The sequence below is a fragment of the Paraburkholderia dipogonis genome, from assembly GCF_046027395.1.
Lineage (GTDB): Bacteria > Pseudomonadota > Gammaproteobacteria > Burkholderiales > Burkholderiaceae > Paraburkholderia > Paraburkholderia dipogonis_A.
Window position 1 is genome coordinate 1 of record NZ_JAQQEG010000010.1, and the last position, 57,671, is coordinate 57,671.

The 57,671-nt window shown below is 61.2% G+C and carries 43 protein-coding genes and 2 pseudogenes (1 of these 45 running past the window's edge); 14 read left to right on the top strand and 31 right to left on the bottom strand.

Annotation, left to right across the window (positions count from 1 at the left end; all coding sequences use genetic code 11):
- The first annotated feature begins 896 nt into the window (after positions 1–896).
- Positions 897–1,097 carry a copper chaperone gene (locus tag PQR32_RS11950; RefSeq protein ID WP_408226237.1) on the top strand — a complete coding sequence of 67 codons (201 nt, stop codon included), beginning with the start codon at positions 897–899 and terminating at the stop codon, positions 1,095–1,097.
- A 152-nt stretch (positions 1,098–1,249) separates the two neighbouring features.
- Here the strand turns inward: PQR32_RS11950 and PQR32_RS11955 are convergent.
- Together PQR32_RS11955 and PQR32_RS11960 are read right to left on the bottom strand one after the other, a co-directional pair.
- Positions 1,250–1,798: pseudogene (locus PQR32_RS11955) on the bottom strand (4-hydroxylaminobenzoate lyase); the annotation flags it as partial.
- A 171-nt stretch (positions 1,799–1,969) separates the two neighbouring features.
- Positions 1,970–2,047 (bottom strand): annotated as a pseudogene (locus tag PQR32_RS11960) (3-oxoacyl-ACP reductase); the annotation flags it as partial.
- Between the two features lie 563 nt (positions 2,048–2,610).
- Here PQR32_RS11960 and PQR32_RS11965 point away from each other — a divergent pair.
- Both PQR32_RS11965 and PQR32_RS11970 read left to right on the top strand, forming a co-directional pair.
- A complete protein-coding gene (locus PQR32_RS11965) occupies positions 2,611–3,552 on the top strand; it encodes an aldo/keto reductase (protein ID WP_408226240.1) in 942 nt (313 codons plus the stop codon).
- Between the two features lie 30 nt (positions 3,553–3,582).
- A complete protein-coding gene (locus PQR32_RS11970; protein ID WP_408226243.1) occupies positions 3,583–3,966 on the top strand; it encodes a nuclear transport factor 2 family protein in 384 nt (127 codons plus the stop codon).
- A gap of 182 nt (positions 3,967–4,148) precedes the next feature.
- Here the strand turns inward: PQR32_RS11970 and PQR32_RS11975 are convergent, their stop codons facing one another.
- Entirely contained in the window at positions 4,149–5,123 is a 975-nt protein-coding gene (locus tag PQR32_RS11975; RefSeq protein WP_408226246.1) for a helix-turn-helix domain-containing protein, read from the bottom strand.
- Between the two features lie 93 nt (positions 5,124–5,216).
- Between PQR32_RS11975 and PQR32_RS11980 the strand changes: the two genes are divergently transcribed.
- The 4 genes from PQR32_RS11980 (at position 5,217) to PQR32_RS11995 (ending at position 11,428) form a co-directional block, all read left to right on the top strand.
- Positions 5,217–6,461 carry a DUF1479 domain-containing protein gene (locus PQR32_RS11980; RefSeq protein WP_408226249.1) on the top strand — a complete coding sequence of 415 codons (1,245 nt, stop codon included), beginning with the start codon at positions 5,217–5,219 and terminating at the stop codon, positions 6,459–6,461.
- A gap of 101 nt (positions 6,462–6,562) precedes the next feature.
- A complete protein-coding gene (locus PQR32_RS11985) occupies positions 6,563–7,810 on the top strand; it encodes an ABC transporter substrate-binding protein (protein ID WP_408226252.1) in 1,248 nt (415 codons plus the stop codon).
- Positions 7,811–7,868: 58 nt separating this feature from the next.
- A complete protein-coding gene (locus PQR32_RS11990) occupies positions 7,869–8,885 on the top strand; it encodes an aldo/keto reductase (RefSeq protein ID WP_408226255.1) in 1,017 nt (338 codons plus the stop codon).
- Positions 8,886–9,496: 611 nt separating this feature from the next.
- The gene (locus tag PQR32_RS11995) at positions 9,497–11,428 is read left to right on the top strand and encodes an SMP-30/gluconolactonase/LRE family protein (protein ID WP_408226723.1); all 1,932 of its coding nucleotides are present in this window, start codon (positions 9,497–9,499) and stop codon (positions 11,426–11,428) included.
- Between the two features lie 279 nt (positions 11,429–11,707).
- Here PQR32_RS11995 and PQR32_RS12000 read toward each other — a convergent pair whose 3' ends face one another.
- Entirely contained in the window at positions 11,708–12,016 is a 309-nt protein-coding gene (locus PQR32_RS12000; protein ID WP_408226258.1) for a DUF4148 domain-containing protein, read from the bottom strand.
- A 412-nt stretch (positions 12,017–12,428) separates the two neighbouring features.
- On the opposite strand from PQR32_RS12000, the gene PQR32_RS12005 reads away from it, so the two are divergent.
- Complete coding sequence (locus PQR32_RS12005) at positions 12,429–12,917, top strand: NUDIX domain-containing protein (protein WP_408226261.1); 489 nt, start codon at positions 12,429–12,431, stop codon at positions 12,915–12,917.
- A gap of 287 nt (positions 12,918–13,204) precedes the next feature.
- On the opposite strand, the gene PQR32_RS12010 is transcribed toward PQR32_RS12005, so the two are convergent.
- Both PQR32_RS12010 and PQR32_RS12015 read right to left on the bottom strand, forming a co-directional pair.
- Positions 13,205–13,708 (bottom strand): Arm DNA-binding domain-containing protein, encoded by a 504-nt coding sequence (locus PQR32_RS12010; RefSeq protein ID WP_408226264.1) that lies wholly within the window; start codon positions 13,706–13,708, stop codon positions 13,205–13,207.
- Positions 13,705–16,176, bottom strand: a complete 2,472-nt coding sequence (locus PQR32_RS12015; RefSeq protein WP_408226267.1) for an EAL domain-containing protein — start codon at positions 16,174–16,176, stop codon at positions 13,705–13,707. The genes PQR32_RS12010 and PQR32_RS12015 overlap by 4 nt, the downstream gene beginning before the upstream one ends.
- A 397-nt stretch (positions 16,177–16,573) precedes the next feature.
- Here PQR32_RS12015 and PQR32_RS12020 point away from each other — a divergent pair, with 397 nt between their 5' ends.
- Together PQR32_RS12020 and PQR32_RS12025 are read left to right on the top strand one after the other, a co-directional pair.
- Positions 16,574–18,259, top strand: coding sequence for an AMP-binding protein (locus PQR32_RS12020; protein WP_408226270.1), 1,686 nt, complete (start codon positions 16,574–16,576; stop codon positions 18,257–18,259).
- Between the two features lie 136 nt (positions 18,260–18,395).
- Positions 18,396–19,178, top strand: coding sequence for an SDR family NAD(P)-dependent oxidoreductase (locus PQR32_RS12025; RefSeq protein WP_408226273.1), 783 nt, complete (start codon positions 18,396–18,398; stop codon positions 19,176–19,178).
- 264 nt (positions 19,179–19,442) lie between these two features.
- Here PQR32_RS12025 and PQR32_RS12030 read toward each other — a convergent pair whose 3' ends face one another.
- The 6 genes from PQR32_RS12030 to PQR32_RS12055 form a co-directional block, all read right to left on the bottom strand.
- Complete coding sequence (locus tag PQR32_RS12030; RefSeq protein ID WP_408226276.1) at positions 19,443–19,802, bottom strand: BON domain-containing protein; 360 nt, start codon at positions 19,800–19,802, stop codon at positions 19,443–19,445.
- A gap of 120 nt (positions 19,803–19,922) precedes the next feature.
- Positions 19,923–21,038 (bottom strand): porin, encoded by a 1,116-nt coding sequence (locus tag PQR32_RS12035; RefSeq protein WP_408226279.1) that lies wholly within the window; start codon positions 21,036–21,038, stop codon positions 19,923–19,925.
- Positions 21,039–21,345: 307 nt separating this feature from the next.
- The gene (locus PQR32_RS12040) at positions 21,346–22,611 is read right to left on the bottom strand and encodes a DUF1254 domain-containing protein (RefSeq protein WP_408226282.1); all 1,266 of its coding nucleotides are present in this window, start codon (positions 22,609–22,611) and stop codon (positions 21,346–21,348) included.
- Positions 22,612–22,856: 245 nt separating this feature from the next.
- On the bottom strand, positions 22,857–23,822 hold the full coding sequence (locus tag PQR32_RS12045) for a DUF1254 domain-containing protein (RefSeq protein ID WP_408226285.1): 966 nt from the start codon (positions 23,820–23,822) through the stop codon (positions 22,857–22,859).
- Positions 23,823–23,939: 117 nt separating this feature from the next.
- On the bottom strand, positions 23,940–25,250 hold the full coding sequence (locus PQR32_RS12050; protein ID WP_408226288.1) for an MFS transporter: 1,311 nt from the start codon (positions 25,248–25,250) through the stop codon (positions 23,940–23,942).
- Positions 25,251–25,333: 83 nt separating this feature from the next.
- Positions 25,334–27,652 (bottom strand): arylsulfatase, encoded by a 2,319-nt coding sequence (locus tag PQR32_RS12055; RefSeq protein ID WP_408226291.1) that lies wholly within the window; start codon positions 27,650–27,652, stop codon positions 25,334–25,336.
- Positions 27,653–27,737: 85 nt separating this feature from the next.
- Here PQR32_RS12055 and PQR32_RS12060 point away from each other — a divergent pair, with 85 nt between their 5' ends.
- Positions 27,738–28,478 (top strand): Crp/Fnr family transcriptional regulator, encoded by a 741-nt coding sequence (locus PQR32_RS12060; protein ID WP_408226294.1) that lies wholly within the window; start codon positions 27,738–27,740, stop codon positions 28,476–28,478.
- Positions 28,479–28,619: 141 nt separating this feature from the next.
- Here the strand turns inward: PQR32_RS12060 and PQR32_RS12065 are convergent, their stop codons facing one another.
- From PQR32_RS12065 to PQR32_RS12140, 16 genes are all read right to left on the bottom strand, one after another.
- Positions 28,620–29,921, bottom strand: a complete 1,302-nt coding sequence (locus tag PQR32_RS12065) for an alkyl sulfatase dimerization domain-containing protein (protein ID WP_408226297.1) — start codon at positions 29,919–29,921, stop codon at positions 28,620–28,622.
- Positions 29,922–29,959: 38 nt separating this feature from the next.
- Positions 29,960–31,225: an alkyl sulfatase dimerization domain-containing protein gene (locus tag PQR32_RS12070; RefSeq protein WP_408226300.1), complete on the bottom strand. Its 1,266-nt coding sequence runs from the start codon at positions 31,223–31,225 to the stop codon at positions 29,960–29,962.
- A gap of 99 nt (positions 31,226–31,324) precedes the next feature.
- Positions 31,325–32,167 carry a shikimate dehydrogenase family protein gene (locus tag PQR32_RS12075; RefSeq protein ID WP_408226303.1) on the bottom strand — a complete coding sequence of 281 codons (843 nt, stop codon included), beginning with the start codon at positions 32,165–32,167 and terminating at the stop codon, positions 31,325–31,327.
- Between the two features lie 115 nt (positions 32,168–32,282).
- A complete protein-coding gene (gene gabD / locus PQR32_RS12080; RefSeq protein ID WP_408226306.1) occupies positions 32,283–33,731 on the bottom strand; it encodes an NADP-dependent succinate-semialdehyde dehydrogenase in 1,449 nt (482 codons plus the stop codon).
- 126 nt (positions 33,732–33,857) lie between these two features.
- Complete coding sequence (locus PQR32_RS12085; RefSeq protein ID WP_408226309.1) at positions 33,858–34,610, bottom strand: SDR family NAD(P)-dependent oxidoreductase; 753 nt, start codon at positions 34,608–34,610, stop codon at positions 33,858–33,860.
- 32 nt (positions 34,611–34,642) lie between these two features.
- Positions 34,643–36,040, bottom strand: a complete 1,398-nt coding sequence (lpdA, locus tag PQR32_RS12090) for a dihydrolipoyl dehydrogenase (protein WP_408226312.1) — start codon at positions 36,038–36,040, stop codon at positions 34,643–34,645.
- A gap of 13 nt (positions 36,041–36,053) precedes the next feature.
- Entirely contained in the window at positions 36,054–37,310 is a 1,257-nt protein-coding gene (locus PQR32_RS12095) for a pyruvate dehydrogenase complex dihydrolipoamide acetyltransferase (protein WP_408226315.1), read from the bottom strand.
- A gap of 1 nt (position 37,311) precedes the next feature.
- Positions 37,312–37,800 (bottom strand): VOC family protein, encoded by a 489-nt coding sequence (locus PQR32_RS12100; protein ID WP_408226318.1) that lies wholly within the window; start codon positions 37,798–37,800, stop codon positions 37,312–37,314.
- Between the two features lie 52 nt (positions 37,801–37,852).
- The gene (locus PQR32_RS12105; protein WP_408226321.1) at positions 37,853–40,039 is read right to left on the bottom strand and encodes an alpha-ketoacid dehydrogenase subunit alpha/beta; all 2,187 of its coding nucleotides are present in this window, start codon (positions 40,037–40,039) and stop codon (positions 37,853–37,855) included.
- 43 nt (positions 40,040–40,082) lie between these two features.
- Complete coding sequence (locus PQR32_RS12110; protein ID WP_408226324.1) at positions 40,083–40,907, bottom strand: SDR family NAD(P)-dependent oxidoreductase; 825 nt, start codon at positions 40,905–40,907, stop codon at positions 40,083–40,085.
- A gap of 319 nt (positions 40,908–41,226) precedes the next feature.
- On the bottom strand, positions 41,227–42,117 hold the full coding sequence (locus tag PQR32_RS12115; protein ID WP_408226327.1) for an alpha/beta fold hydrolase: 891 nt from the start codon (positions 42,115–42,117) through the stop codon (positions 41,227–41,229).
- A gap of 105 nt (positions 42,118–42,222) precedes the next feature.
- A complete protein-coding gene (locus PQR32_RS12120) occupies positions 42,223–44,025 on the bottom strand; it encodes an alkyl sulfatase dimerization domain-containing protein (protein WP_408226330.1) in 1,803 nt (600 codons plus the stop codon).
- 122 nt (positions 44,026–44,147) lie between these two features.
- Positions 44,148–44,888, bottom strand: coding sequence for an SDR family oxidoreductase (locus tag PQR32_RS12125; protein WP_408226333.1), 741 nt, complete (start codon positions 44,886–44,888; stop codon positions 44,148–44,150).
- Between the two features lie 52 nt (positions 44,889–44,940).
- On the bottom strand, positions 44,941–46,713 hold the full coding sequence (locus PQR32_RS12130; RefSeq protein ID WP_408226336.1) for an alkyl sulfatase dimerization domain-containing protein: 1,773 nt from the start codon (positions 46,711–46,713) through the stop codon (positions 44,941–44,943).
- Between the two features lie 100 nt (positions 46,714–46,813).
- Positions 46,814–48,127 (bottom strand): MFS transporter, encoded by a 1,314-nt coding sequence (locus PQR32_RS12135; RefSeq protein ID WP_408226339.1) that lies wholly within the window; start codon positions 48,125–48,127, stop codon positions 46,814–46,816.
- Between the two features lie 67 nt (positions 48,128–48,194).
- Positions 48,195–48,662, bottom strand: coding sequence for an acyl-CoA thioesterase (locus PQR32_RS12140; protein WP_408226342.1), 468 nt, complete (start codon positions 48,660–48,662; stop codon positions 48,195–48,197).
- A 241-nt stretch (positions 48,663–48,903) separates the two neighbouring features.
- Between PQR32_RS12140 and PQR32_RS12145 the strand changes: the two genes are divergently transcribed.
- Positions 48,904–49,695 (top strand): FadR/GntR family transcriptional regulator, encoded by a 792-nt coding sequence (locus tag PQR32_RS12145; RefSeq protein ID WP_408226345.1) that lies wholly within the window; start codon positions 48,904–48,906, stop codon positions 49,693–49,695.
- 370 nt (positions 49,696–50,065) lie between these two features.
- Here the strand turns inward: PQR32_RS12145 and PQR32_RS12150 are convergent, their stop codons facing one another.
- Entirely contained in the window at positions 50,066–51,538 is a 1,473-nt protein-coding gene (locus PQR32_RS12150; protein WP_408226348.1) for an acyl-CoA reductase, read from the bottom strand.
- Between the two features lie 4 nt (positions 51,539–51,542).
- Complete coding sequence (locus tag PQR32_RS12155) at positions 51,543–52,979, bottom strand: hypothetical protein (RefSeq protein WP_408226351.1); 1,437 nt, start codon at positions 52,977–52,979, stop codon at positions 51,543–51,545.
- Between the two features lie 438 nt (positions 52,980–53,417).
- Here PQR32_RS12155 and PQR32_RS12160 point away from each other — a divergent pair, with 438 nt between their 5' ends.
- Positions 53,418–54,092 (top strand): TetR/AcrR family transcriptional regulator, encoded by a 675-nt coding sequence (locus PQR32_RS12160; RefSeq protein ID WP_408226354.1) that lies wholly within the window; start codon positions 53,418–53,420, stop codon positions 54,090–54,092.
- Between the two features lie 35 nt (positions 54,093–54,127).
- Here PQR32_RS12160 and PQR32_RS12165 read toward each other — a convergent pair whose 3' ends face one another.
- Positions 54,128–56,827 (bottom strand): winged helix-turn-helix domain-containing protein, encoded by a 2,700-nt coding sequence (locus PQR32_RS12165; protein WP_408226357.1) that lies wholly within the window; start codon positions 56,825–56,827, stop codon positions 54,128–54,130.
- Between the two features lie 372 nt (positions 56,828–57,199).
- Between PQR32_RS12165 and PQR32_RS12170 the strand changes: the two genes are divergently transcribed.
- Positions 57,200–57,671, top strand: the start of a protein-coding gene (locus tag PQR32_RS12170; RefSeq protein ID WP_408226360.1) for a lipid-transfer protein. It continues 710 nt past the right edge of the window; 472 of the gene's 1,182 nt are visible here — the first part of the coding sequence; its start codon is at positions 57,200–57,202; the stop codon falls past the right edge of the window.

Below are 57,671 nucleotides of genomic sequence, written 5' to 3' on the forward strand. Positions count from 1 at the left end.
TGGCCTGCTCGTGGATCCGGTGGGCGAGTTCGCCGATGCTGTGAACCGCATCGATGCTCTGGCCCGTGACCAGCGCGTTGTTGCCCAGGTGGTCCACGAGCATGCTCGAATGGAAATGCTCGCGCGCAGTTCAACACGCTCAAGACATTTACCGGCGCCACGGCAACCGCGCTCATTGATGGGCTCGGTACTGTCGCTTCGGTGGACGTCTGCTGTGCAGGAGTCCCTGTCTGGGGTACAGAGACCGGCGCCGACGATGGCTCGAGCTTCGGTTCTCCCGTTCCGGTTATCGATGGGTTGGCGGTGTTCATAAGGGTCCGGCTACCAGTGTTTAATGGGGCATGCCATCGGGACATCTCCCTGTCACGCCCAGTGCTCGCGAAGATCCCGGATGCTCCGCGAAGATGCCCGACCCGATGACCTGATAGTTTTTTACTGCACTCGTTCCAGCCGGTTCACTCACGTATCGCTGCCGCGCAATGGGTTGATCTCATTCTAGGAGACGGGTCTGCTCTGCCGAAGCTAAAAAGGCCGCGTATCAGTCCATTCCGTTCACAAATGCGGCCAAAGTCACCACAGCAACAGGACAATGCACCTACCTGGAAAGGATTCTTTTCCATTCGGCTAACAGAACAAATTTCAGCAAGGTGGAGTGGCTGCGAGCAGCTATTTTTTGTGGCACGCTTTAGAGATCGCCGGGCGATAAAGTAACCGCGTCGCGCCGGTGGTTCAGCACGGGTGTTTGCTGCCGCTACAGCGTGTCCGGATCAACAACTGACGCGGTGGTTCATCGACCGCCGAACGGGTAGTGAGTACAATCAATATGCAGACCCACTGACGCCGATGAATCGATAGAACCTGCTTTATTCAAGTGTTGTTGACTGGAGAAGTGACAAATGAAATTCTCGATGAAAAACGAAATCCGTTCAGACGATGTATCAACGATTGAGCATGCGATGAAGACCGTCGACGCCGACGCAAAGGTCAACGTCGACATTGACGCGAAGATGGTGAGCGTCGATTCATGGCTGATGCCCGAAGAGTTTCTCGTCGCATTCGAAGACGAGAACTATGACGTGACCATTGTCGAAGCGTAGACAGGTTTGAGACTGGATTCAATCACCGCGGCTGTGGGGGGCCGTGGAGTGTCTCATGGTAGTGGTCAAGCGGACACGCGTGGTTCGAGTCCAACTGGCCGTTCAGGGCTAGCGGCGTCTTTCTTTTGGACAGCGCGCCCCGGAGCGTTTCGATGCTGAGGCGGTTTGACGTCGAACTCAATCCGTCCTGCGGGCAAAAAAGTGAGTGAGATGACAGCGCCGCCCCTGGTTTCCGGAAAGTGGTGGCTTCCCGGTGCCGGTGCCGTCCACCCGCCATAACACCAGCCGTTCGGACCTGCGAGCGCAGCGCCTTCATTGAGTGGTATCACCAGATTGAACTCGCCATACGGGTGCGAGTGATAGTCGCCACGGGAGCTGCCCTCGGGATTGTTCTGGGTGTTACCCGTGCTGTCCATCAACACCGCTGTGATGCTGAAGAAGAACGTCTCCGCGCAGGGCGCAACGAGTCGTGAGCGACGATAACGCGGGCCAGCGATTTCGGCGTCGGCTGCCCAGCCCTCTTTCACGCCGAGGGTAATCAGTCGCGACAGGTCCTTGTACAACTCGCTTTCAATGCCATATTCCGTATTTAGCCAGTGCTCGACCTCGGTGCTCGTGGTCATGTCCTTGACCTCTTGCAGAAAGGGGATAAAACGGGCGACAAGTTCGTCTTTGCTGCTTGTGAATCGAGTGTGGGACATTCGAGTTCGTCCTTGGATTGAACGTCATGCACATCCGGCATGGGGAGCATAGCGCTCACGTGTCAAGAGAGGGTTCGATGATGCCTGGGTCGTGACGATAGGCATGACGCCATCCTGTTTTCCGGCGACAAAAAAGGCGCCGACTAGCGGAGCCCGGCAAGTCTTTGGCGTTCAGCGACCGGCACTCTGGCCGCCGTCGACGTGCAGGATTTCTCCCGTGACGAACGGTGCGGATTTGAACAGGATCGCCGTATAAGCGCGCCACGCTGACCTTGATCACGCAACAGTTGACCGGCATTGAACAGTGCGAATGCTTTGTTGCATGGAGTGCAATCACACCAATTGCGTGATGTACTTTCCCGGAACCCTCCGCTGCCGCCCGGTGATTCATTTGCTACACTTGATCAGCAAGCAGATTTGTTTGGCGCTCGGTTGACCCTGATGACGGCGGCTGAGTTGCGAATCAGCGCGACCAGATTTGACGGCTTCAACTTTCGAACATTCAACACAATCCGGCCTGAGAGAGAAGGGCCTCAAGGCCACCATTCTGCTCGCTTAGGTTGTCGGGACGACTCTGACTTCTTTGCCAAAGCCACGAAGTCGCGCCTGCCAATGAAGCGGCGCTTCACATACTGTTACGCAAAGAGACCCGGTGTAAGCAGTTCACGAATTCGTCAGCCAGGAATCGCTATGAAGCGGTTATCCGACTCGAGTACGTTGACGTTTTTTCTGTTCATGGACCTGGCGCCGCAATTGCGGGCCCAAGCGTCGGTCCTTCGTCGCAGGGCATGAAATAGTGCGGAGGTGTCGATATGATTGAATCTCCCGATTTCCGGACCAAAAATATGGTGCTTAATCACGGCGGTGGCCGTATGCCCGCGCTCGGATTCGGCACGCTGATTCCCGATTCAGCTACGACTACCAGTGCGACCAGCGACGCCCTGGAAGCCGGCTATCGACACTTCGATTGTGCCGAGCGATATCGGAACGAGCGCGAGGTGGGCGAGGCTCTGCGGATAGGGCTTGCTGCCGGAGGGATCGCACGCGAAGACATCTTCGTGACCACAAAGTTGTGGAATTCCAATCATCGGCGCGAGCGTGTCGAACCGGCTTTCGAGGCAAGTCTTGAAAGACTCGGGCTCGACTATCTCGATCTCTATCTGATACACACGCCGTTCGCATTTCAAGCGGGGGATGAGCAGGATCCGCGCGATGAAAACGGCGATGTCATCTACGACAAAGACGTGACTTTGCTAGACACGTGGAGAGCGATGGAAGATCTCGTCGACCATGGAAGATGCCGGGCCATCGGACTGTCCGACATCGGCTTGAATGAATTGCGGCCTCTCTATGAATCGGCACGAATCAAGCCGGCGGTGGTGCAGGTCGAAGCTCATCCGTATCTTCCGGAAACGGAACTTCTGGAATTCTGCAAGGAGAGAGAGATCGTGTTTTTGGCCTTTGCGCCATTAGGTCACGGAATCAGGCCGGGGCCGCTCGAGGATCCGGTCATCTTGCAGATCGCTGCGCGAATTGGAAAGACGCCGGCGCAGGTACTGCTTGCCTGGGCGATCCAGCGCGGCGGAGCTTTGCTCACCACCCCTAAGACGGCGGCCCGCGCGCGAGAGAATTTCGATATCACCGCGCTTCCAGCAGACGCATTCGACGAGATCAACCGGATTGAGACGAGGCAGAGGTACAACGAAGTCGTCAAGACGGGCAGCCCCGGGTTTATTCCGCGGCGTACGCAATAGATAGACGTGAACGGTATGCGGAGGCACGCCATGCAGGAAGAACAGATACGTGAAGCCCTGGACGCGCACTGGAGCGCGTCGGCGGCCGGCGATCTCGACGCGGAACACGATATTTACGATGATGATGCCATCTGTGACTATCCCCAATCAGGTGAGCGAATCATCGGGCGAAGCAATTTGCAGGCACTGCGGAGTCACCATCCAGATAAGCCGTCAGGTTTCGACGTCAGGCGGATTCAAGGAGAAGGTAATCTGTGGGTCACGGAATACACCATCACTTATGAGGGGCGAGCGGCTTACACGGTAAGCATCATGGAGTTCTGCGACGGCAAGGTCATTCACGAGACCCAGTATTTTTCGGATCCCTTCGAGGCCCCGGGCTGGCGGAGTCAATGGGTTCAGCAGATCGCGTGACGTCGCGTTGCGGCGCGATAGGCCCAATAGCTTCAATGCGGACCGCTGAGAGCCGTTGAGTGCGAGGAAGGAATGTCAGTACCGAAAGCGAAGTCTTCTGGAGGAAGAACGAAAGCAGGGCAAAGACATTCCCGTCAAGTCCGGACATCGGCAGCGCTGACGGCGTGGGGCACCGCGCGGTACTAATCTACAGTCGCTTCGCCCTCTCGCTCACCAGCCAACTTGCGCTTCCTTCGGAGTGACGGAGACCGTTCGGTCAAGCGAGCCGCCGCGTCTTTCTCCGCAGAACCCGCGGCTGCGAACAGGCGTCGATATTCGGCCGGCGTTGTTTGCTTTGCGGACCTGAACTGCCGATTGAAATTGGCGACGTTCGCGAAGCCTGAACGAGCAGCAATAACGGCAACGGGTAAGGAGGTGTCGGCCAGCATCCGACACGCGTGGCCAATGCGAACCCGGGCGATATACCGACCGACGCTCTCACCGATATGCTGAACGAAGTAACGCGTGAGTGTGCGTTCCGACAGGTTAGCGATCGCGCAGAGTTCTGACAGTCGCAATGGTTCGGCGAAGCGCGCGTCAATCATCGAAAGAACCCGGTTGATCCGTTCGGGCTCGTGGCCAGATGGGCCGGCGCTCGCCTGGTTGAAAGCGCTCGGCGAGGCGAGCGGTTGGCCTGGCGCGTCGGCGAGCGTGCACAAAATATCGAGGGCAGCGCTAAGGCGCTCGCGCGCCCGGCTCGATAGCAGTTGCTCCAGGCGCCCGCGCATCCAGTTGCCGGCAGGCGGCTCGAAGGCTAGCCCACACGCGGCCCTGCGTAACAGCTTGCGCAGCGGTTCATATTCGGGGCAACAATCCGCCATACGCCGCGCCCAACCGCCGTCGAACCACATGACGATGGCGACCTGTGGCGAGGATGAATCGATCGAACGATTCGACGCCCAGGTGTGAGGGAGATCCGGCGGCACGAGGACAAGATCCTCAGCTTCATATTCGGCGACGGAGTCGCCGATGTAGCGCTTGCCATGACTGTTCATCGTCAGCGTTAACTCGTACTCCGGGTGGTGATGCCACTCGAACGGAATACGCGGGAGCCGCCGATGGTAAACCCGGACCGAACAATCCTCGCCGAACTCGACATGCTCGTAGGCTGGTTTCATGGCCGAAAACGCAAATGAATTGCCTGAATAGTATCACCAGGACACGCATGCACGTCATATCCTCGGGCATAGCAAACCCATACGGAGACAATCATGGCGTTACGAATCGATGATTTGCCGGGCGCGATCCGGCAAGCAAAAAAGGAATTGCGCGCGGCGTTGCCGAACTACCGCGAGGTCTTTGCCGAAGTCGAAGAAGCGATCAGTGCCGAGGCGAAGCGAATCGCCGGGCAGCGCGATCGTGGGGAGGATGTCATTCCCGAGATTCAGTTTTCCGATATCACCGAACAACGTGTGAGCGCGGACCAGATCGCGGTCGTCAAGGCGCGGGGTGCATGCGTGATTCGCAATGTCTTGCCGCGCACGCTGGTGCAGAGCTGGGACGATGATATCGCCAGCTATGTCGAGCGTAACAACCTCGACAAACGCCTCGAAAACCGCGCAGAAGATAAATATTTTGGGCAGTTGGCGTCCAGCAAGCCGCAGATCTACGGCGTGTACTGGTCGAAGCCGCAAGTGCTGGCTCGTCAGTCGGAGTCGCTGACCTCGGCTCGCGTGTTCCTCAACAGACTCTGGCGCAATGAGAGCGACGGACAGGTTCATTTCGATCCGGAGCGTGTGCCTGTTTATGCCGATCGTCTGCGTCGCCGGCCGCCAGGTTCCGAGTCGCTCGGCTTGTCGGCGCATTGCGATGGTGGGTCGGTCGAGCGCTGGATCGAGAGCAATTTCCGCAAGGTGTATCGCCACGTGTTTTCTGGGAACTGGCGCGACTACGATGCGTTCGATGCGGCTTTCCGACCTGACGTCGAGGAGATTGCGTCACCCGCCGTATGTTCGATGTTCCGCACTTTCCAGGGCTGGACAGCGTTGACGCCGCAAGGCCCGGGTGACGGCACGCTACAACTCGTCCCCATCGCCAATTCGATGGTGTACATCCTGCTGCGCGCGCTTCAGGACGATGTCGCAGAGGACGACCTGTGTGGTGCAATGCCCGGCCGGGCGCTGTCGATCAAGCCAGAATTTCATGCGCCATTGTTCGAGGCGTTGTCGTCGATTCCCAAAATGGAAGCGGGGGACACCGTGTTCTGGCACAGCGATGTCATCCATGCGGTCGAAGACGAGCATAAGGGCGCGGGTTACAGCAATGTGATGTACATCGCCTCGGTGCCCGCGTGCGCCAAAAACGACGCTTATCTGAAGCGCCAGTTGCCGAGTTTCCTCAAGGGTGAAAGCCCGCCTGATTTCCCTACTGACCATTTCGAAGTGGATTTCACCGGACGCGCGACAGCTGACGACCTGACAGCGCTCGGCAAGGCGCAACTCGGGTTCGACTTGTAAATCATTTGAACGCATTACCTGCATGAAAACGAGCATGCATACGCGGCCGCTCTGGCCGCGCATGCTTCACTCGATCCATAACGAAAAATTCGGAGACTGCAATGAAACGATCACTGACATCGGTTGCGACAGCCGCTGCGCTGCTCATGGCTGGAACCCATGCCGCATTTGCCGCCGAACAGCTTTCTGTTCTGCACTGGTGGACCTCCGGTGGCGAATCGAAAGCGATTCGGGTGCTGAAGGACGATATGAACAAACAGGGCTACGAGTGGAAGGACTTCGCCATTGCAGGAGGAGCGGGCGCGGCGGCCATGACGGCGCTGAAGACGCAAGTCATGTCGGGCAACGCACCTTCGGCCGCGCAGATCAAGGGACCGCTGATTCACGATTGGGCCGAGCAGGGGTCGCTGGTCACGATCGATCAGTCCGCGACCGATTGGAAAGCGCACACCCCAGCGCAAATAGACAGTGCCATGAAGGCAGGCGGTCACTATGTGGCTGCACCTTTCTCGGTACATCGAATCAACTGGTTGTGGATCAACAAAGCCGACCTGGACAAAGTCGGCGCTACGCCGCCCACGACGTGGCCGGAATTCTTCGCGCTTGCCGACAAGTTTCGCGCAGCGGGCATCACGCCCGTCGCGCACGGTGGTCAACCCTGGCAAGACATGACCATCTGGGAGACAGTCGTGCTCTCACAGGGCGCGGACTTTTACCGGAAAGCCCTCATCGATCTCGATCAGAAAACGCTGAGCTCGCCGCAGATGGTGCAGGTGTTCGAGACCGTCCAGAAGATCCGGACTTACTTCGACAAGGGCTACCACGGTCGTGACTGGAATCTTGCGACGGCAATGGTGATCTCCGGCTCGGGCGGCATGCAATTCATGGGCGACTGGGCAAAAGGGGAGTTCGCCAACGCGAACAGGAAGGCGGATGTCGACTATATCTGCGCGGCCGCGCCCGGTACGTCAAACGCTTATACGTACACAGCGGACGCGTTTGTGTTCTTTCAGCAGAACGGCAAAAAGGAGGCGACGCCCGGACAGCTTGCGCTTGCCAAAACGATCATGTCCGTTGATTTCCAGCAGCAGTTCAGTCTCTACAAGGGGTCCATTCCCGTCCGGCTGGATGTGCCCATGGACAAGTTCGATAGCTGCGCCAAGAAATCACGCGCAGACGAGCTGGCTACGATTAAGTCGGGTGGGTTCCTGCCTTCGTTGGCCTTCGGCGAGCTTCAGTCCTCGGTTACCGCTGGTGCGATTACTGACGTTGTGACGAACTTCATGAACTCGAACGAGGATGCGAAAGAGGGCGTGCGCAAGCTTGCGGCTGCAGCGAAAGTCAAGTGAGCGGCTTCGTGTTAACCCATTACGAAACGCGCAACTTCACTGATTAAAGGGGATAAAGATGGATCCGGTAGCAAAGCGTAGGTGGCCGCGGTCGGGGCTCGAGACAACCGTGATGGGTTTCGGCGCTGCGCCGATCGGCAACATTTTCAGGCCGATCAGCGAAGAGGATTCGGCCGCCTTGATCAAGGCGGCATGGGACGCGGGCGTACGCTACTTCGACACCGCGCCTATGTACGGGCACGGATTGAGCGAGGCGCGTTGCGGGCAAGGGCTGCGCTGGTATCCGCGCGACCAATATGTGCTGTCCACCAAGGTTGGGCGCATCCTGAAGCCGCGCAGGCGCGCCGAGATCAACTTCGAGCCGTGGGTTGACGGGCTGCCGTTCGAACCCGTTTTCGATTACAGCTATGACGGCACGATGCGCTCGATCGAGGACAGTCTGCAGCGGCTGGCGCTGGAGCATATCGATATCGCGCTGATCCACGACATCGATGTTTTTACCCACGGCGAGCGTCAGCACGAGATGTTCGAGGCGGCGATGACGGGGGCGTCGAAAGCACTGTTGAAACTGCGCGACGAAGGGGTTGTGAAAGCGGTGGGGCTCGGGGTCAACGAATGGCAAGTCGCACACGAAGCGATTCGCCGGCAAGATTTCGACTGCCTGTTGCTGGCCGGCCGCTACACGCTGCTCGAGCAGGACGCACTGGATGGCTTTCTGCCGCTGTGCGAAGAGCGGCAGGTGTCGATCATTCTCGGTGGCGGCTACAACAGCGGCATTCTTGCGACGGGTGCGGTGCCGGGCGCGAAGTACAACTATTCGCTGGCGCCTGAACCGATCCTTGAGCGCGTGCGCAAGATCGAGCAGGTATGTCAGGAATACTCGGTGCCGCTCAAGGCAGCAGCGCTGCAATTCGTTCTCGGCCATCCGGCGATCCCGACCAACATTCCCGGCGTGCGTACGGTTGCACAGCTGGAAGACAATCTGCAAACCTTCCGGGCTGACATTCCACCGGCCTTCTGGGCCGAACTGAAGCGCCGCGACCTGATCCGGCAGGATGCGCCGACGCCTCAATAGCGGCTGACAGCAGGCCACTGCCGGACAGTAACGACTGCCCGGCTCGCGACAAACCCACGAGCATCACCATCACGACACGGCGGCTGTTCTTGCAGGCATAGCGGTCCTTCGAAAATGTCATCAAAGGGATTTCTAATGGTCACATGCGCCTGATCAGAGCCTCGCGAGGCCGAGTTGCGTATGCCGTTCGCATGAGTCTGTTAGCGGGTCGACAGAAGACGGCCGAACTTCGCTCAAGACCGGCAATTCACGTGCGCAACCAAAGTCGCGATGGCCTTGTAAAAGCGCAATGAACTGCATATGTTATATGCGGGTCACCCTGTCCGTGCGCCTGTGCAAGTCGGGCAACGACATTGGCAAGAAAGCAGCTGAACGAATTGAACTTGATCCGTTTCAGGGAAGCTTATCAATTTGCAACGAGCGAGCGCTTACGGTCGTGTCGTCTCGCGAGAATCCAGATTTCATTTGCGAGCGTCTCACTGGCAATGAGGTGAGCGTCGAGATGACAAAAAATGGCTCGCGACGCAAGCGATGCATTCTGGGAAACGTTCAGGCAATCTGGCTGGCCGACCATTCACGTGAATGATCGCTGCGTTCAGGAGAGCATCAGTATGATCGCAAAAAAACGAATTCATGCTGCGCTCCTCGTCGCGGCGATCGCCACGATTGCGCCGGCCTGTCAGGCGCAAAACACCACCGACTGGCTGGCGAACACCTATGGCACCCTCGCCACCCACGTGGGCAACACCGCGCGCTCCATGTGGGTCGCGCCGGAAGGCGTCATCTATACGGCTTCCATGTGGGACGAGTACGAGGGTGGCGTCGCAATCTACCAGAACGGCAAGAGCCTCGGCTCGATCGGCACGCACGGCGAATTTCAGGGCGGCGCGATCACGGGCAACGCGACATCGATCTTCGCGGCACTGCAGCCCAGCGGATCGTACGGAAGCGGCGCGGTGGGTCGATACAACCGCGCCACCAGGACTCGCGATCTTTTGATTCAGGTCAGCGCGTTCAGCAACCAGCCTCGGGTCGACGTCATCACCGGACTCGCCACGGCGGGCTCGCTCCTCTATGCGAGCGACTTCTATGGCAATCGCGTCCGGATCTACACCACCGACGGTGTCTGGAAGCGGGACATCAACGTCTCGGGCCCGGGCGCGCTCGCCCTGGATGGCGCAGGCAACGTCTGGGTCGCACAGAAGAGTGAAGGCGCGACCGTCGAGTTCAGTCCAGCTGGCGCCCTGCTGAACACCATCCGGATGCCCAGCGGATCGCAGCCGTCGGCGCTCTATTTCGATGCGTCGTCGGGGCAACTCATGATAGGGGACGAGGGCCCCGACATGAACATCAAGCGCTACAAGCTCTCCGGCACGCCGGCGCTGGCCGGGACATTCGGCATTCAGGGCGGTTATCTCGACACCACGACGGGAATCAAAGGCCAGGTTGGCGCGAAGCGCTTCACCCGCATCGCTGGCATCGGCAAGGACACCGCCGGCAACCTCTATGTGCTCAACAACCCGTGGGGCGGAAGCTGGGACCTCGGCCGCAACGGCGGCACCGACATTCATGCGTATAACGGTGCCGGCAGCCTGCGGTGGACGCTTCAGTCCCTCAACCTCGAAGGCATCGCCGCCCCGGACCCGGCCACGGATGGCGCCTTGTTCTATGGCGGCACCAACATCTACAGCGGCAGCGCTGGAGGCACCTTCGTCGCGAACACTGTCGATCCGTTCACCTACCCGTCGGACCCGCGCATCAACATGAACGATCACTCACGGGATGAGCACTTCGGTCAACTTGCCACCGTCGGCGCCAACCGGATCCTCGTGGCGTCCGGCCAGAATCCCGATATCTTCTACTTCTTCCACTTCAATGCTGCGAATGGCTACATCGCAATACCGGACGCCACGCTTCCGGGCCCGGCGTTCAAAACGACTGCATCGGTCAGGGACGGATTCTGCATCGACAGCAAGGGGGGCGTGTGGGCCGGTCTGGACAAGACCGGCTACATCTACCACTACCCGCTGACCGGCTTCGACGCCAGCGGCAAGCCGACATGGGGACCCGGTATCCCTATCCGCATTCCCGCGAGTATCCAGCCGCTGACGCGCATCGTCTACCTCGCGGACAGCGACACCATGATTCTCGGCCAGGGCATCGTCGGGAGTACGGACTGGACGTCGATAGGCACACGGATCGAGGTGTATCACGGCTGGAGCGCGGGCAACACCACGGCACCCAATCCGGTGATCAACCTCACCCACGCCGGTGCCAAGTCGATCGACGCGGCCGGCCGTTATCTCTTCGTGGGCTACTGGTTCGGCAGCGGGCAAGCTTTGCCGAACATCGACGCCTTCAATCTCGCTACAGGCAACCTCGACGCTACGCTGGTCAACACCAGTAACCGTACCGTCGACGCCAGCAGCGCTATCGATTCGATGTACGGCATCAGGGCATACCTTCGATCGACGGGTGAGTACGTGGTCACGAAGAACAACGTCAAGGGCTCCAGCATCACCGTTTATCGCTGGACGCCCTGATCGTGCGTTTCAGTAGACCGCAATGAATTCGTCCCATCGCGACAATACATGGGTCACTTCGCGGCCGCACGACTCACTGAAGCCCGCAAAGCCTTGCTGGGAAACGGTTCGGCTGCCGCGAAATAAATGCGTCACTGGCCGGTGTCGGGACGTGCCGCGTGTCCGGCCGGTTGCCATGGGGCGAAGGGGCTAGGTCTCTGCCGGGTCGGCATCAGTCTTTTCCGCTCGCCAGGTTGGCCAAAAAGCGCCGGGTGCGCCAGAGCTCGAATGAGTTTGACGTCAAGCGGGCGGCGTCTTCTGGCACTCCGCCTGAAACCAACGGTCGACCAGTTGCTGTGCCGCCTGCAGATCCTCGGGGTAATGCGGGTCGAACCACCTTGATGGGTCGTAGCCCGCTTTCCTCAAGGCCGCCAATTCGCTGCGGCTTCGCTCCGGGGTCGGCGGCGCGTTGTCCTTGAGCGCAGCCAGGTCGCGGCACTGCAATGCGGTCAGGTGCGCGGCGCTTTCCGGCATGCCGCTCGCCGCGCAGCCTGCGAGCAATAAAGCCAACGCGGGAAGCATCGGCCATTTCCTCGATGGGTTCTTCATTTCACGTCGCCCTCCATTCAACCGACACAGTACGGTAATGCAAACAGCGCCGAACCGGACATTCAAATTCTGAAATGTAGCCGCGTCGGAGGCTCTGCGGCATCTGTGCAACGAACGGCGATTTTTCTGACATTAGACCGACGGCCTCGCGCCCGTCGGCGGTCCCTCCGGGATCGCTGCCCGGACCGGCGGCATCGGGTCGGACTGGCCGATCATCGTTAGGCGCAGTGCGGGCATGAACGGCCGGTCGACGCACGCCCTTGAATTGTTGACAGCCACTATCCCCAGCGAGAGCAGCCGCTGGCTAAACTACGGTTTCCAGGCAGCGGTGTGACAGACGCTGAATGATCCAAGCCGCACTAACGCGTTGATCCGGAAGATCCTCTGGCCATGAAAGGAAAGGAGAGAACCAATGCCGAGCCTTGAACGAGTGCGACCGGCCACGCTTATCGACTCTGTCTGGCGCATGGCGCTTCGCCTCGGATTCCGGTTCGCTCGCGCCTGGTGGTACCTTCGACGGCCTCGTCATGAGGGTGCGCTAGTCGCAATCTACGTTGGGCGGGCGCTGTTGCTTGTGAAGTCATCGTACCGGGCCGAGTGGAATTTTCCCGGCGGGAGCGTCCGGCCTGGTGAGACGCCTGATGCAGCGGCGCGGCGCGAAATGGAGGAGGAGATTGGTCTGTCGTCGTACACGTTACTCCCCGCGGGCAGTGCCTGCGGCATTTGGGACGGGCTAAGAGACCGGGTGCATTTCTATGAACTGCACCTCGATTGCATACCGGAGCTGCGGCTTGATCATCGTGAGATTATCGCCGCACGTCTCGCATCGCCGGAGGAATTGCACGGCATCGCGCTGACAGAGGCGGTCGCTGCATATCTCGGCAGAGATCTTTGCCGTTAGCCGGCGCTGCAATTCGGCCATGCGAGTCTGAACATCGTCGTGGAGGGCGTGGAGACTACGGAGCGGCAGGCGTTCCTGACCCGGCCTGGTTGCGATTCCCTGCAAGGTTTCCTGCTTGGCCGTCCAATGTCCGCAGAGCATTTGATCGAAAGCCTCTCGCAAGAGAACGTCCTGAACTACGCAACCTGATGATGTCCCTCGATACGCGCGGGGGGCTCGTTTTCGGCGAATCACGTGTGCCCGGCAAGGGATTTTGGGCAATGGCACGATGTGATCGTGCTGCATTTTCATCCGCTCGGCGGCAATGTCGTGATAGCGGGGGAGGGGCCAAGGCTGAGGAAGTTCTCCATGCCTGTGCCCGGCCGTCGATAGCGGAGCAGCCAGGTTTTGGTGCCGTTTGGCTGGACTCTCAAAGCGAGCCCGTTTCCATCCGCAAGGAGACAGGGACGGGCGCGCACTTTGGCGGCGCGGAACACCAACTCCGATTTCGGTTCGACGCGACTGGGCATGGCTTTGCCCTCGAATCGGGTATACGCAAAAACCGTCGACATCAGCGGAACGGACGGGAGCTGCAAATAACAAAAAACCCCGTAAGACGTTGATCTTACGGGGTTTCTCGGACTTCTTCGGCTTGCGCCGGAACAACTGTTGGTGCCAGGAGAGGACTCGAATATGACATGTAGTAGATTGATTATTAAAGAATAAATTTCTATTTGTGTGCGCAATATACGTATCTGTATACGCAAAAATGCGGGGAGGACGGCAGGGGACGCACACGGCCCCTGTTTCATGCTGCGCTGCCGACATTTTGCAGGCCGGCTTCGCGCCGGCCTGCAAAATGGACCGGCCTCGCCACGCCATAACCCTGCGCGTAGTCCACACCCAACTCACGCAGGTGCGTCAACGCCTCATCGCTATCCACCCATTCGGCAACGGTCTTCATGCCCATGGCCTGGGCGATGCGCTGGATCGCCTCGATCACAACCATATTGATCGGATCATCGAACATCTCGCGCACGAAGCCGCCGTCGATCTTGATGTACTCAGCCGGCAAGTGCTTGAGATAGGCAAATGACGACATGCCCGCGCCGAAATCATCCAGCGCGAAGCGGCAGCCCATCGCCTGCAGTTGGCGGATGAATGAAGTCGCCTGGGTCAGGTTGCTGATTGCCGCGGTCTCGGTAATCTCGAAGCAGACGATATCGAGCGGGATGCCGTGATGCGCCGCGCGCTCGCGGATATGCTCGGACAACTGATCGTCGGACAGCGAAGCGGCAGAAAGATTGAGTCCGCAGACTGCGATATCCGCTTGATTCGCGCGGCGCAAGCGCCCAAGCTCGGCAAAGCCCGCATCGATCACCCAGCGGTCCAGAGTGGGCATCAGGTTGTAGCGCTCGCACGCAGGGATGAAGGCCATCGGTGGCACCAGCTGGCCCTGTTCGTCCACCATGCGCAGCAGCAACTCGATATGCCGGCCTGTTCCGCTGTCGGCCTGCAAGGGCACTACCTGCTGGGCATGCAGCGCGAAACGTCCGTCTGCCAGTGCCGCGTGCGTACGGCTGACCCACTCCATTTCGTCGTGGAGGACACGTACGGCGTCGTCGTGCGGCTGATACACCTGCACGCGGTTGCGTCCCCGCTGCTTGGCCAGATAACAGGCGGCATCGGCCGCGCTCAACGCCTCGGCCACGTGCGACACGTCCGCGTCGAGGCGGATCATGCCGATACTCGCGCCCAGCGCGAAGCTGCGCGTGCGGTGCACGAAGCGAAAGCGTGCAATCGCCTCGCGCAGCGAATCCGCTACGCATTCGCCATCTTCGGTGGTGCAGTCCTCCAGCAACACGCCGAATTCGTCGCCGCCGAGGCGCGCAAGCATGTCGGACTTGCGCAACTCCGCTGTCATGACGGACACCAGTTGCTGAATCAGTTCGTCGCCCACTGCATGCCCGCATGTATCGTTGACCACCTTGAACTGGTCGAGATCGAGGTACATCAGGACATGTGTGCAGTTTTCAGACTGCCCGCGTTGCATGGCGTCGGCCAGACGCCGTTCGAACTCGATGCGATTGATGAGGCCGGTCAGCGCGTCGTGGGTCGCATCGTGCGCGAGGCGAGCGGCATGCTCCCGCTCGCGCGCCTGCTCTGCGCGCAGCAGCGCCTCTGCACACTTTTGCTCGGTAATATCGGTCAGCGAGCCCGCCATGCGTTGCGCGAGACCGACGGTGTCGCGCACCATGCGTCCACGCGAGCGAACCCATAAGTAGGTGTTGGTCCTGGTGCGCAGGCGAAACTCGGCATCGAAGGGCAGGCTGTCCTGCAGATGCCCGTGGAGCTTCAACTCGAGGGAAGCGAAATCGTCCGGGTGGATGAGCGCGAGCAGGGTGGCGAACGATTGGGGCAACTCACACTCGTGATAGCCCAGCATCTGTGCGCAGCGCGCCGAAAAATAGAATGCATTGCTGCGCACGTCCCAATCCCACAGCCCATCGTTACTGCCGCTGATAGCGAGCGTGAGCCGTTCCTCGCTGTGCGACAGTGCCTGTCTGAGATTCAGTTCCAGGCGCATGCCGCGCACGGCGAGAAATATCCCCGCGGCCAATAACAGGATTGAGGCGACGTCAATGCCCGGTATCAGCAGGTCACGCACCAGACGCGAGACTTCGCCGAGCGAATAGGAAAAAGCCTCTTCGAGCCGCGTGAGGCGGGCATTGGATTCCCGAATCTGAAGCATCAAGTGCGCAATGTTCGCCGCGCCGTGGTCGCCGCCGCGCGTCGCGGCATGCAATTGCTCCGCGAGGTCGCTGAGTAACTTCACCTCGGCGTCCGCCTGGGTCCAGACCGTGATGGCATGTTCGAGCGGCGGCAGGCGGCGAAAATCCAGAACGAGGCGGATCATGCCTGGAATATCGTCCGGATGGTTGCCGCCGGCGATCAGGCCGGCGGCGGCCTTGTCCAGGTCGGGTTGCGCGCGCAGCAGTTCGATTCTGGCAACGCGATCGCCAAGGGGTACGGCGATGGCACGCTGATAGGCGAGGAACTCATCTTCATTGTGGGTCTCGCCATAGCGGATCAAATGGAGCACCGCGTCCTTTTGCCCCTTACTCCACAGGCTTTCTCCACCCACATAGGCGCGAACGGACGAGAGCAGATCGATGCTCAGGCTGCTGGCCAGCATCAACGCGAACACAATCGGGATGAAAGGCCCGACCACGCGCAAGGCCTGTTTGCTTAGGGCCGAAGATTGGCGCTCACTCCGCATCTCAGTCTCCGGGCCGGTTCGGCGAACTTAGCGGGTCTGTCCGCGCGTTTTTTCTTGCCGAAAAGAATAGCGCAGGCGTCGCGCTTTCCGCCCTCCCAAAACGGGGGGGCACTTGACCATCACGCAGTGGTTGTCGCGCAAATCGGGCCGCTCTTGCGAGCTGACCTCGATGTTCAGCGCTGCAGAGCCTGCCATTGCGCCGCGCCCCTAGAAAAGGAAGGGGCGGCCCGACAGGACGTTGCCTATGATGGCCTGGTGCCGACTCGTTCGAACGGCGTGAATACCACGTCAATCGGGAACGTATGACGTGCGCCTGCCGCAGCCATCGCTCGCCTACGTTGCTGCTCGCAAGGCTCGCATCCGGATGAAGCAAATCAGAAGAATCTTGGGGACAAGCATGAAAGAGATGAATTCTATTAGTCTGGTTCACCGCTTCCTGCAATGGGAGCAGTCTCAGCCAGACGCTGTCTACTTTACTCAGCCGCATCCTGATGGAACGGTGGTGGACTATAGCTGGAAGGAAGTCGGCGACCAGGCGAGGCGCATGGCTGCATATCTGCGCTCGCTTGCGTTGCCTGCGAAGAGCCACATCGCGATTCTCGGGAAAAACAGCGCGCACTGGATCATGGCCGATCTTGCGATCTGGCTGGCGGGGCATGTGTCCGTGCCGTTATATCCCACCATCAGCGCCGACTCCGCGCGCTATATCTTCGAGCACTGCAATACCCGCCTGCTGTTTGCCGGCAGGATCGATGGTGCGCCGCAACGCTGGGATGAGATTCGCTCGGGCGCGTCGGCACAGTTGCCGATCGTCGCTTTGCCGATGGCCCAGATCGGGGGCGTACCGCACTGGGACGAGATCATGGCCAATGTGAAACCGTTGCAGGACGTGAGCTTGCCTCAGCCCGACGAGCTAGCGACCATCATGTACACGTCAGGTAGCACTGGAAAGCCCAAAGGCGTCATGCACAGCTTTCGCAACATGATCACGTATGCGTTGGAATCCGGCCGCTTTTGCGGGTTTGGGACGGGCGACCGTTTGTTGTCCTACCTGCCATTGGCGCACGGCGCCGAACGGTGCTTCGTGGAGTCGAACTCGCTTTGCCACGGATGCCGCGTCTACTTCTCCGACAGTCTTGAGACGTTTGGGCGGGATTTGCAGCGTGCGCGGCCCACACTGTTCATCTCGATGCCGCGCCTGTGGACCAAGTTTTACATCGGCGCGTGCGCGAAGCTCCCGGCATGGAAGCAGAAACTGCTGTTCTCGCTGCCCATCGTCTCGGGCGCCATCAAGAAGAAGATCCTTGCGCTGCTGGGACTCGATGCCGTCAGGATTGCCTTCACCGGCTCCGCGCCGCTGCCAGTAGAAATCGTGAACTGGTATCGCAAGCTGGGCCTCGAACTGCTCGATGTATACGGCATGACGGAGAATTTTTCGTACTCGCACTACAGCCGGCCAGGGCAGGTTCGGCTCGGCTATAGCGGTCAGGCGCTCCCTGGCGTGACATGCCGCATCGCGGACAACGGCGAGATCCTGCTCCAAACACCCACTCAGATGCTCGGTTACTTCAAGGATCCGGAACTGACGGCGCAAACCACGACCGCGGACGGCTTTTTCATGACGGGCGATCGCGGCGAGATGGACGAGATCGGCCGCCTGAAGATTACCGGGCGGGTCAAGGAGCTCTTCAAGACCAGCAAGGGAAAATACGTCGCGCCGGTGCCGATCGAAAACTTGCTTAGCCACCCGAAGGTTGAAGCGGTGTGCGTGACGGGCCCTGGACATCCGCAGCCCTTCGTCCTCGCGATGCTTGCGCCCGATGCGAAGCGGCAAATGCAGGACCGTCACGCGCGCGAACCGCTGACGGCGGAACTTCAGAGCCTGCTCGATAGCGTGAACGCCATGCTCGAAGACCACGAGAAGCTGGGCTATATGGTGGTCGTCGCAGACAGTTGGTCGATCGACAATGGTTTCCTGACGCCGACCCTCAAGATCAGGCGTAGCATTATCGAGGATCGCTATCTGGCGAAGGCGCAGAAGTGGTCCAAGCTCGGTCAGACCATCGTGGTCGAGGCGAGCTAGCCAGCGCATCAGGGCCTCGTGCATCGGATGCGGGGTGCGCCGAAGCCGCAGGGCGCAGCGTGCCACTTCGGCGGTGTGCCGTGCGGTCGTGTCGGCGCTCAAGCAAGGTGATCATCGACAGGGAGCGTGATTCGTCATGATGCTCGACTCAACGGTTTCAGCGGTAGTCACCGGAGGCGCATCGGGCCTCGGCGCGGCCACCGCGCAGCGTCTCGCGTTGCGTGGCGTGCGTGTCGCGATTTTCGACGTCGACGCGGAGCGCGGCAATGCGCTCGCGCGCGAGATCGGCGGTGTGTTCTGCCGAGTCGATGTGACCGATGGCGCGCAAGTCGATGCAGGGTTTGCAAAGGCACGCGCCGCTCATGGCCAGGAACGTCTTCTGGTCAACTGCGCGGGTACGGGCGATGCAATCAAAACCGCAAGCCGCGACAAGACAACCGGCGAAGCGAAGCACTATCCGCTCGACAGGTTCGAGCGCACGATTCAGATCAACCTGATCGGCACGTTTCGCTGCATCGCGAAATCTGCCGCGGGCATGCTTGAATTAGTCCCGCTCGCCGATGGCGAGCGGGGGCTGATCGTCAATACGGCGTCGGTGGCGGCTGAGGACGGACAGATCGGTCAGGCAGCGTACAGTGCGTCCAAGGCCGGTATCGTGGGGATGACGTTGCCTATCGCGCGTGATCTCATGAACGACGGCATTCGCATCAACACGATCATGCCAGGGATTTTCGAAACGCCGCTGATGCGCAGTGCGCCTGACCACGTACAGCATGCACTCATGCAATCGGTGCCATTTCCCAAGCGGTTCGGCCGGCCCGAGGAATTCGCCGCGATGGTCGAGAGCATCGTGACCAACGTCTATTTCAATGGCGAGAGCGTGCGTCTCGATGGCGCGATCCGTATGACGCCGCGCTGATGCCGCGTTGTATGGGTTGACCAAACGATGTGCATTCGCATATCGAGCCATGCAGCGTTGGGGACGACAGGGATATAACGGCGATTCTCCCGGCACCAGGAGCGGGACGCTGAAAAACGGCGCTGACGGCTCGTTGACGATCTACGTGCAGCCGGTCGCCAGGCGCGGACAAGGCGGCTAACCGGCTGCCCGCCCCTAATGGCGAAGACTTCTCGCTCAGTTGCTGACGAAGGCTTCAGCAGAGTCGTCGAATCCGTCGATGTATTACTGGCTTCCTGCCGGGCCCGCGAGAGTCAATTCGTTCCTCACCGAACTGACGCCAGCCACATCCTGGGCGGCGTGCGTCGCCAGCTCGATTTGCGTCTGTTCCGGCACGGTGCCTTCCAGCATCACGGTGCCGTTTTTGGCCCGAACCGTGATGGCGGTTACGTTAAGTCCCTTGGTCTTGCTCAACGCACGCAGCACGTTCTTTTGCAACGCGCGATTGGCCGCCTTCGCGTTCGTAGCCGACGCGGCAGAAACCGCCGGTGCGGCGGTCTCACCGTTGCTTTGCGCATAAGCGTTTAGCGACGCCATAACAACGAGCACGCCAGCGACGCGCCTGATTGCCTGAGTTGTCTTCATTTAATTCTCCTGTTGTCAAATTCCTGAAATTCCGAGCACACTCGCTCACCCCCGTTTTCGCACGGGTCGGGCGCTATCAACGGCACCGCCTGGTGGCGTCGCAAATAGCGCCAACGTCTGTTAGAAGCGATGCGCCATCCCTATTGCCACGATGGTCTGCGACGTGTCGATCCCGGTCACCGTCGTGCCCGGCCAGCTCATGGTCGCGCTTCCGTGGTTCTTCATGTATCCCGCGCGCATGTAAATCTCTGTGCGCTTGGACAGGTTGTGGTCGATGCCGATCTGGATGCCAGGCGTATTGTCGTGCACGCCGCGCACGTTGCGCTCGATGCCAGCGATCTCGATGGTATCGGCGGGTGTCGCCTGAATCGTCGCGCCCAATTCAGCGACGCTGAACGAATGCGCCGCGCCAAGCGTGGCCGCCAACGACTTCGCCGGCGCGTCCTTCGAGCGGTTATACGCATAGTTGAACTGGAAGTTCACGATACCGATCCGATAGGCGAGTGCACCGGTGAAATGCTCCGTTCCCAACAGATTCAACGCAGACGGCAGCCCAGGGATAGTTTCCGTCCCCGGATGCTGATTCTGATAGGCCAGACCTGCGTAGAAACCGTAACCCGAATACGTCGCTGCAAGATCGAGTGTATTGCCCACTGTCTCCGGCACCGGCTGGGTCACCGTCGCAGTCAGGCCATACATCGCATAAAGCTTCAGTCCGCCTACCACAGGCGACTGGTAGACGATTGAATTACTGGTTCGAGCGGATGCGGTCTGTGTGGCCAGCGTTTTTCTATCGGCGGTCGCCGCAGCGGCTGCGAGCGGCGAGAGGGTTTCGTCGCCACGGTATGGGTCGGTCGGGAAAACGGCCCAAAAGGTCGGCGCATATTGGCGACCAAAGGTCAGCGATCCATATTTCTCGTCCGACAGCCCGACCCAAGCCTGACGATAGAATAGCGCCGTGCTGTCAACGAAGAATCCCCCGTTAGCGATATTGAAACCGCTCTCCACGTCGAAAATTGCGCGCAGACCGTTCCCCAGATCTTCTTTGCCATTGAGACCGAACCGGGAACCCGTGCTGCCACCGCTTTTTTCGGCAAACGAATGCGCGCCGCCATTGTTCTGATACTGCACAAACGTATCGGCCACTCCGTAGAGCGTCACACTTGATTGCGCTGCAGCACTGCCTGCAGCTAGGATCAATGTGGCACCACAAATACCCTGACTGATAAAACGCATGCATGTCTCCTCTTTGTGTTTGCCGTGTCTGACCGACACGGGGTGAAGCAAACTCAAGCAGATGCCGGCTGGCTGCACACACGCCGTTCGGCGATCCAGCCCCCCAATACGTCCAGGCGAAAGTGATTCCTGTTAAATCGCGAACATCGCATTTAACGTAGCACTACATATTTTTTGCTTGAAATCTTGGTGCGGCTTGTGACCCCGGCAGCGCCGCTCATACGCTCACGGCCGTCGGCGCTGCCGGCGAGGTCATAGGCGTCAACACGCGCAGCACGGTCGCCGCCGCGATCGACGTTCGGACGGCTCAGTGAACCTTGTGCAACGCCGGGGCCTTCCAGCTGCAATCGAGTGCTGCGGGCTTCGGCCAGAATAGGCGCAATGCCATGATGAAAAGGCCGGCCGGTGCAGGTAGCCAGTTAGATTCCTTGTCTTCGCCAGGCGATGCATGCTGGACGTAGAGCGTCACGCCGCCGTCGGGATCGCGCTTCAACTCCGGCAACATGGGCGAATTGATCAAATAGCGATTGAGCCGGTTGGGGAACAGGAATCTCGATGGAGCCTCATACAACGTAAGCGACCAGAATGCGTTAACCGGTGGCAACTGGCCGGGCGCGAAGCGCAGCGCGTAGCGCTGCTGGGCGCCGTTCAGTCGTTGGCCGTCGGAGTCGATGAGATAGCCGGGATAAATGGCTTCCTCTTTCGAATTTCCATAGATGCCATCCACCGCTGCCAGCATGCGATAGAGGTAATGGTTCTGCAGGTAGGTCCGGTTTCCGAATACGTCGCCGCTCGTACGTTCGCCGGTGGCCATCTGCTTCTCCAGCGCATCGTAGTCGCGCCAGGCATCCGCGATGCCGTCCTCCATCGCGCGGCGAACTTCCGGGGCGAGCGCTTGTGCGTCGAAGGGCTGCGCCGCACCGATGCCCAGTTCGGCGAACCGTGCCAGCAGCGCTTCTTCGGATGCATGCGGTGGGCAAAGCCCCAGCACGAAGTTCATGACGTTGAAAAAATCGAGCGACGTTCGTTCCTGTTCCCTCGTGAGAGGCTTGACGAAGCGCACGTCCGGCAGCGCGGTCGGAGCCGGCTTGCCGAGATACTGCGACAGCGTCTGTACCCGATAGCCGGCCTGCACGGTTTTTACGTTTTCGATGTCGGCTGGATTGAACAACTGTGTCCGATAGAACACGAAAGCGAAATCCGTTTCGGCGCGGATCACGGAATGAATGCCTTCCGGCTTCTCGCCCGTCCAGTGCGGACCGGCCAGCAGAAAACTGGCGGCGCCGTTGCCCGAGGTCCGGCTGCCGGCATAGGCGAAATTGAACGTGTACAGATCAATGAACTGGAGCGCGTAATAGCGGGCGCTTTCCACCTCCGGGACCGTGAGCACCAATGGCTCGGTGCGCAAGTCCGCGCCAAGGTGCGAATACGGCGTGTCCGAGTTCGGCGTCTGGATCGCCTGGTCATCCGGCGTGTAGACGCGCGCGATGTGGTGAACGCGATTCCACGCCCCTTTGTATTCCGGATGGTCACGGTCCACGAAGTACGAATACTGGATTCGATACGAGTCCACGAGCGGGAAGCCATAAATGTAGGCCTCTTTTGCGATGGCGCGCGCTGTCGCCGGCGTCAACGATCGGACATGCGACTCCGATGGCAGCGGCGGTGCGCTGCTTTCGTCAGCCGCAAGGGCGATGGATCCTGTATTCGAATGCGGTTTAATCATTGTGTCTTTACCTCGTTAGGAGGGCGTGGCCGGGCCGGATTGGTTAGCGGTAGCGCGTACGCGGGTACAGGGCGCGACGATCAATGCTTCAATCAGTTCACCGGCTGCGCGTCGGGGAAGCTCCAGCTGCCGTCCAGGATTGCTGGGCGTGGCCGGTAAAGCCGCACCATGTAGTTCCAGTCCGGCGTGATCGGCAGGCAATTGGGCGTCTTTCCATCGTAGCCACCGAACTGCACGCAGATCGAGCCATCTTTCTCTCTTTGCGCCGTGAGGTTATTGAGCGTGTAGGCGGCATGCGGATTCGGCTCGAAGTAGCCTGCAGCGTTATAGACGCTGATCGACCAGAAGCTATCGACCGGCACGTCCCGCACCGAAAGCCGGTAGCAGGTGGCGCCATCGTTGCGCGCCGGGTTGACCATCAGGTACATCGCATGTCGCTCGGGATTGCCGCCCCATGCGCTGGCCGCGCCGATCAGATGCCGCACCGGCGAGACCTCGTCGTGCGTGCCGAACATACCTCTCGAGTCGGGCAGTGTGTCGCCTAATGTCTGCAGGGCGAGGCGAACCTTCTTCTGACTCACCGGATCCCATTGCGGCACGTCGAAGTGGCCAGCTTCCTTTTGCTCGACCTCGATCGCGTCCTGCAACGCATGCACGCGGCGAACCTGATCGGCGTCTGTTGGGTCGATCAGTGTGCGCACGCCAATCAGCACATAGCGCGTGCCGATCTGTTCCCTCGAGAACGTATGGTCCCCAGCGTCGTACACGACAGTGCCGACGTGCTGGTCTTCATTGATTGCGACCATCGACCTGAAACAGTCGCCCGCATCGGGCAACTTGACTGTCACGGGGCCGGCATCGAGATCGAATACCGCCGTTGAATAAAGCGTGTCGCGATTGACGCGTACGATGGTTTGCTGTTCGACCGGTGCCAGCGCGCGGCGATGAAAGAACCGGCCGAAACTGCCCTGTCGGACGGCCGTTGCAAAATAGAAATGTGACTCCGCACGCACGAAGTTGTCGGCGGTGACGGGCGCAAGAAAATGCTGGGACGTCATGATGAATGTTTTCCTTTTGCTGCGGGGCAAGCCGGTGGCGTAAAAAGAACAGGGTAGAGCGAGTCGCAGTGGGTATGCGTTGTGCAGTTCACCGCAATCGGACCGTCGCAAGCATCGTCAAGCTGGCTCTGTGGCGCGGGTGCGGCGCACCTGCGATGCACGCTCAGGGTGCAGGAAACACAGGCTGGCGAGCGCGCTGGCGATCAGTACAACGGCGCCGATCAGGAAGCCCGTTTCATAGCCGTGTGCGTCTGCGGTGCCATGCGCTTGAAGCAGCCGACCCATCACCGCTGGGGCAATCACGCCGGCGAGGCTCGACAGCGCGGTATGAATCGCGAAAATGGCCCCACGCTGCCCCGCCGGCACCAGTTCGGCGAGTATCGGCGAGGCCAGTGCGAAACAGACGGCGGGTGGGGCGCTGGCAAACGTGAACAGCAGTACTTTTTGCATCGGTGTGAGATCGAATGCGACCAATGCGAGGAACAGCGCGCCGCTGAGCACAAAGCAAAAATTGATTAACTGGACGCGCGCCTTTCGGGTCGACGCTCCGCTCGTCAGGAGGCGTTGCGACAACCAGCACAGGCCGATCGTGGTCGGTGTGCTGCAGAGCACGACCATTGCGAACAGCCGGCCGGCCGTGATGCCGTTGAAGCCGAGCCCCTTTTCCAGGTAGGCGGGCAGCCAGGTCAGCACGAGGCCCAATGTCCAGTACGCTGCAAATCCCAGCAGGAAGACGAGCAATACGTAGGGGGAGCTCAGTATCGTGCGGTACGGCAGCCGCGCCGGTTTGGCTGTTGCGTGTCCATCGGCGCTGGTCACGCCGGGATATGACGCTGCGGCCTCCTGCAACTGTCCTTCCCGCCCGAAGCACAGCCAGAGAACGCTCCAGATCGCGCCGATGGCGGCCAGAATCAGAAAATTCATGCGCCAGCCCCAGCCGCGCGTGACAAGTGGAATCACGAGGCCGGCGACGATCACGCCCAAGGCGGCGCCCTGGTTGATCACCGCCACCGGCAGGCTGCGCTTGTGGTTGGGAAACCATTTGAATACCGCGTGCACCGACACAGGCGCAGCCGGTCCTTCCATCGCGCCGAGGATCACGCGGCAACTTAGAATCGGCAGCACGCCGGCGGCGAACGCGAGCGGCACTTGCAGCAATGACCAGGTCACGGCCATCGCCAGCAAGATCCAGCGCGTGGAGATGCGATTGGCGAGAAAGCCACCGGCGACCGCTGACACCGAAAAAAGCCAGAAGAAGCTGCCGGCGATCACGCCGAACGCGGCAGGTGACAGATTGAACTCGGCCATCAAGGGCACGGCCACCATCCCGAGCACGATCTTGTCGAGGAAGTTGATCAGCGAGAGACCCGTCAGCAGCAGGGCGATGGACCAGGCGGCTAGTGGTCGGTAGTCGGCAGAGGCAGTCAAGATAGGTCTCGGTGCGAGAAGGAAGGAGCCAGTGGCTTCGCTCGTTTGCAATGTGTCGCGGAACGGTTTCGCGGCATGGCGGGTTAGTCGAGCTGCGCCAACTGTTCAGGCCGGTTCGCGATGCTGCCGGGCGCCTGCGCGCCGGGCGTCAGACGTGCGAAATGGATTCGTCCAGCATAGGGAAACGCGCCGCGGTCCCGATAATGCTCGCTGACCTGGATGCGGCGGTCGCGTCCCACGTCGAGACCTTCTCCAGTCAGGCGCAGGATCGTGGGGGTCATCGCAAAGGCCGGGGTTACCGGGGTTTCGTTGAGCCTGAGATGGCCGATGCCGCGCCGGTCACCGGTTGCACGGTGCTCGAGCACCAGATGATTGACGCCTTGAGCCAGTACGATGTCGGTCAATTCCGTCAGGCTCGAGCCGCTGCGAAACGTGAAGTGCAATCGCGCGCCATCCACGAAGAAGGTGAAGCCCGCGAACGCGTTGCCGACAGCCACCAGGACGCCTTCCTCGGCGCCGCTGTACTCGAACCGGCATTCCAGCTCGAAATTCCGGTCGGCGATCAGAGGTGAGATGACGGTGCCCGGCACGGTGGACGTGTCGGGATAAAAGGTCCTGGCCTGACCGAGGCTCGCCTCGGCAAACGGCGGAACGCAAAGCCCACGACGACTGTCCCGGTTATCGAGCGGGTAGACGTAGTTGGCCTGCGCGTGCGCCTCGAACTCGGCGATGAGCGCCGCCAGCAGTTCGGGGTGGGATGAGGCGATGTCATCGCACTCGGTGGGATCGCTGGCGAGATCGAAGAGCATCCAGTTGTCCAGATCGATGCGCGTGCCGGGCGGCTGCAGCGAGACGATTTTCCAGTTGTCTCTGATATAGCCGCGATTGCCCTCCAGCTCGTAATGTTGCCGGTCCCGCCGCGAAACCTGATGCGGGTCGTCGAGCATGCCGGCGAAGGACTGACCGTTGAGTCCGCGCGTAGCATGACCGCGGAAGGTTGCGGGGTAGGGCGTATCAACCAGTTCCAGTAGCGTCGGCAGGGTATCGGTGACGTGAATCCACTGTGTTCGTATCGCGCCGCCGTCGAGAATGCCTTGCGGCCAGTGCGCGATGTAGGGCACGCGGATACCGCCGTTCATCGGCGTGCGCTTATAAAAGCGAAATGGCGTATTCGACGCGTTGGCCCATCCGACCGGATACGCCGCATACGATTCCATGCCGCCGAGCTTGCCGCTACGCATCATCTCGCTCGCCAGCCCGGCTGTCTCGGCGCCGGCCACGCGCTTCTCGAAGATGTTCGCCGACCCCTCCGGGCCTCCGATCGAAGAGGCGCCGTTATCTGAGGTAAGGATGATCAGCGTGTTATCGAACAGTCCGGCGTCTTTGAGAAAATCCGTGAGGCGGCCGACGTTCTGGTCGATGTTGTCGACCATCGCTGCATAGAGCTCCATATAGCTGGCATAGAGCGCCTGGGTCGGCTGATCGAGCGTATGCCAGTCCGCGATATTCGGCGAACGGCCGGACAAGCGCCAGTCTTGCGGAATCAGTCCGGCCTCGATCTGGCGCGCGTAACGCTCTTGCCGGACCGTGTCCCAGCCCTTCTCATACAGGCCGCTATAACGCTGGATATCGTCCTTCTTTGCGTGCAGTGGCACGTGGGGCGCGTTGTGCGCGAGGTACAGGAAGAACGGTTTGTCGGGGCTGCTGCTTTGATGAGACTTGAGCCAGCTGACAGCCTTGTCGGTCCAGTCATCACTGCAATAGTAGTCTTCCGGGTAGACGTCGGTATCGACGAAACTGTTGCCTTCGACCAATTGCCCCGGCGCAAAATAGTTGGTCTCCGCGGAGAGGAAGCCGTAAAACCGGTCGAATCCGCGCTGCAAAGGCCAGGAGTTTCGTGAGCCGGTTGGCGAGACGTTATGGTCGCCGGTGTTGTGCCATTTGCCGATCGCGTAGGTCGAAAATCCGCGCTCGCGCAGCAGTTCCGGAATGGTCGGCGCGTCCTCCGACATTTCGCCCGCCATGTAGCCCGGATAGCCGGGGCTGCTGTGTGTCAGCCAGCCACAGCCAACCGAATGAGGGTTCTTGCCAGTCAGCAGCGCTGCACGCGCCGGCGTGCACATCGGAACCGTGGTGTAGTTTGTGAATCTCAGCCCGGCGCTGGCCAGCGCATCGATATTCGGCGTGCGGATTTCGCTGCCGTAGCAACCGAAATCCGAAAAGCCAAGATCGTCGAGCAAGATCACGATGACGTTCGGTGTGCCGTGCGGCGCGCGGCTGTGGGGCTTCCACCATGGTGTAGACTCCCGCAACGTTTTACCGATCCGGCCGAGATAGCCTGCGGCCGGGTCCGCCGTATGAAGGAAGGAGTCGGGAGGCAACGTTGTTTGCTCTGGCTTCATTTAATGTCTCTCGGGGGCACGTCTTGTCTGATCTCATTCATGTGCTGCACAGTGTGAGCGTGGTGCGCCGCAGCAATCTGTCGCAATGACGACACAATTCCCAGATTCCCCTTATCGCGCATTGGCGCGCAGCTTACTGGCCCGCTCGGATGACCTGCGCGGTGCGGCCAGTGAGACACTGGAGCGCTTCGTCGAAAACGGCAGGATTGCAAAGTACCTGGATGGAAACGTACTGGCCGTAGCCGGCGGTGAGATGGAGGCACTTGTCGTGGTGTTGAGCGGTTCGATCGAGGTCGGGCTGTCCACCGTTTCAGGCAAGCATTTCGTAATCGGTTATCTCGGGCCTGGATTGATCTTCGGGCTCATCCCCATTCTCGATGGCGGCGGCCCTGTCCATGACGCACGCTCGCATGGCGAGGCGGTGGCATTGCTCATTCCCAGGGCGGTGTTCGCGCAGGCGGTCCGGGAAGACCCGGGATTGGCACAGGCGCTCCTGCGGCTCTTTTGCAAGCGGTCTCGCGCGTTGTATGGCAGCGCCGCAGCAAGTGCTTTGGCACCTTTGCGAGTGCGGGTGGCGCGCGCGCTGCTGTCGCTGCTGCCGGTCCACGGGGTCCGGCACGGCGAGACGGTGTCCATTACGTTGAAGTTATCGCAGGAAGAGTTCGCCGCGTTGCTGGGCGCGTCGCGGCAATCCGTCAACCGTGAACTGAAGGCGCTCGAAAACGCAGGATTTATTTGCCTGGCGTATTCATCGATTCGCGTACTCGATTGTGGCGCGCTCAATGCCGTGGCCGGTATGGACGAGGATCCGGCACCCGTCAAATGACGGCAGCCTGGCGCCCCCGACTAAAGCGCGATTCGCATGGTGCCGCGTCGATGCCGCGTTGTCTGAGATTGACCCGGTGAAGCAATTTCGCATATCGAGTCTTGCAGCGCCTGGGGGCGTCGGCGACATCACGGCATACTACTAAAAAGATGCGGGTGGATCCCCGGCACTCGTGCTCCCAATCGGAAGACCAAGCAACTCTTCCGCGCTGCTGAGCAGAATCTGCCGGGAAACGACGGAAGACACTTGCATGGCCCGCTGCCGGCACAACTGCGCCTTGATTTGCCGTGCCGCCTTCACGTCTGGACGATCTTCGCCCGAGAGCGCGAGCAGGTCGATCACATGCATGGCGAGTTGAATTTCGCCTTGTGCCTGTAGCCGCCTGGCTTCGTCGAGGATGTGCGTGGAATCGAGAAGCGCAGACAGTACTGCGTTGGCGGCATCCGCCGGCCTGGCCGGATGCAGGTTGGCCGGATTGCGGTCCCACCAGCCGTTCTCCGTACGCCAGATCGCACGCACGATGTAGTCCGGTGAACCGAATATCGGCCGCATGAATTGATGATCGAAAAAAGATTCCGGATACACCATGTCATGCAGAATTTCGCGTTCATTCATCCCGGCGTTCATCCGCTTGACCACTTCCTGTCGGAGATAGCGTAGTGCCCGCACCGGCACGAGGAAGGCGTCTTCAATGTCCTTCGGATCATTGATCGGCGCGCCAGATTCACGCAATACGCAGAGTGGGGCCAGCGCATGGAGGCGCTCGAGTGTAGTGGCCCAACGCATGGGGTCCCGCAGGGTCCGCAGCGGCATGCCAACGTTCGGGATTCCGCGGCTCATCGAAAGTCCGCTGTACAGGAATCGCTGGGCGGGCAACCAGACGGCGAGCGCGTCGTCCGTTTCGGATGGAGCGCTCAGCAGTTCAACGGTGCGATCCGCGCCGTCGATCACCAGTTTGCTGCCAAAGGTCTGGTCGGGCATCGGACAGTCATCCGCGGTGTACGGCTGCGTCGCCTCTCTGTTTTCCCGATTATTGATCCACGCCTGCAGCGATGCAGCCTGGAGCTGGCGCTGATAGCTTGCTGGCACGCCCTCGTGGGAAATCGTGGTCGGCCGTGGCTCGCCGCGCAAAGCGGCGTGCTTCAGCCACTGCGGCACGCCCCGGTTGTAGCCGGCGTGGCCATGACTATAGACAATAGCCAGCACGGGTGCCGGGGTCAGCTCGCGTAACCGCGCAATCATTGCCTCGGTGGCGCAGCCACCGGGTCCGGCATCGACGATGATCACGCCGCGCGCGGTTTCAATGGCAAGTGTGTTGCGCTGTCCACCAAGGGTATGAACCCCCGGCACGATGTTCTCGAGCAGTTCGCCGGTCGCAGGCATTCCCAGGCCAGCATCTGGCTTAACCTGCTTGTCGATCGCCTTGCTTATATTGGATTGCATGTTTTGATCCCCTGCTGTCGAATTCTGACTACTTCCACTCATTTCCACTCGTATGAGTCGACGCGGGCGAGGTCGTCAGCCCCCGCCGGCAACCCTAGCAACTCGTCTGCGGCGCTCAAATAGAGGTTGTGCGATACGGCAGCGGTAACCGTGCCGGCTCTCTCCTTGCAGAGTTGCGCCTTCAGCGCCCTTGCCTCGTTCGCGAGCGTGTCCCGCGCGTCCCCTTCGGTAAGCAGGTCGATCACATGCAGCGCAAGCTGGATTTCACCGGCAGCCTGCAGCTCTCGAGCACGCGCGAGTACTTTTTCCGGGTGGGCCAGCGCGCGCCGCACGGCTGCGGCGACCTGCGCCGGCGGGGCCGGGTGCAGGTCTGTCGGATTGCGATTCCACCATCCATTCTCCGAGCGCCAGATGTCGTGCATGAGGTACTCTGCGCACCCGTAGGCCGGCTTCATGAATTTGCTGCCAAACAACTCGTCTGGCAGCGGAACGTCATGAATAATGTCGTTTTCCTCCATGCCCTGATTCATCCGTCTGAGCACTTCGTCGCGCAGATATCGCATGGCGCGTGCGGGAACGCTCAGCGCTTCGTGGATGTCGGCGCAGTCGGTCACCGGCTTGCCAAACTGCGGGATCAACACCTGCGGGCGCAGTTCGGCAAGCTGGTCGAGGGTTTGCGCCCAACGCATGGGGTCGCGAAAGATCCGGTAGGGCGAACCCGCATTCGGGCATGTCTTGATGAAGGCGTTCGCGGCAAACAGCGTGTGGACATCTGGAATCCATACTGCGGTGCCATCATCGGTTTCGGAGGGGACGTGCATCAGGATGACCTCGCGCTCGCTCCCGTGCACCACCAGCCGTTCGCGATAGGTCAGCGTGGGCATCTGGAACCAGTGTGCCGGCGGGTCGGCGGGATAGCCGCTGCGGAACTGCCGGACGTTCGTATATGCCTGGAGCCCTGCTGTTTCGCGGTATCTGCGGTACCGCGCAGGCACGTTCTCTTGTGCAATAAGAATTGGCGCGGGATGGCCGCGCCTCGCCGCATCGTCCTGCCAGTAGCACACGCCGTTGTTGTAGCCCATATGGCCGTGGCTGTAGACCAGATAAGCAACCGGCTTGACGAGGCTGCCCCTGAGCTCCTGAATCATGGCCTCGGTAATCTCGTCCCCAGGGCCCGCATCGACGAGGAGCAGGGTGTCGCCAAGATCGACGACCAGTGAATTACCCTGGCCTCCCAGCGTATAGACGCCATCGGCATGGCGCACTAGTGTTTCCTTGGTCAGAAGGATGTCGCGAGCGTTCATGATAAATCTCCCAATGGGTAGCGGAATTCCAGCGTCTGGTTCACCAGGGCGAAGCGATGTTGTATGTCGAACTTTGACGCATTGGGAACCACGGTGGCATCAGCGGTCGTCAAAAGGGCCCAGCATGCGCTCAACGTATTGGGGTTCCAGCGGGACCTCAAGGAACCGGGCAATTTCAACAATCTGTCCATACAGCATCCATTGCCCGTGATGCACCGGACAGCCGTGCTCGCGCGCCGTCTTTAGTAACGACGTATCTTCATCCCGGACCACCGCCTCGCACACCAGCGTGCCAGCGCTCAGCAGTTCAGCCTGTACCGGGATCGCATCGCCGTCGTGCAAGCCGAGGGCAGTGGCATTGACTACGATATCGAAGTCAGCAGGATTGTTGTCTCCGCTGCGAATCGATACGTCAAGCAGTGCCTTTTTCAATTGCGCAGCCAGTTCCGCGGCCTTGCTGGCCGAACGGTTATGGATGACGAGTTCGGCCGGCCGCTCGCGGGCAATTGCGTAGGCCATGGATTTGCCGGCGCCGCCCGCGCCGACTTGCAGAACACGTTTTCCACTGATCGTGTGCCCGCGTTCGCGCAAGCCGGCGACGAAGCCGTCGCCGTCGAAATTTGCGCCGACCCAATGCCCCTTTGTCCGGTCAAAGCGCATCGCATTGACGGAGCCCACCAGCCGGGCGGTGTCGGTCAACTCGCCGCATGCGGCGACCACGGCTTCCTTGTGCGGGATGGTGACCACCAGTCCAAGCAGATTGTGCGGTGCTTGCGCGCCGGCCAGAAACGCCGGCAACTGCGCGGCATCCACATGGAGCGGCACACATACCGCATTCAAGCCTTGCCTTGCCACAGCGGCGTTGAAGAGCTGGGGAGTACGCACGTGTGCGATCGGCGAGGCGATGATGCCGACGAGCTGGGTATTGCCATCTATCTGCATAGCGACATTCTGGAAGAGGTTGAGCGGGGCGTAGGGCGGGCGAGGTCCGGGGACGGTGACGGCTTCCCTGGAGCCGGAGCCTGGCCGCCGCCTGAATCGGTGGCCAGGTTCATTGTCAGAGCCCAGCCATGCACGTGTACTTGATGGTCAGGTAATCCTCGATGCCGTAATGCGATCCCTCCCGGCCCACGCCGGATTGCTTGATGCCGCCGAACGGCGCAACCTCATTGGATATCAGACCGGTATTGACGCCGACCATGCCGTATTCGAGCCGCTCCGAGACGCGCCACACGCGGCCGAGATCGCGCGAATAAAAATAGCTCGCGAGGCCAAACTCAGTATCGTTTGCCATTGCGACCACTTCGTCCTCGGTCTCGAAGCGGAAGAGGGGCGCCAGCGGACCGAACGTTTCCTCGCGCGCCACCAGCATGCCGGGTTTCACGTCAGCCAGAACGGTGGGCTCGAAGAACGATTGCCCGAGCGCGTGGCGCTGGCCGCCGCAAAGTACCCGCGCGCCCTTGGCGAGTGCGTCCGCGATATGTTCCTCAACCTTGACGACCGCTTTTGCGTCGATCAACGGACCGACACGGACGCCGTCTTCGTTGCCGTCACCTACCTTGAGCGCGCTGACGGCGGCGACCAGCTTCTGCGCAAAGACGTCGTAAACACTGGCGTGCACATAGAGGCGGTTGGCACAAACGCAGGTCTGGCCGGCATTGCGGTATTTCGACACAATCGCGCCTTCGACTGCGGCATCGAGATCCGCATCGTCGAACACGATAAACGGCGCATTGCCGCCCAGTTCCATCGATACCTTCTTGATGGTGGAGGCGGTCTGCATCATCAGGGTGCGTCCGACTTCCGTCGAGCCGGTGAAGGTGAGCTTGCGTACCAGCGGGTTGCTGCTGAGTTCACCGCCGATGGCGGCAGCCGACCCGGTTACCACAGACAATACGCCGGCGGGAATGCCGGCGCGTTCGGCCAGCGCCACCAGCGCGAGGGCTGTCAACGGGGTTTGCGAAGCGGGCTTGAGTACCATGGTGCAGCCGGCCGCCAGCGCCGGGCCGGCCTTGCGGGTGATCATGGCCGCGGGAAAATTCCATGGGGTGATCGCAGCACATACGCCCACCGGCTCCTTGGTCACGACAATGCGCTGATTGCTGAGCGGTGCGGGAATGGTCTCGCCGTAGACGCGCTTGCCTTCCTCGGCGAACCATTCGATGAACGACGCCGCGTAAGCGATTTCGCCACGCGCTTCCGCGAGAGGCTTGCCCTGTTCAGCCGTCATGATGCAGGCAAGGTCGTTCTGGTGGCTGAGTAGCAGTTCGAACCATTTGCGCAACAACACCGAGCGCTCCTTGGCCGTGCGGGAGCGCCAGCCGGGCAGCGCACGGTTGGCGGCCTCGATGGCATGGCGCGTCTCGCTGGCGCCGAGCGCCGGCACCCGGCCGACGTGTTCGCCGGTGGCGGGATTGGTGACGTCGATGTGACGATCGCCATCGATCCAGCGGCCATCGATATAGCACTGCTCACGCAGAAGGGACGGGTCCTGAAGTTTGATCATGGTGTGCTTCCGATGCAACGGGGGAAAGGGTTGTGATCTGGGTTTGACGGCAAGCATGGGGAAGTCGGCGCCTTCAGTCGCGCTTGTCTCAAGGTTTGCCGTCGGATCGATCAATGCGTCATGCCATCAACCGGCGATGTATAGGCCGCCATTGACATGCAGCACTTCTCCGGTCACAAAGCTGGCGGCATCGCTGCATAGGAAGCCGATCGCCGTGGCGATTTCGCGTGGGTGGCCGAGGCGCTTCAGCGGCGTCTGCTCGACTGAATCGGCGCCACGTTTCAGGATCAGACCCGCGGTCATCGGTGTCTCGATGATGCCGGGGGACACCGCATTCACGCGCGTGCGTGGACCGAGTTCCCTGGCCAGGCTGCGGGTGAAACTGAGCAGGCCACCTTTGGACGCTGAGTAGTGCGCATTGGAGTAAGCGCCTCGATGCGCGGCCACCGAGGTGAGGTTGACAATGGCGCTGTTCTCGCGCAACGCCGGTATTGCGCGGCGCACGAGGTAGAACACGCCGTCGAGATTGACGGAGAGCGTCTGCCTCCACTGCGCGTCGGTCATCTCGCCGACCGGCTGGTCCTGGTAGAGGCCAGCGGACGGTACAAGGAAATCGATGCCGCCGAAGCGTCCCTGCGCCAGTGCGACGGCGCGCGCGCAATCATCCGGGCTGGCTGCGTCCATGCTGAGTGTGACGATGCGCGCGCCGTCCGGGTCCAGTTCGCGGGCAAAGGCCGTCAGACCCGTTGCGTCGAGGTCCACAAGCACCAGGTTCGCGCCATGCGCGAAAAAAAGCCGGGCCGTCTCGCGGCCAATGCCGCCATTCGCGCCCGTAAGAAGAAGCGTGCGTTGCTCGAAGTTGTACATGATCGTTTCCATGGAGGTCAGTGCGGGTGCGCTCTGCGAATCCCTCAGATATGCAGTGCACGCCCGTAGGCCGCGAGCACCGCTTCGTGCATGGCCTCGGACATCGTCGGGTGCGGCAGGACGGCCGCAATCAGATCGGCTTCGGTGGTTTCCAGCGCTTGCGCGATGGCATAGCCCTGAATCATCTCCGTGACTTCCTCTCCCACCATATGCGCACCGAGCAGCTCGCCGTTGCCCGCGTCGAACACCACTTTGACCAGCCCCGCAGTCGCTCCCATGGCAATAGCTTTGCCGTTGCCCACAAAGGGAAACTTGCCGACCTTGACTTGATGCCCGCGTGCCCTGGCTTGTGCTTCGGTAAGTCCCACGCTGGCTACCTGCGGATGGCTGTAGGTGCAGGCTGGGATGCGCTCCGGATCGAGTGCGTGCGGTTGCAGTCCGGCGATATGCTCCACGCAGATGACGCCCTCGTGACTGGCCTTGTGCGCCAGCCACGGCGGGCCGGCCACGTCGCCGATCGCGTAGACGCCGGGCTCGCCGGTATAGCCGAATTTGTCGGTCACGATGTGCGTCTTCTCGACCTTGACCGCGCTATGTTCCAGGCCCAGATTCTCTACATTGCCGACGATTCCGGCTGCCACCAGCACCACATCGACCTCGACGCTCGTGCTGGCCGTCTGGTCGCCCTGCAGGTCAATCGCCCAACCTGATGCCGTGCGCTGCGCGCGCTCGATATGAGTAGCCGTATGCATCACGATGCCTTCCTGGCCGAGGCTGCTGGCGACGTGCGCGGCGATCTCGGCGTCTTCCGCAGGGAGGATGCGCTCGGCCATCTCGACGATCGTCACGGCTACGCCAATCGCGTGATAGAAGCTCGCGAACTCGACGCCGATCGCACCCGCGCCAACGATCAGCATCCGTTTGGGCGTCATCGGGGGTGTCAGTGCTTCGCGGTAGGTCCAAACTGTCTCGCCATCGGCGGGAAGCATCGGCAACTGGCGTGCGCGTGCTCCCGTTGCCAACAGGATGTGGGTGGCCGAAACGGTGTTCACTTCGTCGTTCAAACCGGTGATTTCCAGTGCGCGCTTGCCGGCAAGGCGGCCATGACCTTCAAATACGGTCACGCCGTTCTTCTTCATCAGGTGAGCGACGCCTTTGTTCAGTTGCGCAGCCACCGCTCGCGAGCGGGCGACCATCGCTGGCAGGTCGGCGCCAGGTGCTGACGTTCGTACACCGAAGGATGCCGCGTGCTTCACCATCCTGAGCACGTCGGCCGAACGCAGCAGCGCCTTGGTCGGAATGCAGCCCCAGTTCAGGCAGACCCCGCCCAACTGAGCTTTCTCGACCAGTGCGGTCTTCATGCCGAGCTGGGCCGCACGGATCGCGGCAACATAGCCGCCGGGGCCACCCCCGACAACGATCAGATCAAACGAGGCGTTCATCACTTCCTGCTCCTTAGATCAGCATCGTCAACGGGTTTTCCAGCAGGCGCGTGAAGGCGGCCAGCCATTGCGCCGCGAGCGCGCCGTCGAGTGCGCGATGGTCTGCTGACAACGTGCAGCGCATGACCTGCCCGACGCGGATTTCGCCGCCGTCCACCACCGGCATGGACTGGGTGGCGCCAACAGCCAGGATGGCGGCCTGCGGAGGATTGATGATTGCGGCGAACTCGGCCACACCGAACATACCGAGGTTGCTGACGCTAAAGCTCCCACCCTGGTATTCGTCCGGGCGCAATCGTCCGGCGCGCGCACGCGCTGCCAGTTCGGCAATCTCGGCGCTGATGACGGAAAGCGGCTTCTGATCGGCCGCGCGCACGATGGGCGTAATGAGGCCCGCATCGGTCGAAACCGCCACCGCGATATCGGCCTGCGTGTACTGGCGCATCGCGGTGTCCGTCCAGCCGACATTGGCCGCCGGCACCTCGCGCAAGGCGACCGCCACGGCGCGTACGATAAAGTCGTTCACCGACATTTTTCGCGCCGCGCCGGCGTTGATCTCGGTGCGTAGCGCAAGCAACCGCTCCATGCGGCAGTTCGCAGTGAGATAAAAATGGGGGATAGTGGACTTGCTCTCGCTCAGGCGGCGGGCGATCGTGCGGCGCATATTGCTATGCGGGACTTCGACGAACGTCCCGGCGGACTGCACTGGCTGCGCGGCCTCGCGAACCACGGGCAAGGCGGCGGCTTCGCCCGACGCAAGCATGGCCGCAGCCTCCTCGACGTCGCGCTTGACGATCCGGCCTTTGGGGCCGCTGCCAATCAGGCTGGCGAGGTCCAGTTTGCGCTCGCCGGCGAGGCGGCGCGCAAGAGGGCTGGCAAAGACGCGGACCGGCTGTGATGCGAGCGCGCCCGTTGCCGCGTCGTTACCCCCGGACGAACAGACGCTTGTATCGGGAGCGGCGTTTGCCCCAGACGCTTGCGTACCGTTTGCGGCCGCTGCGATCACTACATCCACATCGACCGAAGTTTCGCCATTGATCAACAGTACCCCGATTGGCGCGCCGACCTCGACGCTTTGCCCGGCGGCAATCAGGCAGCGGCCCAGCACACCGGCGCTATCGGCGTTCAGTTCGACGACGGCCTTGTCGGTTTCGATTTCGGCGATGCAGTCGCCCACCGCGATCGTATCGCCCTCATTCTTTGTCCACGCTTGCAGCGTGGCCTGGGTCGCGTTGGCCGCTACCTCGGGCATGCGCAGAAGGATAGGCATGTCAGGCGTTCCTCGGCTGGCAAAGCTCGGGGCGATAGGTCGCGATATCCGCGTACTGGACAATCTCGAGCACATTGCCTTCCGGGTCGCGGCAGAACGACAGGTAGGTGCCGGGCCGCACCTCGACGCGCTGCGCGCCGGTCAGGAAGGTCACGCCAGCGGCGTGAAGCCTGTCGATCACGGCCTGAATGTCGTCCACGATGAAAGTCAGGTAGGTGGCATTGGCCTCACCCAGGATGTACGCTGGCGCGGCTTGCGGCGCCGGTGGTTGCTCCGGCGCAAGCAGCTTGATGCGTTCGCCATTGGAGGTCTGCAGGCGCACGACGGTGTAGCCGGCTTCATGTAAGGCCGCCTGCACAGCCTTGGCGGCAGGCACGGCGATTTCGCTGACGAACGCGAAACCCAGTACCTGCTCGTAGAAACGGCGCATGCGCGGCAGGTCGCGCACCGCAATGCCAACCTCCAGCGGAGCAATCATGTTCAGCGTCATGGGAATTCCTTGAATACGATCAATCGGTTCGATATCTTTCGGGCGCTGCTGCTCAGGCCGCGCCTTTGTCGCGCATGACTTGACGCAGACCCTCGGCCACTTCCTCAGTGCGCGCGGCAGCGGCGCGTTCCAGCACCCTGGAGATACTGGGCGCAGCTTCCGCACCGGTGACGCGCTGCACGGGCTGGTCCAGCCAGTCGAAGTAGCGCCGCTGGATTTCGTCGGCCAGCCAGCCGCCATACGATGTGCCGCGTGCGCCTTGCTCGACGATCAGCACGTTGTTGGTTTTCTTGAGACTCTGTCCGATCGTTTCCCAATCGAGACTGGCCCGGTCGAGCCAGCGCAGGTCGATCACTTCAGCATCGATCCCGGTCTGCTCGACGGCTTCGAGCGCGTGGCCGACCATCGACAGATAGGTGATCACCGTGAGTTCGATGCCGCTGCGGCGTACCGAGGCCTTGCCCACCGGCAGGTGGTAGTCGAAATCATCGACTGGGCCCGTACCCGTGGCGTTGTAAAGGTCGACGTGCTCGATCACGAGCACCGGGTCCTTGCAGGCCAGTGCCGTGTTCATCAAACCCACATAGTCGAACGGTGTCGAAGGGGCCACGATGCGCCAGCCAGGGTTGGTGGCAACAATGCCGGCCGGATCCATCGAATGCTGGGAACCGTAGCCGGTGCCCATGGCCACTTTGGTGCGCAAGACCAGCGGCACATCGCTTTCGCCGCCGAACATGTGGCGGGCCTTGCCGATCTGGTTGAAGATCTGGTCCGCGGCAACCCACATGAAGTCCGGATACATGAACTCGACCACTGGCTTGTAACGGCCATCCAGCGCAAGCCCGCCGCCAAGGCCGACAAATGCGTTCTCGCTGATGGGCGTCCCAAGGACCCGCCCTGGAAAGCTGTCACGCAAGCCACGGGTGGCGCCGTTGGTCCCGCCCTTGAGGCGGTGTACATCCTCGCCCATGACGACGATTGATGGGTCGGTGTCCATGCGGCGGTGCATGACGTCGGCCACCACGTCGATAAATTTGCGCGTGTCCAGCTTGCCGGTGAAGTCAGCCTCTTCCTCGTAGCGCAGGCCCTCGAGCTCACGCAACTCGCTGCGGATGCCAACGTCGCGGAAGTCCGGGCTCGGCCACAGGTCGGGCCGAATACGCTTTTTGCCGGGCCTGGCTGGATCGGCTTCGGTGAGCGCCTCGATGGCTTCGCGCATTCCCTGCTTCACACGCTCGCGCAGCGCGGCAATCTCGTCAGCGCCGATCAGCTTGCGCTCCTGCATGCGACGCGCGATCAGGTCGAGCGGATCGCGGGTGCGCCAATGTTGTTCCTCGTCTTTGCTGCGATAGCCGAAGGCGCTGCCGGGAAACGGCCCGTTCTGATGGAAAAAGCGATAGACGTCTGCCTCGATCACGGTCGGCCCAAGACCGGCGCGCATATGCGCGAGCGCTTCCTGGGTGGCCAGATAGACCGCCAGCGGATCCATGCCGTCTACTTTCCAGCTTGGGATGTTGAACCCCATACCGCGCGCTGACAGGCGCGGCTCCGCCGTGGATTCTTCCACGGTGGTGGAGACGGCGTAGCGGTTGTTTTCGATGAAGAAGCACAGCGGCAGCTTCCACGCGGCAGCCAGGTTCATGGTTTCCAGAACCGAGCCGATATTCACCGCGCCATCACCGAAATAGGTGATGGCCACGTCGTCGGTGCCGGCGTGTCGATGCGACCACGCGGCGCCGGCGGCCATCGGTACGCCGCCACCCACGATCGCATTGGTGCCCAGTGCGCCGGCTTCGGCCCACTGCAGATGCATCGAGCCGCCGCGGCCCTTGCAGAAACCCTGAGCCAGACCGAGGATTTCCGCCAGGGTACGCTGCAGCAGGTTCTGAATGGCCGGCGCAAACGGTGCGTGAGGATCGATGCCGGCAGGCGCGAGATAACCCAATGCCTTGGACAGAAACTGATGATGGCCGCGGTGTGAGCCGTTGATCTGGTCGGTGCCGGTAAGCGGGACGATTGAACCGACCGCGCCGCCCTCCTGGCCGATGCTCGAATGGGCCGGGCCATGCACCAGTCCCTCTGCCGCGAGTTCCAGTACGGCTTCCTCGAAGCCGCGGATCAGGTGCAAATGGCTAAGCATTGTGCCGAGCAGCGCAGGGTCGGCACGCGCCCAGTCATCGTCGGTGGCGCGCAGTTCCACCCATTCGGCGGTGGGGTGCAGGAGGCTACGTTCAGACATGCGGAAATCCTTGAATACCAGTCGAAATCGCGAAGCGGCGTGTTCAGAAACCGTCGGCGGTCCAGCCGCCATCGGATACCAGCGCGTGGCCCGTGATGAACGCGGCCGAGTCGGAGGCGAGGAAAAGCGCCACTTCGGCCATTTCCTCAGGCGTGCCGAAGCGCCGCAGTGGCGTACGCGCGAGCAGCGCGTCGCCGTCGATGGCCTTGCGGGCCAGCAGCGATTCCATTAACGCGGTGCTCGTGTAGCCCGGGCACAGCGCGTTGACGCGGATGTTGTGCTCAGCCCACTCCGCCGCCAGCGACCGGGTGAGCGACACGACGCCGGCCTTGGCGGCACAGTAGGCGAGGCGCCGGGCCGATGAGGCGAGGCCCCACATCGACGCGGTGCTCACGATGGAGCCGCCGCCTTGCCGCACCATGCGACGGGCGGCAGCCTGCGTGCAGTAGAAGACGCCGGACAGGTCGATGTCGATGGCACGGCGCCACTCGTCTGGTGTCAGTTCCAGCGAGGGCTTGTTCATGGAAATTCCGGCATTGTTGAGCAGGATGTCGATGCGCCCGAAGCGGGCTTCGGTGTCGGCACAGGCGGCTTCGACGGCGGCGGGGTCAGTGATCGACGCCGTGACGGTTTCCACTTCGATATGCGGATAGGCAGCTTCCAGCTCCGCCTTGGTGGCCGCGAGGCCGGCCGCATCCAGGTCGAGCAGCGTCAGGCGGGCGCCGTGTCGCGCGAAGCCATGCGCCATCGCACGGCCTATGCCGCTCGCGCCGCCTGTGTTGAGTACGGACTTGCCGGCGAGGCCGGCATAGATGGCTGGCGTAAAAGCTTGTGCCGTCTGCGACGTTTTATACGGGGAGGGGTTCATGCAGCTAACCGGTCCTTCATCAGTTGAGTATTGGATTCGCGTTGCACAGGCTCGCCTTCGTTGCCGTTCGGCCGTGCAGGGCATGAAATACGGATGACTAACATGTTCATAGCGGCGAGCAAGCCGGGATGCTTGTTGAGCACTGAACCGCCGGCGAAATTTTCATAAATTGGATAGACCAAAAATACAATTGGTCAGACAGGTTAACTATAGAGGCACCAGATAGGGCCCGTCAACGCCGATGTGAATCGTTACGGCACGTCGTGAGAAATGTGCCGAAAGCGCGGTGGCACCGCGCGACGTTCCGGCAAAGCCACGCTCACGACAGGTTGATACGATCCGTCACAAACTGGGCGACCAGTTGAGTCACGCGGGATTCATGCTCGTGGATCACCCAGTGGCTGCCGTCGGCGATTCGCTCGATATGCAAATCGGGGATGTACTTTTGCAGGCCATTCAGGCATCCAGTCAGCAGGAAGCGATCTCGCTCTCCCCAGATCACCAGTGTGCGCACGCTCACCGTCATCGCGGCATCATCGAAGATCACGGCTTGTGCACCGGGGTCCTCGCCGCTAGCAGGATGCAGCGGCGAGGCTCGGTAGTATGAAAGCCCGGCCCGGATCGAGCCCGGCTGTGACCACGTGCGCTGGTACTCCTCCTGCGCCGCGGCGTCGAACCAGGGCGGCAGGGCATCGGACTGTCCGCCCTCGGTGAACATCGAGCGCAGATAAGCATGGTTGTGGGCGCTGAGCGCCGCTTCCGCACCATCGCCGATAAAAAAGTTCATGTAGGCACTCGCTGCCTTTTGCGCAGCGTTTTCGGTCAGCTCGCGACGGTACACGGCCGGATGTACGGCGTTGATCATGACGAGGCCGTGCAGTCGCTGCGGATACGCGATGGCAAATGCGCAAGCGATCGCACCGCCCCAGTCGTGACCGATCAGGATGCACTTCTCGTGCCCTAGATGATCGAGTAGCGCGACCAGATCTTTCACCATCTGTCCCGCGCGATACCCGCGCACGTCTTCCGGACCGCTCGATTCATTGATGCCGCGGGTGTCCAGTGCGACTGCATGGTAATACTGACCAAATGACTGGAGCATCCCGCGCCAGGCCAGCCAGCTTTCGGGAAACCCGTGCACAAAGAGCAGAAGCGGACGGTCGGAGGCGCCGCAGCTGGCGAAGTGCGCGGTGTATCCGTTGAGCGTCACATAGTGATGTTCGATTTGGGATGACATGGGTGATTCCTTGTGTGTCGATCTCGGGAAACTCGGCTGACGCATGGCGCCGATACGGCTGGCGCCAACAAATCGCCATCAGTCCTGGCGTGGTGCCAGCGCCAGGACCTTTTCCAGGACTGGTATCAGGCCAGGATCACCCGTGACCTGAATGTCGCCGCTAGCCACGGCTTTGCTCAGGCTTGTCTGATGTAAAGTCAATTGCGACATCGTGCGCACGCTCAGACTCATTTCGATCGCGGCTTCGCCGGGCGCCTCGCTGCGAAACTCGGCGATTCCGGGGCGTAGCAGCAGCCCGCAAGCACCGTGGCCGGGAAAGCGGAATGTCACGCTGGTGCGCACTCCCGCGGCCGCTTGCGGATCGACGCTTAGTTCGAGCAGCTTGACCTGATCTTGCGGAGGCTTCGCCGACAGCGTTTCCACGGTCTGCGCCCCGAAGAACGACTTCGGCGAAATGCGGCGCCAGTCGGTTTTGCCCTCGAGATGCAGCGCTTCGGTGAGCATGAAGTTACGGGTCTGCACGCCGGTACGGGTGGCTTGCGCCATCGCACGCAGGGCATCGGCCTTGAGCTGGCGCGCTGCCGGGTTGTCCGGTTCGGCGCCAAGCAGCAGGCTCATCAGTCTGGCGGCAAGGTTGTATTTGCGTTCATCCATCGCGCGGCGCCCGCGGGCAATGAAGGCGTCGGCACCCCCAAAGCCTTCCACGAGCGCCTCGCCCAGTTCGGCTGGCGCCGGTGGATGCAGGTCGGCCCCGTCTTCGCTATACCAGCCCACCATGCCGCGGTAGATGCCGCGGATGCCGTATTCCCAGTCGATATAACCCGGGTACAGCAGAGGATGGTTGGCGAGATGCTCGGGCAGATGAATGCTGGCAACCATCTCATCGGGTGTCATGCCCTGGTTGATGGCGCGCAGGCTCTGGTTCCAGATGAAGGCATACGCGTCGCGATGAGCGGTGAGGGCCGCCTGTGCCGACGCCTTGTCGGTGTACGGGACGCCATGCACCGGGATCACGTAGGTGTGGTCGAGGGTGCGTAACAGGTCGAGGCTGGCGATCAGTTCGTCCGGTGTACGAAAGAAGTCGCCGCGCAGCGTATAGAGGGGATAGGCCACCGGCCCGAGCGCCGAGTTGGCTACTACCGCGTCCAGTTCGGGGAATTCGATGGCGAGTGAGTCGCGCGTGTCGCCGATGATGTGATGAAAACGGATCTTCACGCCATCGACAGTCACGACTTCCTTGTCGGCCACTGCATGCGTGACCTTCAAGGGGGCCGCGGCGTTCAGATGTGGCTCGTCAAAGGATTTGTCGCCTTCGCCGAGGCGCGCATCGGGACCGTCCGACGGCAGATAGGCGCCAAACTGAATGCCGATGCGGCGCAATTGCATCGGCCCGAGCAGGTCGTTGGTCGTGGCGTCCAGATGTTCCATCAACGGATGGGCGTAGACCGCGACGTCCGCGATCTTCTCGCCGTCGAGCAGGCCGGCACCGCCGCCAATGTAGTGATGGTGCGAATAGATGACTGCCTTGATCGGCTTGTCACTGAAGCCGCGAATCATCTGGCGCAGCTCGCGGCCATGGCCGAACTTGGTGCCCGATTCGATGACGATCAAGCCGGTCGCTCCCTCCACAACGATACAGTTGACGCTGTGGTAGCCCAGGATCACATGGATGCCCGGCCGAACGTTTTCTACGCGTATGCCCTTTCTCGAGTTGGCGGCGTAACGAAGAAAGTCGGCGTTGATGATGGCGCCGTTCGGCGCCGTGGCCTTATTGTCGTCCTGACCGCCACGATAGAACGGTAGCGCCGGGCGTTGCTCCGCGGGAGATGGCGCTAAGGAAGCGAACGCGGCGGGAGAATTCGATGGCTCTTGGGCTTGCATGGGGTCTATCCTCTTTCAAATAGGTGAAGCAGTCGCCGGTTCAATCAGCATGGGCCTGCACATGCTCGCGCGAAACGGACGGCTGGCCGACGACGGCGCGTCGGCGTGCGGCGAGACTGCGCTCATCCTGGCCGGCGCATCAGGCTAAAACTCTGCGCGGTAGGTCCAACCAGGGGCTGCGTGGCTAGGAACATCGCCAGCGGCACGACATCTTCCGGCTCCTTGACCCACTCGCCCGGCGGGAAGGGGGTTGCGCCGAAACCCGTCATGGCGGTCTTCACAGGACCCGGGATCAACTCATTGACACTGATATTGGCGCCTTCGAGTTCCATGGCCAACGTCTGCGTGAGCATCCACAGCGCGAGCTTCGAACTTGTATAAGCTGACCCGCCCGCATAGGGGCGAAATCGGGAACCCGAACCTGTCATCACGATCTTGCCGCCGCCCCGCTTGCGCAAGTGGGCAATGGCGGCGCGCGCAGTGTGAAAGGCACCGAAGAGGTTGACTTCCACGGTCTGTTTCCAGAGTTCTGGATCGCAGGTTTCGATGTTGCCGCGCTGGAGCGCTGCGCCGGCGTTGGCGATGACAATGTCGACGCCGCCGAAGTGGGCCGCGGCCTGGTTGAACATGGTCTCGACGCTCGCGCGATTTGTCACGTCGACTTCACAGGCGATCGCGTCACCGCCGGTCTGCCTGATCGATTGCGCGACGGCCTGGATTTCGTGCGCACTTCGCGCCGCCACGACGACCGATGCACCGGCCGCCGCATAGGCCACAGCAATGGCGCGCCCGATACCGCGGCCGCCGCCTGTCACGACGGCGACCTTGCCGGTGAGCACGCCAGGTTCGCTATCCTGTTTCATTTCGTCAGTCTCTTCGTCGGTCTCTTTTGGAACGTCGAATACGCCAGTCCGCTTACGGCCGCAGCGAATCAAACAAGGCAAGGAACGCCGACGCGCCGGCTTTGTCGCCGGTGATGACGACCGCTTGCCGGTCCACCAGCGCCTCTAGCGATTCTGAGCTGAGGAAGAGGGCGGCGAAGCATCGCGCGTCAAGCGTAAGAACGATGTCGGCCTGCCGGTAGTGGCGATCCGGCCGCTCGACGAATTCGGTCACCCCTCGACGCAAATGGAGCGCCACCGATTGCCTCGTGCCATCCGTGAAGTCAAAGCGCATGACCGCATCAGTGTCCTGTGCTTTGACAGGATCGACGCGCACGCGCATCTGGTTGACGAACGTCGTGGGATTCGCGGCTATCTGCTGCGGCGTGGGAGGCACCACGCGCGGCAGCGTGATCTTGCCCTCGAGCGCAAGCGCCTGGCTCAGCATGAAACCGCGCGTGATGCTCGCCGTGCAGGCTCGCGCGCTTTCGCGCAGCAGGTCGGCCTTGAGCTGGCGGATTTCAGCATCAGCCGGCGTGAGACGGAACGGGTAGTTGAGCAGCTCGAGCGCCCATGCGAGTTCACCCTTGGCGCGCGCCTCGCGCGCCGCGACGAGTATCTTGTCGCGCCCGCCCAGCAGCGGCACCATGCGTTCGGCGATTTGCTGCGGCGGCAGTTTGGCGAGCGTGGCGGCGTCGCCATCCCACCAACCCACCGCGTGGTTCATGATGTAGGGCGCATGCCAGTCCATGCGTCCGTATGACTCGAACAGCCATGGCTCGGCCGCCAGATGACGCGGCAGCCGGATGAAGTCGCGCAACTCTTCAGGGCCCTTGCCCTGCAGGATGCCGCGCAAGGTCTGGTCGAGCACGAGGCTTGTGAAGTCCAGATAGTTGCGCAGCGTGCGCCCGATCTCTTCCCGACCGGCGATGGAGCGGCCGTGCTGATTGATCAGGTACTCAGGTTGCAGCGCGAGGATATGCCGCAGCGCCTCAGACCAGATACGCGGATCGCGGAATTTGGCGCCGCGCGGGGTATAGAAATTCGGCTGCCAGGGCCAGAGGATGTTGTTCAGGGCCACCTTGTGTTCCGGCAGCCACACGGTGGTGCAGTCGTCGGTATCGGAACCGCCTTCGGTGAAGAACTGCAGGCGTATGCCCGCGACTGTCAGTTCCTCGCCGTGCTGCACGGGCGTGTTGACGGGAACGAAGCCGCGCTCCCCCGGTTCGATGAAGAAGCCGTGCTTCGCGTCCTCGCCTTGCTCAGGCAAGAACATCTGCGCATGCTGAACGGCGCGTGCGCGTTGAAGCGGTTCGATCTCCGGGAAGTAGGAGCCGAGCGTGGCCACCTGCATGTTCTCATTGAGCTTTGGATGCCCGATGACTTTTACATCGAGCTCGCCTTCGATGATCGCCGAGGTGCCCAGCGTGTAGTGGGTATGGCTGTAGATAACCGCCTTGATCGGCTTGGTGCTGATGCTGCGGATGAGCTCGCGGTATCGCTTGCCGTGCTCGATGTTCTCACCGGTTTCCCAGACAATCAGCCCGTCGGGCCCCTCGATCACCGCGGCGTTCAACGAAGGGCCCGGCAAGACCCAAACCCCCCCGGTCAGCTGGTAGGGCGTGAAGTCCTGATGTTTGACCAGGCGCGCGTTGTCCAGGATCGCCTCGTTGACGATGGCGCCGTTCCCGGCGCGTACGAGACGCACGGCAGCCGCCCCCAAAGCCGGTTTGGAACCCGCCACCGCGGGCGTGCCGCCATGTCCGGACGAGCCTGCGGCAGGTGAGGAAACTGGATGATCTGACATATATCTGTAGCTCTCTTCAGGCTTCTCGTGTTGAATGAATACGCTCGCGCGCGAAATTCGACTGCTTCCTCGCGCGAAGGGCCGGTCGTCGCACCATTGCTCAAGCCAGCCTGGAGGCCGCGGTGTGCGCCAACCTCAGTCGCGCTCGCTCGGGATGAAGGAAACGCGCACTGGCGACGGCGGCGACAATCAGGAGCGCGGCGCCGATCAGGAAGCCGGTCTCATAGCCATGTGAATTGGTGGTGCCGTGTGCCTGAACGAGGCGGCCCATCACGACGGGCGCGATCGCACCCGCCGAACTGGCGAGAGCCGTATAGATCGACATGATTGAGCCGCGCTGGCTGGCTGGCACCAGCTCGCCGAGGATAGCCGGCGCCAGGGTAAAACAGATCGAGGGAAGGGCATTGCCTAAAGCGAATAGCACGACCTTCGCCATGGGCGGAAGATCAAAGGCCGCCAATGCGACAAGCATCGTGCCACCGGCTACAAAAGCCACACTCATGACATGGACGCGCGACTGCCGGGTCGAGGCTCCCCGCGCCTGCATGCGCTGTGACAGCCAGCTCAGGCCGATCGTATAAGGTGTCGTGAACAGCAGGATCATCGAAAATACCCGGCCGGAGGTGATGCTGTCGAAACCGAGGCCTTTCTCCAGATAGGTGGGCAGCCAGGTCAGCATCAGGCCCGATGTCCAATACGCCGAGAACCCGAGCAGGAAGACCAGCAGGACCGAGGGAGAACCCAGTATCGCGCGGTACGGCAGGCGTGCTACCTGGGCCGCGGCCGGGTCCGTGGCGGGTTTCGCGCGGTGGGCCGGGTCGGTCGGCTCATGCGGTCCGGCCTCTCTCCCAAAGCGCAACCAGAGCAGGCACCAGACAGCACCGAGGACGCTGAGCATAACGAAGTTCATGCGCCAACCCCAATGCCGTGTGACTGGCGGAATGAGCAGGCCCGATACGACGAGGCCAAAGGCCGCGCCCTGCTGTTGCAGTGCGACCGGCAGGCCGCGCTTCTGATCAGGGAACCACTTGAACACTTCGTGCATCGACAGCGGAGATGCCGGACCCTCCGCCGCCCCCAGGATGACACGGCAGACGAGAATGGTCAGCGCGCCGCCGGCAATGGCCAGCGGGAGTTGCAATAGAGACCAGCTGAGCGCCATTGCAAAGAGGATCCACCGCGTGGAAAAGCGGTTGGAAAGAAAACCGACGATCACGCTGGACGTCGAAAAGAGCCAGAAGAAACTGCCGGCAATCAGACCGAATTCTGACGGTGACAACTTGAACTCGGCCATGAGGGGCACCGCTAGCAGGCCCAGTACGACTTTGTCGAGGAAGTTGATGAGCGCGAGGCCCGTCAGCAAGGCGGCAATGAGCCATGCTGTGCGCGGTTGGTAGTCTGAGTAGGCTGTCATTGTGTGTCTCGTTGATCGGGGCTCTCATGCGGTTGTCTGGCGCACGCAATACAGGGCTCGTCCGCGGCTACGTCGCGCGTCGCAGATCCTGGGGCGCGTCACGCTGTGTAATCCGCAGGCGCAGGTCGTCTGGAACGGTGACCAGCTCGCTAGTCGAATTGCGCATCCAGATGCAGATCGCGTGTCCTCGTCCCACGAGTCCCCGACTCCAGGCAGCGAATTCCATCCGGAAACTGGTGTTGCGCATCCATGCAACACGCGCGGTCACGACGACATGGCTGCCCTGGTCCAGCGAACGCTCGTAAGTAAATCCGACTTCCTTCAGTACGGGGCCGGCACGCTCAACGGAGAAGGCGGGTTCGCCGAGCGACGCGAAATAGGCATTGCGCGCTTCTTCGCACCACGTGAAATAACTACGATGGCTGACGTGTGAAAATGCGTCCAGTTCGCTCCAGCGAACGTCGAATGGCAGTCCGAAACGCCAATCGGATTCAATACCGTGCAACTCGGCCAGATCGGTGTCCAGCGTGTTCATAGCTTCTCCACAAAAGCAACTTCAAAACCGAAACATCTGAATTACCAGACGCCTAACCGCACGTAAAATGACTGGTAAGTCAGAATATATAAGTGGTCTGACAGGTTGGGAGGTTAGTGGAGAGGCGTGACGGTGTCAATGCGGCGCAACCCTGCCGCTCGTCAACTCGAGTCTCTCTTCTGGCCAACCACACGAAGTGTGCTAAATTTGCCTGTAAGACCAATTGAAAAACCGGATAGACATGTCTGCAGAACCACTCAACAAGCGCAACGCGGCGAAGGCAGGAGCGGCTCCGCGAGCGGTGATTGGCCGAATTCCCGTCGGGGCGGCCGACCAGAACGCTCCGCAGCATTTGCCCGACGAGATCGCAAAGCACCTTGCCCAGGCTATCCGCGCAAAGGAATTCATAGCAGGCGATCGGTTGCCTAGCGAAAGGCTGCTGTGCGAGCAGTTTTCTGTCAGCCGCGCGGTCGTGCGTGAAGCGCTGTCCAAATTGAAATCCGAGGGGCTCGTGACGTCGAGAGTGGGCAGCGGCGTCTATGTCAGCGACGGCAGTCAACGCCAGGTTTTCCGCATGCAGGATGTGGAACTCGGACAGAAGGACTCTCTCGCGATGGTGATGGAGTTGCTGATCACCGTCGAGGTGGCCGCGACGCGTTTTGCCGCCTTGCGGCGAACGGCAGACGATCTGAAACGGATTCGCCGCGCACTGATCGGTATGGAGTATGAAATCGCCAGTGATCGCCTCGGAGACGAAGAGGATTTTGCGTTCCATCAGGCGATTGTCGACGCGACCCATAATCCGCATTTTCAGGCACTGAGCGAACATCTCGAGCATGGCGCGCGTCGCCTGATCCGGCAGGCGCGCAGCAACACGAAGACCCGGTATGCGCAGCTGGTCGAGGCGGTGCAGCAGGAGCATAAGCAGATCTTCGAGGCGATCAGCGCGGGTGACGCGGATCGAGCCGGGAGCGCCGCTGAGACACACCTGCGTAATTCGGCAAAGCGCCTCAACATCTATTTGAAAGGTTGACGGTCGGCGCGCCTGTTGTCCACCTCGTTCGCGGCGCGTGGATGCTGGAAATCGCGGGCGCGAAATCGGTAGGCGCGTTCGAAACGTGCCGGGAAGCAGGCTTTTCCGGTCGATCTTCTTGACATCTGTGACACCACTATGCGCCATTGCCAGTCGAGTTACTTCCAAACGAGTGTTTCCGCATGAGTGCGCGCGCCGCGTGCGAAGGGCGCCATCACGTCGAGCGACTTCTGGCAGTATGGATCGACTCGGCGGCGCATTGCCCCCTCTTTTGTAGGGGGGAGGGTGCGATGCGCAGGCGAGTCGCTGACGATCTATATGGGGTCACTGCGCCGGCAACGGTGTACCGGCTTCCGTTGATGAGCGGTCATTAGTTGATCGGCGGTCGTTGCCATGGTGCCGGCGTGGTCTCCGGCGAGGCGATCTGGTTGGATATCCATTTGCCCATCCGGCGCAGCGGCTCGATGGCATCCTGCGGGGCGGCCCACTTGCCTGCGATCGCGTATCCGAGCGACACGATGCGTTGCGCGCCATACAGGGGCAGGCGGTCCTTCAAGTCATCTTTCAGGTTTTCCGGATAGATGCCCACCGTCTGGGTGTAGGCGTCCACTGCATCCATGACTTCGTCGAGCGTGTCGACCGGCACCAGGTTGGCCGTACGGTCATCCAGAAGCGTGGAGAAGGACACCGCGTCAGGGATCTGCGACACGATGATTGCGCCTTCGCCGTCCTTGCCGCCGATGACCTTGTACCACTGGTCATCCAGGCGCAGTGCATCGACATGCTCCTTGAGCCCTTCGTCGTAGCGTTTGGGCGCGGTGGACAGGCTGTTCGGCAAACCCATCAACGCCTCGTAGACATACTGACCAAAGGTGTTGAGTTGCGCGAGATCCGCCTCGTCGGTACCGCTCTGCACGTACACCACGCGCGCGTTGACGCAACCCTTCTGGTTCATCGCGCCGATGTCGCTGGCGAGGCGCAGCGCAGCTTCACGCATGCTCGCCTCGCTGCCGAACGTGTCCTTGCCGATGATGCTCGCGCTGCGTTTCGGATCGAGCGAGATCAGCTCCAGCCCGGGCTGGATGTATTGGGTGACATGCTTGAGCGAGGCGAAACCACCCCAGGCAACGATTTTTTCAATGTTTTGCGGCTGGTACAAACGCGCTTCGAAAGCCGTGTCGCCGCCTTTCCAGTAGGCGACAGAGAGATGTCGGGTGAGCGGGTGGTCCGGCGCCATGTCGATCATGGTGCGAGCGATGGCCAGCGCCGTGAAGGGATCGTTGGACGGCGCTTTGATAATGGCGTCGCTGCGCAGCACCATGTTGCGGATGATGGTCAGCAACGACAGCCCCGGCGAATTTCCCGCGACGATATGCAAGGCGCGCGAGCCGAAGCAGCGCACTTCGAGTTCGGTGCCGTCGAGCAGGCGCTGCTTGACCCAGCCTTCCAGGTACTTGATGCCAACGGTGGAGTCGACCGCCTCGATGATCGCGTCACGGGCGAGCATGTTGGGCAAGCCCAGGTAGCTGTTCCTGACCAGCGAGGGGGTGGTCGGCGCAGTCAGATAGGACAGCTCGCAGGCTTCCTGCAGGTGCCGGTTGGTGGCGACGTCAAGGTGCCTCGCCAGCTCGCCGGCATAGTCGAGAATGTCGTCGAAGCTGAGCGTGTAGAGATCTGCCAGTCTGGCGGGATTGCCGAGTGGCAGCTTGTCGATGTACTTGTGCGCGTCCGGGGTCAGGAAGGCGAGGTCGCCGCCGCGGCCGCCTACTTCGATCAGGTTGTCGGTGATGACCTCGCCACGGATGATCATCGGCGCAATCGGATTGGAAATCGGCTTGTTCATGTCATTAGCCTTCGAGAGTATTCAGAAAATCCATCGCTTCGCTGAGTGAGCTTTCCGTGGCGGCACACGTGATCTTGTCATCGCCGCCATTCTTTTCGCTGTAGCGCTGGATGGGACCGGCGATGTAGGCGCTCGGCTGCCCGCAGGCGCAGGGCTCGTCCCATTCGATCGTGATTTCGTCGCCGCTGACGAAGCCGCCCCAACGTGTCTCGGCGCCCAGGTCGAAAAAGGCGGCACGCCCCGTGGCCCGGCCGCTGCGCGGCAGCGGTTTGCCGGTTTTGGGGTCGAGCAGGTACGGAATGGCGGTGGGGTTGAGGTGGAAGTGACCGTGCTCGCAGCGCATGTGCGAGCACGGCACCTCGGACATGGCATATCCCTCGTTGAGACGCCTCGCGCCGGTGAAGCGCAGGATGTCTTCCCGCCAGCCTTCCGGCTGCACCATACCCTTCGCACCGCCGGACGTATTGATGAAGGAGTCGGCGTCGAACACGCTTTCCAGCCCGCGAGCGAGGCCGGCCTTGGCCATGTTGTGCAGGTTGGTCCAGGTGGCTGAAATGTAAACCCGCTTGCCCTGGATCTCGGTCGCCATCCGCTCGAAGAAGGCCGCCAGGTGTCGCGGCATGTCGGCCTGCAAGCGGTCGAAGGTTTCTTTCTTCGCCATCATGTCCGGGCTGATATCGAGCCGGTCAAGCGTGCCCTTGGCGTGGGCGGCGCGGACTTTGGCGCTCAGATGCAGCAGGTCGCTGGAGAGCAGCCCAGGGTAGGCGGCCCGGAAATAGGACTCGCCCTGCAGCAATGTCTTGACGACATGGTCGTTGATGCGCAGGTGACTCATGAAGCCGGAGCGGAAGTAAGGGTAGGCCACGTGAAGTTCGGGCTGCGGCGTGTCCGGGCCATCCATGTTCCATACGAACAGGCGCCGCACGCTCAGGACCTTTTCCCATTCGCGCGTGCCGTGCGGCAGGAACGACAGCGTGCCGGAGGTGCCCGAGGTGTGGCTAAGCGTGAGCTGTGGGACTGCTTCGTCCATTTTTCCGAACCACTCGTCCAGCCCTTGGCAGCCGCTGACATCGACCGCAGCAATGGCGTCGGCGAGTTCGGGCGTGACCAGCTTGCCGAGCCATTGGTTGATCTGCGTGAAGTTGCGCTTTTCCAGCAGCGACGGCGGATAGGACTTGTAGACGGTATGCTTGAATAACAGCGGCGCCACATCGTCGACATGCTCGATGCGTTCCACGCCTTCAGCATCGGCGAGCTTCTTTAGCATTGGAATCCGGTCGCGCAATGCGGCGAAGCGCTGCTTCAGGGCAGCAAGCTGTAGCGCCTCGACTTCGGCGCGTGGCAGATGGTTCCACTTATGGAGCGAGTAATTCGCGAGAGCTGCCGGTTCATTCAGCAGCAGACGGGTTTTGTCCTCGAGAGACTTGTCCGCAAGAGTCATGATCAGGTTTCGCAATTGAATGATGAAGGATCCGGCGGCGAGCGCCGATGCGACAGACGGAACAATGTTGCTGTTGACGCGGCGACGGTGTTGGCGCTGAACCAGTATAAGAGGATGAAATGCGAATTCATCTCCGCATTCCGAGGGCGCGTGGGACGACGCCAATGGATTGAATTAAAAGAAAAATAACGGATTCGCGCCGGTCATGAGAGTCGCTGGCTCTGTATTTCATGACGCTGCCGGCGCCGCGTCCGGAAGTGTTCGTCGAGAAGCTGCCACGCCAATTGCCTGCGAAGTGAGCGCCCGATTTCGGGTACTCTTTTAGCTGTTCGGCCGGCCTAAGGCTGAATGAAGTAGTGGGTGACTTTCACTTTTCCCAGCGTAGTTCAGACGCGCACGGGCCCATCGACTGGCACTTCACCGAAAAGAGAGAGACGGATGACCAGGCCATCCCCGGGAAAGACGGCAAACGACGTAGTGCATATCGAAGTGCTGGCGAAGCCGCGCAAGCGCCCGCGTCAGACGCGCTCGATCGTGCTGGTTGACGCGCTCAAGAAAACGGGCCGGGACATTCTGGAGAAAGAAGGGCGTGATGCGGTGTCGCTTTACCGGCTCTCCGAATGCGCAGGCGTAGCAGTCAGTTCCATCTACGAATACTTCCCAACCATAGAGTCGTTGATTGGCGCGATTTTCGAAGACTACCGCGCCGAATGCCGTCGCCTGCTGCTCGAGGACATTCAAGCGCTGCCGCTCTCCGCCACGCTGTTCGATGGCATCTTGTTGGCACTCCGAAGCGGCATTGCCGCGCTGCATAAATGGTCGCAGATCGATCCGGATTTCAACGTCAAATCTGCCTACTATGACGAATTGGTGCGGCTCGATCTCGTCAAGCCGGAACATTTTTGGTCATCCGGAGCGATGCCAGCCCTGTTTGCTCGGTTTCCAGATGAGATTCTGGTGCACGATCGCGAAAAAGCGCAATTTCTTGTCAACGAGGTGCTGTTGGCATCGCTTCGAGTGATTGCGCTCAAGAAGCCCGCATACCTGGGGGAGGCGGATACGTCACTGCTGCTCGCCCGCATGTTGCATGCGTTATTGACGACGGCCGAATGATTCAACCGATGCGCCACCTGATTGCGCGCGTTGGGTCACTTGATGAGACCCCGTTGGCGCGCCCACGTCACCCCATCATAACGACTCGATATATTTAGTTTCGAAAGAATGTTCCTGACATTCCATTTCACCGTTTCGGGCGTGAGGTTGAGCGTCAGTGCAATGCGCTTGGTGGACATTGCTTGCGACACCAGACCCAGGATTTCCAGTTCGCGCGGCGTGAGGATCACCTCCTGCAGCATGGTTTTTTTCTGGTAAGACGACGCGCTTGTTGTCTGCTCCGCTGGGCCTCTTGGCGAAAATCTCCCCATCAGGTTGTGCAGCCATTGCGCTGCAAGGCTATCCATGCCGGCGTCGTTCTGCAGGTGCGCCAGCATCTCCCCGACACGTTGGCCCTCATCGAGAAAGGTGCGTATCAGGCCGAGCCGGGCCCCCGTTTGCAGCGCGTGAATCAGGTATTGGGCCGCTTCCTCTTTACGCTCCAGGCTACTGAGCGCCGTTGCCGCCAGCACGTTGGCCATGACCAGTAATCTGGCACGACCGAATTTCTCCGCAAAATTAACGACCGCCAACAGGGCGTCCAAGGCTTCCCCATAATCGCAATTGGCGAGTGCAAGCCGCGCCTGGGCCTGGGCCGCGATCACCGGAATTTCGGCGCGGAAGCCTTTCGCGTTCCGATGGAGTGCCGCCAGTTGATGCAAATCGGCCGTCAGGTCGGCGGCGCGCACCCGATCGCCTTTGATGAGAAGTATCCTGATCTGTTCGGCCAGCATGTAAGCGAGGGGCCGATCCAGGCCAATGCTATTGAAATGCGTTGCATGCGCTTCGAGGAATTCCAAAGCGACATCCGGCGTTTCCTGTAACAGATCCAGCCGCGCATGGCACAGCGTGGCATGCACCATGACTTCCGGTGACGAAAACCGGAGAATGCTGGTACGGTTGGCGAGCACCGCGCGCGCCTCGTCGAGCCGGTCAAGCTCGTAGTACGCGTCTCCGAGACTGCCCGCACACAGGTTTGCGGAGAGGGATCCGCGCCCATGCGCGGCCTCCGAACGGGCGAGAAGGGGCGCGCCTAGCCGCGCCGCCTCCTTGACGTTGCCCTCGATCAGCAGGATAAGGGGCCGCGTGCCTTCTGCCACGAGTGCCATGTCGTTGTCGCAGTCCGCGGCGTCAACCGGGTTGTCGGCCAGAAGCTTGCGAGCGTCGCTGTAGCGGCCCACCGAAGCATAGGCCGCCGCCAGAGCCGACAACCAATAGACGTAGCGCAGAAATCGAATGTCGGACGGTGCGTTGTGCTTGAGCAGATCGATGACCCGTTGCGTATCGTCGCGCTGCAGCGCGATCGCGGCATCCGCCAGTGCGAGCTGGGAAGAGATCGCAGGATTTTTTGCGGCATCGCTTTTCCGGATTTGCTCGATCCATTGTTCCGCTTGATCCGGGCGCGCGGTCAACGCATAAGTCAGGCAACCGAGAAAAAAAAGCCGGGGATGAGCGAACAGCGTGTCCTGGGGTAAGTGCTCGAGCAGATGCAACATGGGGCTGATGTAACCCAGGCTCCAGGTGGTGGGGGTCGCCTGTTCTATGGCATCGACAGCAAATTCCAGATCTCCGCCGAGGCTGGCATGATGAACCGCCTCCGCCAGAAGCTCCTGCCCCGCAAACCACCGGCTGGCGAGGCGGTGCAGCGCTTCCACGGCAGGCTGGCCGCGCCGCGTCAGCCGACTCGCGAGAAAGTCACCGAATAGCGGGTGAAAGCGGTACCACGGCGAAGGGTCGTCCGACTCCACCCGATAAATCAGCAGGTTCTCGTCTTCCGCCCGCTTGATCAAGTCGGCCGCGTGCGCGTTGTCAGCGATGAAAGCGGCGAGTTCCGCGTTGAAGCGTCGACAGACCGAAATGGTTTCGAGGAACGCTGTCGATTCCGGCGGCAAATAGGCGAGCACATCTTCCGCGAGATAGGCTTGCAGGTCGGTCGATTTACGCAGAAAGGAACGAAGCTTTGCACGCTTCGCCGGACTATTTTTCAACATGACGGCGATCAGTTGCAGACTGGCCGGCCAACCATTGGTGAGGTCGTGGATCAATCGCACTTCATCCGCTGAGAGCTTCATCGTACTGAGGTTCCGCTCGAAGAAAACACGGGTCTCGTCCACGTCGAAGGGGAGTTCCGCGAAGCCGATCTCTGCGACTTGTCCCGACACGCGCAAGCGGCTGAGGCCAAGTGGAGGCGTAACGCGCGAGGCAATGATCAAATGCAGGTTCGCCGGGCAATGGTCGAGCAATTTCTGCATCAGCTTATGTGCCCACGGGTCTTCTACGTGGTGATAGTCGTCGATGATGAGATAGAGCTCTTTGGCGATGTGGGCAACTGCATCCGCCACAACGGCCAACACGCTGTTCATCGATTTGCCGCTGTCGCCTTCCAGCAGCATGTCGTTCTCGATCCGGATACCCAGCCGCTCAAAGGCAGCAAATAGATAGGCGCAAAAGTTCGGCAGGTGCTTGTCGTCGTGGCTCAGTGACAGCCACGCGACTTCGGCTCCCGCCTTCATCAATTCCTGACGCCGCTGCACCAGCAGGATGGTCTTGCCGAAGCCGGCACCCCCGGTGACCAGCGCAAGGGCGTAGTGCTGCGGCTCGCGCAGCGGGTCGAGTAACTGCGTACGGAAAATGTGACGGGCGTCGATGCGTGGCGGCGCAAACTTGCTCACCACAAGCAGCTTATCGATATTCATTGAAGGCATTCCTGCTCGATTGCTTTGCAAGCGCTCGCTGCAACGGATCGGTATTCCCGGCAGTTGCCGGAGCCCGTCGCCTCGTCCCGGCCAGAAGCACCAGGGGCGCTTTATTTCGCAGCGCGGCATGTGTCGCGGAGCACTAGTGTATGCAATCGCGCGTGCGTTTGCCACGCGCCGTGCGCACCCGCACTGGCAAAGGGGGGGGCGTGCAAAGCGCGCGCCCCCCCCTGAATTCGGGGTGCTGCCTGAAGCGTCTATGCCTATTGTTCACGTGTATGAACTTCGGGCAAGAGGCGCATCCGGGTTTGCCCGAACGACGTGGTCGGCATGCTTGCCAGTGAACAATTCGAATGACGAAAGGAGCAGGACATGACGCAAAAGGTCGTCGTTGCCGGTGTCGGCATGATTCCATTCAGGAAGCCGGGCCAGAGCGAAACCTACCCGGTGATGGGCGCGGAGGCGGTGCGCGCCGCGCTGGCTGACGCCCGTGTCGGCTATGAATCGATCCAGCAGGCGTTTGCGAGCTATATCTACGGCGATTCGATCTGCGGCCAGCGTGTGCTGTACGACGTCGGCATGACCGGCATCCCCATCGTCAACGTCAATAACAACTGCGCCAGTGGTTCTTCCGCGATCTATCTGGCGCGCCAGGCGATTGCCAGTGGCGACGTGGACGTCGTGCTGGCAGTCGGCTTCGAGCAGATGAACCGAGGCGCGCTTGGATCGAACTTCCATGACCGGCCGGATCCCCTCGAATTGTTTGAGCAGCAAAAGGAAAAACTGCTGGGCAAACTGGATCTGCCCACGGCCTTGACGACATTTGGCGGCGGCGGCCTGGCGC

Coding starts and splice junctions, on each gene's coding strand:
- PQR32_RS11950 (WP_408226237.1), top strand. CDS start 897: ATGAAATTCTCGATGAAAAACGAAATCCGTTCAGACGATGTATCAACG.
- PQR32_RS11965 (WP_408226240.1), top strand. CDS start 2,611: ATGATTGAATCTCCCGATTTCCGGACCAAAAATATGGTGCTTAATCAC.
- PQR32_RS11970 (WP_408226243.1), top strand. CDS start 3,583: ATGCAGGAAGAACAGATACGTGAAGCCCTGGACGCGCACTGGAGCGCG.
- PQR32_RS11975 (WP_408226246.1), bottom strand. CDS start 5,123: ATGAAACCAGCCTACGAGCATGTCGAGTTCGGCGAGGATTGTTCGGTC.
- PQR32_RS11980 (WP_408226249.1), top strand. CDS start 5,217: ATGGCGTTACGAATCGATGATTTGCCGGGCGCGATCCGGCAAGCAAAA.
- PQR32_RS11985 (WP_408226252.1), top strand. CDS start 6,563: ATGAAACGATCACTGACATCGGTTGCGACAGCCGCTGCGCTGCTCATG.
- PQR32_RS11990 (WP_408226255.1), top strand. CDS start 7,869: ATGGATCCGGTAGCAAAGCGTAGGTGGCCGCGGTCGGGGCTCGAGACA.
- PQR32_RS11995 (WP_408226723.1), top strand. CDS start 9,497: ATGATCGCAAAAAAACGAATTCATGCTGCGCTCCTCGTCGCGGCGATC.
- PQR32_RS12000 (WP_408226258.1), bottom strand. CDS start 12,016: ATGAAGAACCCATCGAGGAAATGGCCGATGCTTCCCGCGTTGGCTTTA.
- PQR32_RS12005 (WP_408226261.1), top strand. CDS start 12,429: ATGCCGAGCCTTGAACGAGTGCGACCGGCCACGCTTATCGACTCTGTC.
- PQR32_RS12010 (WP_408226264.1), bottom strand. CDS start 13,708: ATGAAACAGGGGCCGTGTGCGTCCCCTGCCGTCCTCCCCGCATTTTTG.
- PQR32_RS12015 (WP_408226267.1), bottom strand. CDS start 16,176: ATGCGGAGTGAGCGCCAATCTTCGGCCCTAAGCAAACAGGCCTTGCGC.
- PQR32_RS12020 (WP_408226270.1), top strand. CDS start 16,574: ATGAAAGAGATGAATTCTATTAGTCTGGTTCACCGCTTCCTGCAATGG.
- PQR32_RS12025 (WP_408226273.1), top strand. CDS start 18,396: ATGATGCTCGACTCAACGGTTTCAGCGGTAGTCACCGGAGGCGCATCG.
- PQR32_RS12030 (WP_408226276.1), bottom strand. CDS start 19,802: ATGAAGACAACTCAGGCAATCAGGCGCGTCGCTGGCGTGCTCGTTGTT.
- PQR32_RS12035 (WP_408226279.1), bottom strand. CDS start 21,038: ATGCGTTTTATCAGTCAGGGTATTTGTGGTGCCACATTGATCCTAGCT.
- PQR32_RS12045 (WP_408226285.1), bottom strand. CDS start 23,822: ATGACGTCCCAGCATTTTCTTGCGCCCGTCACCGCCGACAACTTCGTG.
- PQR32_RS12055 (WP_408226291.1), bottom strand. CDS start 27,652: ATGAAGCCAGAGCAAACAACGTTGCCTCCCGACTCCTTCCTTCATACG.
- PQR32_RS12060 (WP_408226294.1), top strand. CDS start 27,738: ATGACGACACAATTCCCAGATTCCCCTTATCGCGCATTGGCGCGCAGC.
- PQR32_RS12065 (WP_408226297.1), bottom strand. CDS start 29,921: ATGCAATCCAATATAAGCAAGGCGATCGACAAGCAGGTTAAGCCAGAT.
- PQR32_RS12070 (WP_408226300.1), bottom strand. CDS start 31,225: ATGAACGCTCGCGACATCCTTCTGACCAAGGAAACACTAGTGCGCCAT.
- PQR32_RS12075 (WP_408226303.1), bottom strand. CDS start 32,167: ATGCAGATAGATGGCAATACCCAGCTCGTCGGCATCATCGCCTCGCCG.
- gabD (WP_408226306.1), bottom strand. CDS start 33,731: ATGATCAAACTTCAGGACCCGTCCCTTCTGCGTGAGCAGTGCTATATC.
- PQR32_RS12085 (WP_408226309.1), bottom strand. CDS start 34,610: ATGGAAACGATCATGTACAACTTCGAGCAACGCACGCTTCTTCTTACG.
- lpdA (WP_408226312.1), bottom strand. CDS start 36,040: ATGAACGCCTCGTTTGATCTGATCGTTGTCGGGGGTGGCCCCGGCGGC.
- PQR32_RS12095 (WP_408226315.1), bottom strand. CDS start 37,310: ATGCCTATCCTTCTGCGCATGCCCGAGGTAGCGGCCAACGCGACCCAG.
- PQR32_RS12100 (WP_408226318.1), bottom strand. CDS start 37,800: ATGACGCTGAACATGATTGCTCCGCTGGAGGTTGGCATTGCGGTGCGC.
- PQR32_RS12105 (WP_408226321.1), bottom strand. CDS start 40,039: ATGTCTGAACGTAGCCTCCTGCACCCCACCGCCGAATGGGTGGAACTG.
- PQR32_RS12110 (WP_408226324.1), bottom strand. CDS start 40,907: ATGAACCCCTCCCCGTATAAAACGTCGCAGACGGCACAAGCTTTTACG.
- PQR32_RS12120 (WP_408226330.1), bottom strand. CDS start 44,025: ATGCAAGCCCAAGAGCCATCGAATTCTCCCGCCGCGTTCGCTTCCTTA.
- PQR32_RS12125 (WP_408226333.1), bottom strand. CDS start 44,888: ATGAAACAGGATAGCGAACCTGGCGTGCTCACCGGCAAGGTCGCCGTC.
- PQR32_RS12130 (WP_408226336.1), bottom strand. CDS start 46,713: ATGTCAGATCATCCAGTTTCCTCACCTGCCGCAGGCTCGTCCGGACAT.
- PQR32_RS12135 (WP_408226339.1), bottom strand. CDS start 48,127: ATGACAGCCTACTCAGACTACCAACCGCGCACAGCATGGCTCATTGCC.
- PQR32_RS12140 (WP_408226342.1), bottom strand. CDS start 48,662: ATGAACACGCTGGACACCGATCTGGCCGAGTTGCACGGTATTGAATCC.
- PQR32_RS12145 (WP_408226345.1), top strand. CDS start 48,904: ATGTCTGCAGAACCACTCAACAAGCGCAACGCGGCGAAGGCAGGAGCG.
- PQR32_RS12150 (WP_408226348.1), bottom strand. CDS start 51,538: ATGAACAAGCCGATTTCCAATCCGATTGCGCCGATGATCATCCGTGGC.
- PQR32_RS12155 (WP_408226351.1), bottom strand. CDS start 52,979: ATGACTCTTGCGGACAAGTCTCTCGAGGACAAAACCCGTCTGCTGCTG.
- PQR32_RS12160 (WP_408226354.1), top strand. CDS start 53,418: ATGACCAGGCCATCCCCGGGAAAGACGGCAAACGACGTAGTGCATATC.
- PQR32_RS12165 (WP_408226357.1), bottom strand. CDS start 56,827: ATGAATATCGATAAGCTGCTTGTGGTGAGCAAGTTTGCGCCGCCACGC.